Origin of the sequence: Porphyromonas sp. KLE 1280 (assembly GCF_000700805.1) — a bacterium.
Lineage (GTDB): Bacteria > Bacteroidota > Bacteroidia > Bacteroidales > Porphyromonadaceae > Porphyromonas > Porphyromonas pasteri.
This window is the reverse complement of record NZ_KL362963.1, coordinates 57,372-115,042: the sequence shown is the minus strand read 5'-3', so window position 1 is coordinate 115,042 and position 57,671 is coordinate 57,372. Positions and strand designations below refer to the sequence as shown.

39 protein-coding genes, 7 tRNA genes and 1 pseudogene (2 of these 47 cut by a window edge) are annotated in these 57,671 nt (G+C 58.1%); 25 read left to right on the top strand and 22 right to left on the bottom strand.

The window, feature by feature from the left end; translation table 11 throughout:
• From HMPREF1121_RS04120 to HMPREF1121_RS04085, 8 genes are all read right to left on the bottom strand, one after another.
• On the bottom strand, positions 1-459 hold the 5' portion of the coding sequence (locus tag HMPREF1121_RS04120) for an ABC transporter ATP-binding protein (protein WP_198019158.1). Its footprint begins 243 nt before the window's first position; only the first 459 of its 702 coding nucleotides appear in the window; the start codon lies at positions 457-459; its stop codon lies beyond the left edge, outside the window.
• Positions 456-1,226, bottom strand: a complete 771-nt coding sequence (locus HMPREF1121_RS04115; protein ID WP_044114878.1) for a tRNA threonylcarbamoyladenosine dehydratase — start codon at positions 1,224-1,226, stop codon at positions 456-458. Before HMPREF1121_RS04115 ends, HMPREF1121_RS04120 begins: the two co-directional genes overlap by 4 nt.
• On the bottom strand, positions 1,223-2,329 hold the full coding sequence (gene mltG / locus HMPREF1121_RS04110; RefSeq protein WP_044114877.1) for an endolytic transglycosylase MltG: 1,107 nt from the start codon (positions 2,327-2,329) through the stop codon (positions 1,223-1,225). The genes HMPREF1121_RS04115 and mltG overlap by 4 nt, the downstream gene beginning before the upstream one ends.
• Before the next feature lie 18 nt (positions 2,330-2,347).
• A complete protein-coding gene (locus HMPREF1121_RS04105; protein WP_044114876.1) occupies positions 2,348-3,496 on the bottom strand; it encodes a DUF4369 domain-containing protein in 1,149 nt (382 codons plus the stop codon).
• A gap of 35 nt (positions 3,497-3,531) precedes the next feature.
• On the bottom strand, positions 3,532-4,545 hold the full coding sequence (gene dusB / locus HMPREF1121_RS04100; protein WP_044114875.1) for a tRNA dihydrouridine synthase DusB: 1,014 nt from the start codon (positions 4,543-4,545) through the stop codon (positions 3,532-3,534).
• Positions 4,542-6,236, bottom strand: coding sequence for a SulP family inorganic anion transporter (locus HMPREF1121_RS04095; protein ID WP_044114874.1), 1,695 nt, complete (start codon positions 6,234-6,236; stop codon positions 4,542-4,544). Before HMPREF1121_RS04095 ends, dusB begins: the two co-directional genes overlap by 4 nt.
• 266 nt (positions 6,237-6,502) lie before the next feature.
• On the bottom strand, positions 6,503-8,626 hold the full coding sequence (locus HMPREF1121_RS04090) for a tetratricopeptide repeat protein (RefSeq protein ID WP_198019157.1): 2,124 nt from the start codon (positions 8,624-8,626) through the stop codon (positions 6,503-6,505).
• A gap of 474 nt (positions 8,627-9,100) precedes the next feature.
• Positions 9,101-10,003: a helix-turn-helix domain-containing protein gene (locus tag HMPREF1121_RS04085; protein WP_044114873.1), complete on the bottom strand. Its 903-nt coding sequence runs from the start codon at positions 10,001-10,003 to the stop codon at positions 9,101-9,103.
• A 324-nt stretch (positions 10,004-10,327) separates the two neighbouring features.
• Between HMPREF1121_RS04085 and murD the strand changes: the two genes are divergently transcribed.
• From murD to murG, 3 genes are read left to right on the top strand one after another with little or no spacing between them, the layout of a single operon-like run.
• Entirely contained in the window at positions 10,328-11,707 is a 1,380-nt protein-coding gene (gene murD / locus HMPREF1121_RS04080) for a UDP-N-acetylmuramoyl-L-alanine--D-glutamate ligase (RefSeq protein WP_044114872.1), read from the top strand.
• On the top strand, positions 11,700-12,980 hold the full coding sequence (locus HMPREF1121_RS04075; RefSeq protein ID WP_009432844.1) for an FtsW/RodA/SpoVE family cell cycle protein: 1,281 nt from the start codon (positions 11,700-11,702) through the stop codon (positions 12,978-12,980). Before murD ends, HMPREF1121_RS04075 begins: the two co-directional genes overlap by 8 nt.
• A 4-nt stretch (positions 12,981-12,984) precedes the next feature.
• Positions 12,985-14,100, top strand: coding sequence for an undecaprenyldiphospho-muramoylpentapeptide beta-N-acetylglucosaminyltransferase (gene murG, locus HMPREF1121_RS04070; RefSeq protein ID WP_009432851.1), 1,116 nt, complete (start codon positions 12,985-12,987; stop codon positions 14,098-14,100).
• Between the two features lie 99 nt (positions 14,101-14,199).
• Here the strand turns inward: murG and HMPREF1121_RS04065 are convergent, their stop codons facing one another.
• Positions 14,200-14,736, bottom strand: coding sequence for a hypothetical protein (locus HMPREF1121_RS04065; RefSeq protein ID WP_044114869.1), 537 nt, complete (start codon positions 14,734-14,736; stop codon positions 14,200-14,202).
• 151 nt (positions 14,737-14,887) lie between these two features.
• Positions 14,888-16,234: a Na+/H+ antiporter NhaA gene (gene nhaA / locus HMPREF1121_RS04060; RefSeq protein ID WP_044114868.1), complete on the bottom strand. Its 1,347-nt coding sequence runs from the start codon at positions 16,232-16,234 to the stop codon at positions 14,888-14,890.
• 1,220 nt (positions 16,235-17,454) lie between these two features.
• On the opposite strand from nhaA, the gene HMPREF1121_RS04055 reads away from it, so the two are divergent.
• The 11 genes from HMPREF1121_RS04055 to HMPREF1121_RS04005 all read left to right on the top strand — a co-directional run bounded on the left by HMPREF1121_RS04055 (position 17,455) and on the right by HMPREF1121_RS04005 (position 35,171).
• The gene (locus tag HMPREF1121_RS04055; protein WP_044114866.1) at positions 17,455-20,508 is read left to right on the top strand and encodes a SusC/RagA family TonB-linked outer membrane protein; all 3,054 of its coding nucleotides are present in this window, start codon (positions 17,455-17,457) and stop codon (positions 20,506-20,508) included.
• A gap of 21 nt (positions 20,509-20,529) precedes the next feature.
• Positions 20,530-21,978, top strand: coding sequence for a RagB/SusD family nutrient uptake outer membrane protein (locus tag HMPREF1121_RS04050; RefSeq protein WP_044114865.1), 1,449 nt, complete (start codon positions 20,530-20,532; stop codon positions 21,976-21,978).
• A gap of 12 nt (positions 21,979-21,990) precedes the next feature.
• Positions 21,991-22,833 (top strand): DUF4843 domain-containing protein, encoded by an 843-nt coding sequence (locus HMPREF1121_RS04045; protein WP_044114864.1) that lies wholly within the window; start codon positions 21,991-21,993, stop codon positions 22,831-22,833.
• A 21-nt stretch (positions 22,834-22,854) separates the two neighbouring features.
• Complete coding sequence (locus HMPREF1121_RS04040) at positions 22,855-24,348, top strand: hypothetical protein (protein WP_156946046.1); 1,494 nt, start codon at positions 22,855-22,857, stop codon at positions 24,346-24,348.
• Between the two features lie 202 nt (positions 24,349-24,550).
• Positions 24,551-27,154 (top strand): zinc-dependent metalloprotease, encoded by a 2,604-nt coding sequence (locus tag HMPREF1121_RS04035; RefSeq protein WP_044114862.1) that lies wholly within the window; start codon positions 24,551-24,553, stop codon positions 27,152-27,154.
• 11 nt (positions 27,155-27,165) lie between these two features.
• Entirely contained in the window at positions 27,166-29,856 is a 2,691-nt protein-coding gene (locus HMPREF1121_RS04030; RefSeq protein ID WP_052353591.1) for a zinc-dependent metalloprotease, read from the top strand.
• A 95-nt stretch (positions 29,857-29,951) separates the two neighbouring features.
• A complete protein-coding gene (locus HMPREF1121_RS04025; protein WP_009432215.1) occupies positions 29,952-30,635 on the top strand; it encodes a lipoprotein in 684 nt (227 codons plus the stop codon).
• A 960-nt stretch (positions 30,636-31,595) separates the two neighbouring features.
• Positions 31,596-33,650 carry an HD family phosphohydrolase gene (locus tag HMPREF1121_RS04020; RefSeq protein WP_044114861.1) on the top strand — a complete coding sequence of 685 codons (2,055 nt, stop codon included), beginning with the start codon at positions 31,596-31,598 and terminating at the stop codon, positions 33,648-33,650.
• A gap of 1 nt (position 33,651) precedes the next feature.
• Positions 33,652-34,182, top strand: coding sequence for a shikimate kinase (locus HMPREF1121_RS04015; RefSeq protein WP_044114860.1), 531 nt, complete (start codon positions 33,652-33,654; stop codon positions 34,180-34,182).
• Positions 34,183-34,982: 800 nt separating this feature from the next.
• A tRNA-Arg gene (locus HMPREF1121_RS04010) sits at positions 34,983-35,059 on the top strand.
• Between the two features lie 35 nt (positions 35,060-35,094).
• Positions 35,095-35,171, top strand: a tRNA-Arg gene (locus HMPREF1121_RS04005).
• Positions 35,172-35,234: 63 nt separating this feature from the next.
• On the opposite strand, the gene HMPREF1121_RS04000 is transcribed toward HMPREF1121_RS04005, so the two are convergent.
• The 5 genes from HMPREF1121_RS04000 to HMPREF1121_RS03980 all read right to left on the bottom strand — a co-directional run bounded on the left by HMPREF1121_RS04000 (position 35,235) and on the right by HMPREF1121_RS03980 (position 41,162).
• Positions 35,235-35,735 (bottom strand): low molecular weight protein-tyrosine-phosphatase, encoded by a 501-nt coding sequence (locus tag HMPREF1121_RS04000; protein ID WP_044114859.1) that lies wholly within the window; start codon positions 35,733-35,735, stop codon positions 35,235-35,237.
• Between the two features lies 1 nt (position 35,736).
• Positions 35,737-37,809, bottom strand: a complete 2,073-nt coding sequence (locus HMPREF1121_RS03995) for an alpha-L-fucosidase (protein WP_052353590.1) — start codon at positions 37,807-37,809, stop codon at positions 35,737-35,739.
• 18 nt (positions 37,810-37,827) lie between these two features.
• Positions 37,828-38,988, bottom strand: a complete 1,161-nt coding sequence (locus HMPREF1121_RS03990) for a ferrochelatase (protein ID WP_052353589.1) — start codon at positions 38,986-38,988, stop codon at positions 37,828-37,830.
• A complete protein-coding gene (gene hflX, locus HMPREF1121_RS03985) occupies positions 38,978-40,210 on the bottom strand; it encodes a GTPase HflX (protein ID WP_044114857.1) in 1,233 nt (410 codons plus the stop codon). Before hflX ends, HMPREF1121_RS03990 begins: the two co-directional genes overlap by 11 nt.
• A 463-nt stretch (positions 40,211-40,673) precedes the next feature.
• Positions 40,674-41,162 carry a hypothetical protein gene (locus HMPREF1121_RS03980; RefSeq protein WP_044114855.1) on the bottom strand — a complete coding sequence of 163 codons (489 nt, stop codon included), beginning with the start codon at positions 41,160-41,162 and terminating at the stop codon, positions 40,674-40,676.
• Between the two features lie 232 nt (positions 41,163-41,394).
• On the opposite strand from HMPREF1121_RS03980, the gene HMPREF1121_RS03975 reads away from it, so the two are divergent.
• From HMPREF1121_RS03975 to HMPREF1121_RS03930, 10 genes are all read left to right on the top strand, one after another.
• Positions 41,395-42,528, top strand: a complete 1,134-nt coding sequence (locus HMPREF1121_RS03975) for an OmpA family protein (RefSeq protein ID WP_044114854.1) — start codon at positions 41,395-41,397, stop codon at positions 42,526-42,528.
• A gap of 28 nt (positions 42,529-42,556) precedes the next feature.
• Positions 42,557-43,723, top strand: a complete 1,167-nt coding sequence (locus tag HMPREF1121_RS03970) for an OmpA family protein (RefSeq protein ID WP_044114853.1) — start codon at positions 42,557-42,559, stop codon at positions 43,721-43,723.
• A gap of 233 nt (positions 43,724-43,956) precedes the next feature.
• Positions 43,957-44,027 (top strand) — tRNA-Gln (locus HMPREF1121_RS03965).
• A 67-nt stretch (positions 44,028-44,094) separates the two neighbouring features.
• Positions 44,095-44,171 (top strand) — tRNA-Asp (locus tag HMPREF1121_RS03960).
• 66 nt (positions 44,172-44,237) lie between these two features.
• Positions 44,238-44,312, top strand: a tRNA-Pro gene (locus HMPREF1121_RS03955).
• A 140-nt stretch (positions 44,313-44,452) separates the two neighbouring features.
• Positions 44,453-46,060 (top strand): THUMP domain-containing class I SAM-dependent RNA methyltransferase, encoded by a 1,608-nt coding sequence (locus HMPREF1121_RS03950; protein WP_044114852.1) that lies wholly within the window; start codon positions 44,453-44,455, stop codon positions 46,058-46,060.
• Between the two features lie 88 nt (positions 46,061-46,148).
• Positions 46,149-46,231: transfer RNA gene (locus HMPREF1121_RS03945), tRNA-Leu, on the top strand.
• Between the two features lie 41 nt (positions 46,232-46,272).
• Positions 46,273-46,356 (top strand) — tRNA-Leu (locus HMPREF1121_RS03940).
• A gap of 63 nt (positions 46,357-46,419) precedes the next feature.
• Positions 46,420-47,256: a 4-(cytidine 5'-diphospho)-2-C-methyl-D-erythritol kinase gene (ispE, locus tag HMPREF1121_RS03935; protein WP_232223731.1), complete on the top strand. Its 837-nt coding sequence runs from the start codon at positions 46,420-46,422 to the stop codon at positions 47,254-47,256.
• Positions 47,257-47,280: 24 nt separating this feature from the next.
• Positions 47,281-48,594 carry a cobyrinate a,c-diamide synthase gene (locus HMPREF1121_RS03930; protein ID WP_044114851.1) on the top strand — a complete coding sequence of 438 codons (1,314 nt, stop codon included), beginning with the start codon at positions 47,281-47,283 and terminating at the stop codon, positions 48,592-48,594.
• 19 nt (positions 48,595-48,613) lie between these two features.
• Here the strand turns inward: HMPREF1121_RS03930 and HMPREF1121_RS08935 are convergent.
• Positions 48,614-49,687, bottom strand: a pseudogene (locus HMPREF1121_RS08935) (acyltransferase family protein).
• A 442-nt stretch (positions 49,688-50,129) separates the two neighbouring features.
• Between HMPREF1121_RS08935 and HMPREF1121_RS03915 the strand changes: the two are divergent.
• Positions 50,130-52,133 (top strand): DUF4954 family protein, encoded by a 2,004-nt coding sequence (locus tag HMPREF1121_RS03915; RefSeq protein WP_044114848.1) that lies wholly within the window; start codon positions 50,130-50,132, stop codon positions 52,131-52,133.
• 111 nt (positions 52,134-52,244) lie between these two features.
• Here HMPREF1121_RS03915 and HMPREF1121_RS03910 read toward each other — a convergent pair whose 3' ends face one another.
• The 6 genes in view from HMPREF1121_RS03910 to HMPREF1121_RS03885 are tightly spaced (at most 28 nt apart) and all read right to left on the bottom strand, a layout consistent with a single transcriptional unit that may run on beyond the window.
• On the bottom strand, positions 52,245-53,555 hold the full coding sequence (locus tag HMPREF1121_RS03910) for a replication-associated recombination protein A (protein ID WP_044114847.1): 1,311 nt from the start codon (positions 53,553-53,555) through the stop codon (positions 52,245-52,247).
• A gap of 28 nt (positions 53,556-53,583) precedes the next feature.
• Positions 53,584-54,621, bottom strand: a complete 1,038-nt coding sequence (locus HMPREF1121_RS03905; protein WP_044114846.1) for a glycosyltransferase family 2 protein — start codon at positions 54,619-54,621, stop codon at positions 53,584-53,586.
• A gap of 16 nt (positions 54,622-54,637) precedes the next feature.
• A complete protein-coding gene (locus HMPREF1121_RS03900; RefSeq protein ID WP_044114845.1) occupies positions 54,638-55,597 on the bottom strand; it encodes a lysophospholipid acyltransferase family protein in 960 nt (319 codons plus the stop codon).
• 13 nt (positions 55,598-55,610) lie between these two features.
• Positions 55,611-56,921 (bottom strand): tRNA (N(6)-L-threonylcarbamoyladenosine(37)-C(2))-methylthiotransferase MtaB, encoded by a 1,311-nt coding sequence (gene mtaB, locus HMPREF1121_RS03895; protein WP_044114844.1) that lies wholly within the window; start codon positions 56,919-56,921, stop codon positions 55,611-55,613.
• Positions 56,918-57,325, bottom strand: coding sequence for a hypothetical protein (locus tag HMPREF1121_RS03890; RefSeq protein WP_044114843.1), 408 nt, complete (start codon positions 57,323-57,325; stop codon positions 56,918-56,920). Before HMPREF1121_RS03890 ends, mtaB begins: the two co-directional genes overlap by 4 nt.
• A gap of 28 nt (positions 57,326-57,353) precedes the next feature.
• Positions 57,354-57,671: the 3' portion of a DUF3276 family protein gene (locus tag HMPREF1121_RS03885; protein WP_232223730.1), read on the bottom strand. Its footprint extends 60 nt past the window's final position; 318 of the gene's 378 nt are visible here — the last part of the coding sequence; its start codon lies beyond the right edge, outside the window; its stop codon occupies positions 57,354-57,356.

Here is a 57,671-nt window from a genome sequence, read left to right as displayed (position 1 = left end):
GGCGCGGGCTACGGCGACACGCTGGCTCTCACCACCCGATAGCTCGGCAGGCTTGTGCGAGGCACGCTCCGCAAGGCCGAGACGCTCGAGGAGGCCGAGGGCACGCTCACGTACCTTCGAGCGGGACTCTCCTGCGATGAGGGCAGGGAGCATAACGTTCTCTAGTGCGGTGAACTCCGGCAGGAGCTGGTGCGCCTGGAAGATGAAGCCTATCTGGCGGTTGCGGAGCTCGGCTTGACGGCGGGCGCTGAGGCGGGTGACTTCCTCCCCGCAGATCTTCAGCGAAGCACCTTCGGCAGGGGCTTCGAGTGTGCCGAGGATCTGGAGTAGGGTCGTCTTCCCTGCACCGCTGGCTCCGACGATGGAGATGATCTCTCGGGGCGCAACGGTGAGGTCGATACCCTTGAGGACCTCGAGAGAGCCGAAGCTCTTATGGATATGGGTAGCCTCGATGATCATAGGCTGGTAGGCTCAGTGGTGGGGTGATGCTGGATATGCTGGATGACGTAGGCCGCCAGATGACAGCCGAAGAGCGCGGGCATATAGGAGACGGTGCCAGCGGTAGAGCGCTTACACTGCTCGCCCTCGATCTCCTTGACGGCATCGGAGTTCGGTAGCTCCGTGGAGAAGACCACGGGTAGTCCCTTGCGGATGCCGAACTTACGCAGGCGCTTGCGCAGGGCACGTGCCAGCGTACAGTTGTAGCTCTTATTCAGGTCGGCCTGGTGGATCTGCGTCGGGTCGCTCTTGGCACCTGCACCCATGGAGCTGATGATCGGCAGGCCGCGCTCTATGGACTTGGCGATGAGGTGCACCTTCGGGCTCAGCGAGTCGATGGCGTCGATGACGTAGTCGTAGCGGTGACGGTCGAGGAGCTCGATCATATTCTCATCCTTGAGGAAGGCCTCGATGACCTCGAGCTGGATGCGGGGATTAATGGCGCGAAGGCGTGCGGCGAGGACGCTGGCTTTCGCCTCGCCGATGGTCTCGGTGGTGGCTACGAGCTGGCGGTTGATGTTCGAGGGCTGCACGATGTCGGCGTCGACGATAGTCATACGGCCGATACCTGCACGGGCGATAAGTTCGGCTGCGAAGCCACCGACACCGCCGAGACCGACGATGAGGACGTGACACTGGGCGAGCTCGCTCACGCGATCGTCACCGAAGAGGAGGCGGGTACGCTCGGTCCACGCCTCGGGAGAAGTCTGTTGCTGGGGCTGGTTCATTGGATGCCTCGGTCGTTGAGGGCTTGCTGGTAGCGCTTAGCATTCAGCATGTGTACGGCGAAGGAGGAGGCGAAGTTGTGGTAGCCTGAGAAGTCCTCCTTAGCACACATATAGAGGTAGTCGTGGCTCTCGGCAGCGAGGACGCTGTCGATGGTGCTCGTGCGGGGCTGGATGATAGGCGTCGGGGGCAGGCCCGTGACCTTGTAGGTATTGTAGGGGGAGTTCACCATGAGGTGCTCGCCACGGATGCGCTTGAGGTCGAAGTTGCCGAGGGCATACTTGACCGTGGGATCAGACTGTAGGCGCATCTCCTTGCGCAGACGGTTGAGATAGAGCCCAGCGATACGGCGGTACTCATCGCGCTTGCCTGATTCGCTCTCGACGATAGAGGCGAGTGTCGTCACCTCAAGGGGATTGAGCCCGAGGCGCTCAGCCTCTTCGGTGCGCTTACCCTTCCAGAAGAGCTGGTAGTGGGCTTGGAGGCTGTCGAGGACTTCGCGCCCTGAGGCAGCCCAGCGCAGGGTGTGGGGCTCACGGATGACCTCGGAGTAGAAGGCACCTGGCTTCGTGCCATACTGCGCCATGAGGGCGGAGTCAGCGAGGAGCGTGCGGAGCGTGTCGGCCTTCACCCAGAGGTGCTGGGCGAGGAAGTCCACGAGCTCAGAGTCCTTGCGTACGGAGGGAGGCGTGAGCTTCAGCGGGCTGTCCTTCCCCTCCTTGAGGAGGGTGATGAGCTCCTGCATCGTCGTGGAGCGGAGGACGGCATAGCGACCTGGGCGCAGCGCGTCGCCCGTCTCGCTAAGCCCCTGCACTGCCGCAAGGCGATCAAAGACACGGGGGAAGCGCAGCCAGAGCTTCTTCTGCATCTGCTCACGTAGCTCGGCATAGTTGCTCCCTGGGGCTACGAGGAGGTAGGTCGTGTCGGTGACGGGGCGACCTGCAGGTGTGGTATAGAGATAGCCACCAGCGAGGGCTGCTGCGCCTACGATGATGAGGATCAGGATGACGAAGATGCGCGTACCTCGGCCACGACTGCGGTGGGGCGAGGAGAAGGAGCGTCGGCCATTGAGCCGCTGGTAATGGGCTACTGAATGCTTACTCATACGGAGTGGGATGTCGGATTAGCGGAAGATATCGGCGGGCTCAGCGAGGCGCTTCAGCTCGGTACCGCGGATAGCATAGAAGGAAGGGAGGCTCTGGGCATTGTAGTCCTGAGCTGCGGTATGGTTGAGGTCTTGGACGCAGATCCAGGGCAGAGCGCGTGAAGCATTCTTCCACAGATAGGCGTCTTGGTCTTCGGAGACTTCGAAGATGATGAGGTCAGGGTGGGCGGACAGCAGGGCGCGCAGCTCGGCGACGAGGGCGGGCGACCAGTCGCCAGCGTAGGCGGTGAAGCAGACGAGGACGGGGTGACCCTTAGCGACCTCAGCAGTGAGGGAGCGCATCTGCCCCTTCTGGTCGCGCAGGTGGATCTCGGGGAAGGCGACGACCTCCACGGGGGCTGCCGTCATCGTCGTGTCGGGATGGGCCTCACGCTGACGAGCACGTGCCATAGCGATGGAGCGCAGAGCTGCCTGCTTCAGGAGCGGCGTGTAGGGGGCATTGGGGTGGAAGGCATCGTAGGCCGTGGCGACAGCGGCGAAGGCACGGTCATCGCCAGGATGGTCGATGGAGAAGTACGTCCCACCGAGGTAGCTCTGGAAGAGGGCGTAGTAGGCGGCAGCGCCCTTGGGGTCGCTGAAGATGTACTTGCTCGTGAGGGTGTTCTTCAGCTGCGTGGAGAGCGAGTCGATACGTGCCAGAGCTACGCCACGCTCGAGGGTGCCATTATTGAGCTGTGTGAGGATCGCCTCGATAGCCTTGTCGGTGGCAGTGCGTAGCTGACCGATCTCACGGATCTGCTTATTGGCCTCGTCGCCCGACTCGATCTTGTAGGTCGAGAAGAGATCCTTGCCCGAAGCCGAGAGGGTGAGGTGCGTGACGGAGTCGGCTGCGAAGGGGATGAAGCTCTCCCCGAGACGCAGGCGGTAGAAGGCGGGATAGCTATGTGCCTCGCGACGGAAGCGGAAGCGACCCTTCTCGTCGAGGGTCACGGAGTCGATAAGCTGAGGTTCGTCGGTGTCGGTCGTCTCGAGGTAGAGCGTCTTGCCTGCGGCATCGGTGATGGTGCCTTCGGCGGTGAACTCATTGCCTCCGCTCTTGGAGCAGGAGCCGAGAGCGAGGGAGCCGAGGAGGAGAAGGAGGGAGAGGCGGAGCTTCGTCTTATTCATTGTCTGCCGTGTGAGGTATGTGATAGATGGGGCTATTAGGGTGCGGGGGCGTCCCAGTGCTCGCCGGTGGCGAGGAGCATCTCCTCAGCGCGGGCGACCTCGGCGAAGAGCTCTTCGCGTGTGGCAGCCTTGAGCATAGCGATGCGTACGGGGCGGAAGTTATCGATACCCTTGAAGATCGGGCTGGCGGCTATATGGCGGCGGCTGTGGAGGATGCCACGGCGCTCGTCGAGCTTGCGGATGTTGTTGTCGACGAGCTGACGGAGTACGTCGACGTAGAAGGCCTTCGGGTGGCAGGGAGCAGGCTTGCCCGTCTTGAGGTAGTGCTTCATCTCCTCGAAGATCCAGGGCTGGCCGATGGTGGCACGTCCGACCATCACGGCATCGACGCCGTAGGTGTCGAAGGCACGCTTTGCCTCTTCGCCCGTGGTGATGTCACCATTGCCGATGATAGGGATGTGCATACGGGGATTCTCCTTCACCTTGCCGATGAGCGTCCAGTCGGCAGAGCCGGTGTACATCTGGGCGCGGGTACGGCCGTGGATGGTGAGGGCTTGGATGCCCACGTCCTGGAGGGCTTCGGCGAGCTCGACGATGATCTTACTATCGTTGTCCCAGCCGAGGCGGGTCTTTACGGTGACGGGGATCTTCACGGCCTTGACGATCTCGCTGACGATGCGGAGCATGACGTCGGGGCAGCGAAGCATACCGCTACCTGCGCCCTTGCCAGCGACACGCTTGACGGGGCAGCCGAAGTTCAGGTCCAGCACCTCGGGGCCGGCGGCCTCGGCGATGCGGGCGGCCTCGACCATAGGCTCGACCTCGCGGCCGTAGATCTGGATGGCTACGGGGCGCTCTTCGGCGCTGATCTCGAGCTTGCGCGTCGTGCCAGCGACCTGACGGATGAGGGCGTCAGCACTGAGGAACTCGGTGTAGACCATGTCTGCACCGAAGCGGCGACAGAGGAGACGGAAGGCGGCATCCGTCACATCCTCCATGGGGGCCAGTAGTAGGGGGCGCTCCCCGAGATCAACCGTACCTATTTTCATTCGCTTATGTGGGCTATGTATTGGGAGGCCGTCGTGAGGGCCTCGTGGATATTAGGGCAGATGTAGGTGTCGCCGATGAGGTCGGCGATGCCTGTGGCACGCAGGGTCTCATGGACGCTGGGGCGCACGCCCGAGAGGACAAGCTGGATGCCCTCAGCCTGCGAGGTCTCGATGAGAATGCGGAGGTTGCGCACGGCCGTAGAGTCCATGAAGGGCACCTGACGCATACGCAGGATGCGCACCTTCGGGCGCGCTTTGGTGGCGAGGACGATCTCCTCGAAGCGGTTGGCGATACCGAAGAAGAAGGGGCCTTCGATCTCGTAGACCTCGACACCCTTCGGCAGGTCAAGGGCTTCCTCACGACCTGCGAGCTGGCCGTCATCCTCGGAGCTGTGCACGTGGAGCTTGTCGCGGGAGACGACGATGCGCGTGGACTCGATGATACGGCGCATAAAGAGGAGCATGGAGAGTAGGAGACCCAGCTCAATAGCTATGGTGAGGTCGAAGAGTACCGTGAGGAAGAAGGTGACGGCGAGCACCGCGATATCGCTCTTCGGGCCACGCAGCGAAGCGCGTACCGAGCGCCATCCGCTCATATTGTATGAGATGACGACGAGCACCCCCGAGAGGCAGGCCATAGGGATGTAGGCCATCAGGGGCATGAGGAAGAGGAAGATCAGGAGGAGGACCAGAGCGTGGGTGATGCCTGCGATGGGCGTGCGGGCGCCGTTGTTGATGTTGGTCATCGTGCGGGCGATAGCTCCCGTGACGGGGATCCCACCGAAGAAGGGCACGATGATGTTCGCTACACCCTGCGCCATTAGCTCGGTATTCGAGCGGTGGCGCTCACCGATGACCCCGTCAGCGACGCTGGCTGAGAGGAGGGACTCGATAGCGCCAAGGAGGGCGATGGTGAAGGCGGGGCCGATGAGGTGCTGCATCGTCGCCCAGCTCAGCTCGGGCACGACGAGGTCGGGGATCCTCGAGGAGATCGTGTAGCGGTCGCCGATGGTGTCGAGGCCCGTGACGCCAGCATACTCCTTCAGGAGGTAGCAGACGATGGTCATCACGATGATGGCGACGAGGGAGCCAGGGACGACCTTCGTCAGCCGTGGGGTGAGCTGGATGAGGAGGATGCTCCCCAGACCGATGGCGAGCGTAGGTAGGTGGACGGAGCCGAGTGAGGAGAGGAGGACGCCCCACTTCGGTACAAACTCCTTCGGTAGACCCGTCAGCCCGAGACCGAGGAGGTCATTGACCTGCGTGGTGAAGATGGTCACAGCGATACCCGCCGTGAAGCCTAAGATAATCGGATAGGGGATGAACTTGATGAGCGATCCGAGCTTCAGCGCGCCCATCAGCAGGAGGAGGATACCCGCCATCAGCGTGGCGATGAGTAGCCCGCCCTGACCGTACTCGCCGATGATGCCGAGGACGATGATGATGAAGGCGCCCGTAGGCCCCCCGATCTGTACGGAGCTGCCCCCGAGAGCCGAGACGATGAGCCCCCCGAGGACGGCGGTGACGAGCCCCACTTCGGGCGATACCCCGCTGGCGATAGCGAAGGCGATGGCCATAGGTAGGGCGACGATCCCCACGATGAGCCCCGCTAAAAGGTCACGCGTGAGGCCCTGCCGCGTGTAGCCCTTGAGGCTATCGATGAGCATGGGGCGGAAGTTCAAGCGCTGCATGTCGAGTAAAAAGTAGGTTTTCTTCCTATACGATTAAATAGCTGTTAGATTACAAAGATAAGGAAAAGCCCCCGTGCCTCTGGGGGCGCTGACCTTGTCGCACGTAGGCTCTGAGGGCAGAGCCTATGCACAATACCGCCAAGGTCGCATAGCTCTACCCTCAGATATACTACGAAATAAACCACGCTATTCACCCCAATGGAGGGGAGCTAAAGGCACGGGCTAGGTGTTGTACATCCTTGAGGTGTGAAAACTAAAATCGCGTGTTATCGTACCCTCTTGGAGTGTTCTTCTATGGAACTTAATAGTCCTTGTGCCTCGGGATGCTCAGGGTATTTGCTTAGGATTTCCTTTGCTTCTTTAAGATTCTCCAATGGCCTACCCAGCATGATACCCCCTGTTACAAGCGTTTTTGCGTAGTTGATTTCGTCGGCTTTGGAATGGAGATTAGCTAGTTCTTGATAGATGGTGTACGCCTCTTGATAAGCCCACTCTGCTTCCTCTTTCTTCCCCAGTTGTAGATAAAGGATGGTGATGTTATTTAGGGTCATAGCTAGATCGGGCTTGTATGCCTCAGGATTGAGCTCCGCCAACTCTCGACGTATTTGCAGTGCTTCTTCGTAGTAAGATTGAGCTTGCTCCAGCACGTTGGTGGCACGGAGTAAATTACCTAAGTTGTTTAGGGTACCAGCTAGACTAGACTTGTATGCCTCAGGATAGAGTTTCGCCAACTCTCGACGTATTTGCAGTGCTTCTTCGTAGTAAGATTGAGCTTGCTCCAGCACGTTGGTGGCACGGAGTAAATTACCTAAGTTGTTTAGGGTTCTAGCCAGATCGGGCTTGTATGCCTCAGGATTGAGTTTCGCCAACTCTCGATATATCAGCAGTGCCTCTTTGTAGTAAGATTGAGCTTGCTCCACCTCGTTAGTGGCATAGAGTAAGTTTCCCAAGTTGTTTAGGGTGCCTGCTAGATCAGGCTTGTATGTCTCAGGATTGAGCTCAGCCAACTCTCGATGTATTTGCAGTGCTTCTTCGTAGTAAGATTGAGCTTGCTCCAGCACGTTGGTATGGGCTAGTAGATTACCCAAGTTGTTTAGGATGCTAGCTAGATCAGGTTTGTATACCTCAGGATTGAACTCAGTCAGCTCTCGACGTATCCTTAGTGCCTCTTCGTAGTAAGATTGAGCTTCCTTCAGCTCTTTAGTGGCACAGAGTAAGTTTCCCAAGTTGTTTAGGGTGCCAGCTAGATCGGGCTTGTATGCCTCAGGATTGAGTTTCGCCAACTCTCGATGTATCAGCAGTGCCTCTTCATAGTAAGATTGAGCTTGCCTCAGCTCGTTGGTGGTACGGAGTAAATTACCTAAGTTGTTTAGGGTACCAGCTAGACTAGACTTGTATGCCTCAGGATTGAGCTCTGCAAACTCTCGACGTATCTTTAGTGCCTCTTCGTAGTAAGATTGAGCTTGCTCCAGCTCGTTGGTGGCATGGAGTAAGTTCCCCAAATTGTTTAGGGTGTCAGCTAGATTGGGCTTGTATGCCTCAGGATTTTTCTTTGATAGCACTCGGAGTTCCTGTAGTGTTTTATCATATTGACTTCTAGCTCTATCAAAGTCATTGAGACTTTGGAGTAGGTACGCATAGTTAAAGTGATGCTCAACAGTTGGGGCTAGCTTGATCAGCTTCTCGTAGAATGTGCGAGCCTCTCCAAAAGAGAACTGAATTTGAGCTGCCTCAATCAGCTCTTCGAGGGCTTTGACCTCGTTCTGTCGCTCTTGCTCCTTGAGCTTCTCGTAGATAGCGGTGAGGCTCTGCTCGCTCTCCCCCGTTAGTACCTTCTTGATCTCCTCCAGGGTTTCGGCAAGGTAACTGTCTCCCGCCTTCCTTAGTCGCTTTGCTTCTTCGGTAATCTTGCCGGTGCGCTCAAAGAGGAATCGCACGAACTCAGCGATCAAGCATTTCGCTCCTTCAGAGTGTATGCGTCCATTGGTAAGCATCTCCTCGAGCGTCGACTCTGTATGCTCTAGCCCCTGCTCTAGCGGAAGTTCTTTGAGGAGTGCTCGGACGTATTGTGGAGCCATATTGAGCTCCTCCATTCGACCCTTGAGGTCCAGAATAGACTTTTGAGTCTTGCGGTGTTCTTGCAGATTCAGCTCCTCGCTTTTTGCTTGCTCGTCTGCTCTGAGTGTCATCAGGTAGTTGTGTGCTGCAGGCTGCCCGCTCAGTCTTTTCTTAAAGCAGTCAATGAACTTTTGGGTACCCGTATCAAGCGCTTCGTAGCTATTTGGATTTCGGATATATTCCTTTGCAACCTTCCACAAATGAAGGAGCTCCGTGTAGGTGGGGTCATGCTCAGACCAATCGCTAAGTGCCAAATTAAAGGCTTCATCCATGTCTCTATTGACGGCCGGGATGTAAAGCTTGATGAAGTAGAGCCAAGCACTCTTAACGACTTTGGTAGCACATCTTATTATTAGAGTAAAGACATCCATAGAGTAATTAGTTTTAGAAGGATTAGATGACTCAAAGGTAATAAGTTTTCCCTTGGATTTTAGGGGAGAAAAGGGCGCGACGAGTAGCTGGATAATTTCATCCGAGTGCGGGGAAGAGTCGCGGACGAGTAGTGGAAAAGCTTTGTCCACGTGCGTGGCTCTAAAATCTACGTACGTGGGTCATAGAGATTACGTGCCGAGTCCTTAGGACTACGTACGTGGACAGAGAAAATGGCGTAGAGGAAGGGGCTTTCTTTTCGTGGAGGAGGACGCTTTTCCTCCCGCTGGATGAGAAAAATCCCCGCGATAGACGAGGGGCTCGGACTATGGCGGGGAAGAGCGATGCTGCGCTGGGGCGGGCAGGTGTGTCGTGGCTTAGCTCGGTGTCGCGCCTTCGCCTGCCTGGAGCTTCTTGCGGTACTCGGTGGGCGTGAGGCCCGTCTGCTGCTTGACGAACTTGCCGAAGCAGGCGAGGCTCGAGAAGCCCTGCTGGAAGGCGATCTCCTTGGCGGTCTTCGTCGAGTAGCGTAGCTCCTGCGTGATGGCGCGCATCATGTACTGATGGATGAAGTGGATGGGCGTCTCTCCCGTCTGCTCCTTGATGATGCGTGAGAGGTGCTTCGGCGTGAGGTTCATCAGAGTAGCGACCTCCGAGACGGAGCGTATGCGCCCGCGTCGCATGGCCAGCAGGTCGAAGAAGAGACGTGCCTGCTGGCTGGCACGGGTCAGGTCTTGCGGGGTGGCTTGGCGGATCTCTTCGCTGACCTCACGGATGAAGGAGTAGAGGAGCGCCTGGATATGGATGTGTAGGAGTTCGTCACGGAAGAGGGGATTGGGCGAGTGACAGAGCTTGTAGATCTGCTGGTGATAGATCTTGGTTAGGCTCAGCGCTTCCTCGCTGAGGGTGTAGATGGGCGACCTGCGCACATAGTCCGCGATGCTCCATACCACGGTATTCAGCGCTTCGGTCGCCTCGATGAGCTCCCATGAGAGTCCCATGAGGACCAGATCGGCATCGCTCGAGGCGAGGCATTCCTCGATGAGAGAGCCCTCTTGGTAGCTAAGCCTCTGCCCCTGCTCCAGGCGATACTGCAGGCCGTCGACCGTGATCAGTGCTGTCCCTTGGCGGCAGTAGATCGCCATGCCGAAGCGCATGCGTGCGCCTATCATACGCTCGGGGAGCGTGTGCAGGCTATTGGCAAAGAGGAGCTTGTCATGGCAGTAGTCTATGCCAGGATCTCCCTTGAAGTCATTGGTCGTCCACTCGTGCGGCTGCATCTTGTCTCGGTAAAGTGTCGGGGCTGTATTTGTGGGTGTAAAGGTAGGGGATATATGTGATACCTCACCGTTGTCTAAATGTCGCATGGGGCGGGTAAAGCTCATCCTTTCTTCGCATCGAGGGGAAGGGTGGGGGAGAAAAAGCAACTATTTGCCCCTCCGTGCAAAGGTGTAGCGCTCCTTCCCCGCGCGAGTGCGCACGCATACAGCTTGCATATATGGGCGAAAATGACGAAAATTGTAGTCTAAAAGCAGGCTATGCGAGGTAGGGTGAAGAGGTCCTTTGCCCTACCTCCCATTGCACCCCATAGCAAGACAAATAAGATGATAGAAGAGAAGTTCCAGGCCGTCGTCCTGGGCGCTGGCGAAAGTGGTGTCGGCGCAGCCCTATTATACCAGAGTCGTGGTATATCCGTCATGGTCTCGGACTACGGGCATATTGCCCCGAAGTACAAGCAGGAGCTCGAAGCCAATGGCATCCCTTACGAAGAGGGTAGCCACACCACCGAGCTCATCCTGCGTGCCGAGGAGATCGTCAAGAGCCCTGGTATCCCCGAGAAGGCACCTATCATGGTGGCTATCCGTGAGCGTGGCATCCCCGTCATCTCCGAGATCGAGCTGGCAGGTCGCTACCTCAAGGGTAAGGTCATCGGTATCACGGGGAGCAATGGGAAGACCACGACGACGATGTGGCTGCACCACATCCTCACCGAGGCGGGTATGAAGCCCGCACTGGCTGGGAACGTCGGCTTCAGCCTCGCCCGTCAGGTGATCCCCGACGAGCAGCCCGACTACTTCGTCGTCGAGCTGAGTAGCTTCCAGCTGGATGATATGTACAAGTTCCGCGTGCATATCGCCCTCCTGATGAACATCACACCCGACCACCTCGACCGCTATCACTACAACTTCGAGGAGTATGCTATGGCGAAGATGCGCATCCTGCAGAACCAGACCGCAGAGGATGCCTTCATCTATTGGGGTGAAGATGAGTTCGTCTCTCGCTATGTCATGAGCCACCAGCCCATGCCGATGCAGACGCTCTCCTTCCTGACCTATCCGCAGGTAGGCTCCGCCGCCGACAAGTCGGACGACAATATGATGCGCCTGCACTTCGACGGGAAGAGCTTTGAGTTCCCCATCGATCAGCTCGCACTCCAGGGGCCGCACAACCTGCAGAATGCTATGGCCGCCTCGATCGCAGCCCTGCGTCTCGGCGTCTCGCATGACGTCCTGAGACGTGCGCTCAGCGACTTCGTGAACGTCCCCCACCGCCTCGAGAAGGTCGGGGTACTCGATGGCGTGCGCTATATCAACGACTCCAAGGCCACCAACGTCAGCTCCACCTACTACGCACTCCGCACGATGACCACGCCCTACGTGCTCATCCTCGGCGGCGAAGACAAGGGGAATGACTACATGGATATCACCGAGCTCATCACCTCTGGGGCGCGTGGGCTCGTCTTCCTCACGACCGACGTGCTGAAGCTCTACAAGAGCTTCCACGGCAAGGTGCCTCAGATCGCCTCAGCACTCTCCATGGAGGAGGCTATCGCCCACGCTCGTGAGATGGCTCAGCCAGGCGACACCGTCCTACTCTCTCCTGCCTGTGCGAGCTTCGACCTCTTCACCAGCTACATCCATCGAGGTGACCGCTTCCGCGAAGTGGTACAGGGCCTGATCCAAGCTGAGGAGAAGCATGCCTAACGATCAGACGACCTCCCTCCAGCCGAAGGACTCGTGGCTGCGCCGCATCTTCGCGGGCAACGGCCTCATGTGGGCACTCTACTTCGTGCTCGTCTTGGTCTCGCTCTACACCGTATCGAGCGCGCTGAGCTCGGAGATCTATAAGAGCCTCTCCGTCGGGCGACTGAATCCCATCCTCAAGCATGCGCTCATGCTCGCTATCGGTATCTGCTCGGCTATCTTGCTGAGCCGATGCTCAGGGCGCTTCTATCGCTATACCCTGCCACCGCTCTCGGCGCTCCTCATGGTGGGGCTCTTCTTCGCGCAGCTCCTCTTAGGGCAGAGCACCAATGGGGCAGAGCGCTGGATCGACTTGGGCTTCATCACCATCCAGCCCGCCGAATTCCTGCGTGTCTATATCGTCATCTGGGGCGCGTATGTAGCGGGTAAGGATGTCGTGGAAGACCCAAGGAAGGAGCCTCGCTATTGGGCATACTGGGGATGGATCTTCATCCTCTCGATCATGGTGCTCTTGAGCAACCTGTCGACCTTCCTCATCATCTTCTCGTTCCTCTACCTCTACTCGTGGGTGCTCAAGGCGCCTAAGCGCTTCATGTACCGCATCACGGCTATCGGTGCCATAGCGGTGGTCTTGGGTGGCGCCTACCTCTACTTGGCGCCCGAGAGCATGCTGCCTGGTCGTGCCGTCACGTGGCACAACCGTCTGCATGGCGCCGTCAAGGAGCGCGAAGACCGCTTCGCTATCACCGACGAGAACCGTCAGGAGCAGATGGGCCGCATGGCTATCGCCAACTCCAAGCTCGTCGGTCGTGGCCCTGGGAATAGCAAGCTGCGTGACTCCCTCTCGCAGGCCTACTCCGACTACCTCTACGCCATCATCATCGAGGAGTACGGCATCCTCGGTCTGCTCTTCATCCCATCGCTCTATCTGGTGTGGATGCTCATCGGCTATCGTGAGGCACGCAAGCAAACGAACGTCTTCCGTAGCAACCTCATCAAGGGCTTTGGCATCCTATATCCGCTGCAGGCGCTGGTGAATATGATCGTCGCCTCGGGGATCATCACCACAGGGCAGACGCTCCCGCTCATCAGCTACGGGGGGTCGTCGATCCTGGCGACAAGCATGGCCTTCGGCATTATGATCGGCGCCTCACGTGTCGATAAGCCCAAGCGTGAGCCCCACACGGAGGAGGCAGAGTTCACTGAGGTCACCGCGACCGAGGAGGTCGTGGAAGAGCCTCTTCTCGATACCGACACACAAGACTACGTATAGAAATATGATCCAGCGAGCTATCATCAGCGGCGGTGGCACAGGGGGGCATATCTTCCCTGCCGTATCCATCGCCGAAGCCCTTCGCCGGCGCTACCCCGAGATCGATATCCTCTTCATCGGTGCCGAAGGGCGCATGGAGATGGAGCGTGTGCCCCAGGCGGGCTTCCCCATCCGCGGTCTGAAGATCCGCGGCCTTGACCGCAAGCGCCTCTGGCGCAATGTGGGAGTCGTGCGAGACTTCCTGCGTGCGCTCATCACGGCGCGCGATATCATCCGTGACTTCCGCCCCGAGATCGTCATCGGCGTCGGGGGCTATGCCAGCGCACCTACGCTGAAGGCTGCACAGAGCCTCGGCATCCCCACGCTCATCCAGGAGCAGAACTCTTATGCTGGCGTGACGAATAAGTTCCTCGCTCGTCGTGCCGACCGCATCTGCGTAGCGTACCCCGAGATGGAGCGCTTCTTCCCGAAGGAGAAGATCGTGCTGACGGGCAATCCCCTGCGTCCTGCTATCGAGTATATGCAGGACGGGCTACGCGAAGAAGCGCTGCGTCACTTCGGCTTGCCTGCTGATACGAAGCGCGTCGTCGTCGTCATCGGCGGGAGTCTCGGCGCTCTGAGTATCAACGAGAGTATCGGTTCGCGCCTCGCTGAGTGGGCTCAGTCGGGTGTCGCCCTCATCTGGCAGACGGGTAAGGGCTTCGAAGCCAAGGCGCAGGAGCTGCTCAAGGCGTATGACTTCCCCGTCTACTCGTCGGCCTTCATCCAGCGTATGGATCTGGCTTATGCTGTGGCAGACGTCGTGGTATCGCGTGCTGGTGCCAGCTCGATCTCCGAGCTGTGCTTCCTCGGCAAGCCTACCATCCTCGTCCCTTCGCCCAACGTCGCCGAAGACCACCAGACGAAGAACGCGCTGGCGCTCTCGACACGCTCGGCAGCGCTCCTCATCCCCGACGACAAGGCACGCGAAGAGCTGACGCCTCGTGCCATCGCCCTCGTGCAGGACGCTGCGCAGTGCGCTTCGCTCTCCGAAGAGATCCGCAAGCTCGCCCTCACGGAGGCTGCTGACCGCATCGTCGACGAGGCCGAGCGCCTCGTGGCCTTCGCCCCCAAGCGATAGACCTCGTACTATAATAACATATAAAAGAGCAGCGGCTGCGACCTCTGAGAGGTCGCAGCCGCTGCTGTATTTGTGAGCCTTATAGCTCGGGGACTTCAATTAGAGCTTGAAGGTAACACCGAGGTTCAGGTTGTAGAAGCCGTAGCCGAGTTCAGCGAAGGCACCGATCTTCTCCGTGAAGAAGTAGCGAGCACCGAGGAAGAGGCTCCAGTCAATGTGGCTGCTCTTGATGTAGTTTGAGAAGGCATCGTAGCTTGAAGAAACGATGTCATAGGAGAGCATCAGACCTGCATAGGTGTCGAGCTTGGGAGCGAACTGATAGTGGAAAGCACCACGAGCACCGAGGGCAGCGTAAGAAACGGTGACCTTGTCAGCCGTCCAGCCACTGAAGCTACTTGCAGCATAACCTACGAAGCCCCCGACAGAGATCGAACCGTTGTTGCCGTTGATGAGGTTGTCAGCGACACCGTAGTCAAGGCTAACTGAGAGGGGAGGGATAGAGAGGCTTGAGTAGTAAGAGCCGAGGCCGATACCAGCGTTGATAGCCGTGGTACCCTTGTGGAATACTTCCTGAGCGTTAGCGATGCTGATGCTACCTACGATAGCGAGGACAGCAAGAAATACTTTCTTGAACATTAGTTTATAGGGATAAATGATTTGTGAAATCGCGAGAGGAACTCTGGTGAATCCAAAGGCTCTGCGACGCAAAGATAGTAGTAAACCTTTAGAGAGCCAACTACACTCGATTAGGATTGAGTGCGTTGCGCGTCTCTAAAGGTTGGGGCGGTTACTTCGCTTCGCTCTTGGGGAGGAAGCGACTGAGGAGTATGTAGCCCACGACACCAGAGATGATCGTGCCGGCGAAGATACCGAGCTTAGCTTCGTTGAGGAGCTGTGCCATCTCGGGGCCGTCGTAGGCGAGGTTCGCGATGAAGAGCGATACCGTGAAGCCAATACCTCCGAGGACGGCGAGGCTGATGAGGCGGGGGAGGTTCATGCCTTCGGGCCAAGCACAGAGCTTCACACGGATAGCCACGTAGGTGAAGAGGCTGATGCCGACGGTCTTCCCGAGGAAGAGGCCGAGGAAGATAGCCAGAGGCAGGCCTAAGAGCATATCGGCGGAGACGTCCCCAAAGGAGACTCCGGCATTGACGAAGGCGAAGAGGGGGAGGATGAAGTAGTCCACCAGAGGCTTGAGTGCGTGCTCGAGGGTCTGGACAGGGCTGATAGCCTGCCCTGCGGTGCTCTTGATCTCGGCGATGCGCTCGAGCTGGTCGTGCGAGAGGATGACTACACGCTCAGCCTCACGGGCTTCGGTAGAGAGGTCGCTGGTCTGCTCGTAGAGCTTGCGTGAGAGCTCGCGGATGTGGACCTTCGAGCCTGCGGGGATGCAGAGGGCTACGAGTACGCCAGCGATCGTGGGATGGATACCCGACTGCAGGAAGAGTGCCCAGACGGCGATACCTGCGATGATATAGGGCTCAAGAGCGGTGACGCGCAGGCGGCCGAGGAGGAGGAGAAGGGCGACGAGCGCGAGACCAATACCGAGTGGTAGGAGCGATACGCCCTTGCTATAGAAGAGGGCGATGACGATGATCCCGCCGATGTCGTCTGCTACGGCCAGCGTGGCGAGGAAGACGTACAGGCTCTTCGGTACACGGCCGCCGAGGGAGCCGAGGACGGCCAGAGCGAAGGCGATATCCGTCGCCATGGGGATAGCGGCACCGAGGCTCTCAGGGTGATTGGGGGTCACACCGAGGAAGAAGAGGACGGGGAAGAGCATACCCCCGAGGGCAGCGATGACGGGGAGGATGGCTTTCTTGGGCGAAGAGAGTTCGCCGACGAGGAGCTCTTGCTTGATCTCCAGCCCGACGAGGAAGAAGAAGATCGCCATCAGGGCATCGTTGACGACCTGACTGATGGTCATCGTGTGGCCCATGTGGCGGAAGAGCTCAATGCCGCCGATGATGACCTGGACGGGGTAGTGGAGGAAGCGCTCGTAGCTGGCGCTCCAGGGGGAGTTCGCGATGGCTACGGCGATGATGGTCGCCAGGAAGAGCAACATCGAGGGGTTGGGGCGCAAGGCCGAGAGACGCTGTCGTAGAGAGGGCCTTTGAGCGGGAGTCGTACTCATCTTTGTTTTAGAGGTTTGTAATGAAGGTATTGCATCGTGCGTACGTCCGTGTTTGAGGACGATTCAATGCGAGGAAGAGCATGGCGAGGGGTGTGCCTGCTATGTCCCTGACCTATATCGCAAAGTTAGCGCATTTACAGTAAACAGCCGTGATAAGACGCGGAAAGATGGTGCTTCGTCTCTCATGGAAAAGCCCGCGAAGCGAGCGTAGAGTGTGAGCACCTATAGGATAACGTGAGAGGGGCACGGGTTGTTTTACCACTATGAATAGCATGCGCGCGCATCGTACGCACGCGAGGGAAATACTCCCTCTGTAAGTGCTCGCAGTATAGGACTGTGCAGAGGGCTAATGCCGACCAGTACTGGTTGCTTTTCCCCCTTCGCAAAGGTTGTTGCTCCGCATAGGGATAAAAGTTGCGGACGAGTGGCAGATAAGTTTGGACTACGTACGTGGCTCTAATATCTACGTACGTGGATCTTTGGGTTTGCGTGCCTGGTCTTTAAGACTACGTGCGTAGATAGAAGAAAACCACTACGTGAAAGTGCTTTTTCCTTCACGAGAAGGACTCTTTTTCCTCCGCTGGATAAGAGGAATACTCGCGATAAGGCGAAGGGCTTGCCTGATCACTTCGGAGAGGCATATCGGGGAGCTGGGCGTGCGATGCCTTAGTGCGCTAAATAGAGGATGGGACTCGCGGCAACAGACGCTTGTAGAGGCTCCGCGGGAGCGTGTGTGCTGCTATTGTGGTGAGGGATATGGGAAGGGATTCGCCGTAGGTGGGAGTGTGGGGTTTAGGAAGGGGAGGTATGCACACCTCTATAATTGTGTGGTCGGGGCGATTTCGAGGGTTGATTTTTAGGAATATGGGAGATGGGGAGTTTCGTGAATCTGTGTTTTAAGATTCGCTCTTTACTGAAAAGTGTGTCAAGTTGCCTGTGGAATACTAAAAGTTTTAGTCAAACGTCCATATGTTTGACTGATTTTTGCATATTTAATGATAATGTATTACTTTTATAGTTGCTTCGGAGCGTATCCATTTCCCTATACTAATGCTAATTCACATATACAGAGGTCCCCCTTAGGGATCCCCGTATCGTGTATTATCATGGCGGATACCCCGAACCCACCCGTGCTCAGGCAGAGCGCCAGCGTGGTGGGTATGAGCGAAAGACAACGAGTAGAATAACAATACGATCGAGGTCGCATGAGATTAGTTACAATGTTACTTGCGGGAGGGTGGTTCCTAAGCTCCATCGTCACCGCCCAGGCCGCTTCTCCCAGCCTGGCCACATCATCGGGAGGCTATGCTACACAGCAGAACCCAACATCTTCGCTGAACGTCTTCAGCGGTACCGTATATGATGAGAATGGCGACCCTATGCCACTCGTCACCGTCCAGATCTTGGGTCAGACTGGTGGCTTCATCACGGATAGCAAGGGGCACTTCGAGTTCAAGACGAAGAATGCCACCGAGCGTGTCCGCGTCACCTTCATGGGCTACAAGGCTAAGGCCGTCACCCTGCGTGGTGGTACGCCTCTGCGTATCGACCTCGAGCCAGACAACCAGACGATCGAATCGGTAGTCGTCACGGGCTTCACAAAGAAGGATAAGAAGAGCTACACGGGGGCGCAGACGACTATCAAGTCAGAGCAGCTCCTCTCGGTGGGTACGAAGAACCTCCTGCAGGGCCTTGAGGCTTTCGTCCCTGGTCTGCAGGTCGTCCAGCAGAATAACCTCGGATCGGACCCCAACGCACGCCCTGAGCTGAACCTTCGTGGTCGTGCTACCTTCTCAGGTGCAGCTAACCTCCCGCTCTTCGTCGTCGACGGGGCGATCGTGGATGTCGAGTACATCTATGATATGGATATGAACACCATCGAGAGCGTCACCGTCCTCAAGGATGCGTCGGCCTCAGCGCTCTATGGTGCTAAGGCTGCTGCTGGGGTCATCGTCATCACGACGAAGCCTATCAGCGAGGGAGCTATCCGTGTGAACTATAGCGGTACGCTGCGTCTCTCGATGCCTGACCTCAGCGACTACCACCTCCTCACGCCCCAGCAGAAGCTCCAGTATGAGGACTTGGCAGGGCTCTATAAGGCTGGTGGTGCGGCGATGGCGACCTCCTTTGACACCCAGAACTCCTTAGATTTGATCCGTGACCGCGTCGTGCGTATGATCCAGAGTGGTACGAATACCGACTGGCTCGCTAAGCCCCTGCGCACCGGTGTCTCACACTCCCACACGGTCAGTGCCGACGGGGGGGACAAGTACGTGCGCTACGGCCTCTCGCTCCGCTATGGCAATGAGACGGGGGTCATGATGCAGTCCGCGCGTGAGCGTCTCTCGGGGACCTTCAAGCTCTCCTACAACCGACAGGGTAAGTTCTTTGCCTCAAATACGCTGACGGTGAACCGCTCTACGTCACAGGATCCCAGCTACGGCTCCTTCTCGAACTTCTCGAAGCAGAATCCCTATCAGTCGCCCTATGATGCGAATGGTGAGCTGCTCGCAAAGCTCGAGCATAATCTGGATAATCCGCTTTACGAAGCCTCTCTCGGTAGCTTCAACCGCGCTGGGAGCATGGACTTCCTGAATACGACGACGGCGCAGTACTGGATCGATCGCAACCTCCGTATCGATGGGGACTTCTCCTTCACCACGCGCAATAACTACTCGCGTAGCTTCAAGTCGCCCCTCTCCTATACGTTCCGTAATGAGAGCGACCTGACGAAGAAGGGCTCGATGACCGAGAACCTCGGTCGTGGTCTGAGCTTCCTCGGTAAGCTGATGGTGTCCTACAACCGTACCTTCTTCGAGAAGCTCTACGTCACGTCGATGGCGGGCTCGAGCCTCGAGTCTACGACGGCGGACAACAGTAGCTATACCAGCCTCGGCTTCTACTCTGACGTCCTTGGGCACCCCAACTTCGCCCTCGGCTATGGGGGTAGCGCCCGTCCCTCGGGTAGTGAGTCGCTGGCTACGGCTGCCGGCTTCTTCTTCAACGGGAACGCCATCTACGACAACCGCTATTCGGTGGACGTCGTCTACCGCTACGAAGGCTCCTCGAAGTTCGGTAAGAACCAGCGCTTCGCTCCCTTCTGGTCACTCGGTACGGCTTGGAATATCCACAACGAGAAGTTCTTCGAGGGCAATAAGAATATCCAGCTGCTCAAGCTCCGTGCGAGTATCGGGTATCTGGGGAATATCTCCTTCGACCCCTATCAGGCCCTCACGACCTATACCTATAATAATCGTATCAACTATATCGTAGGTGCTGGCTCTGTGCCCCTGGCTATCGGGAACCCCGAGCTGAAGTGGGAGCGTACGCTCAGCAAGAACGTCGGTCTTGACCTGACGCTCTTCAAGAATCGCTGGGACCTCACCTTCGATGCCTACCAGAAGACGACGGACAACCTCCTGCTCGACGTCTCTCTCGCTCCCTCGATCGGTGCTGTCACCGCTCGTCAGAATGTAGGGGAGGTCGAGAACAATGGTATCGAGTTCCAGACGCGTGTCGTCCCCATCCAGACGAAGGACCTACAGTGGTCGCTCTCGCTGAACTACTCCTACAACCGAAATAAGGTCAAGAAGGTGAGTGATGCTCTCAAGGCGCTCAACCAGAAGAACCTCGGTGTCGACTCCCTCAACCGCGGTACGACGCCCCTGCCTCTCTACGAGGAAGGTGAGTCCCTCACGGCTCTCAAGGTCGTCCCCTCGGCTGGTATCGACCCCGCTACAGGTAAGGAGATCTTCATCAAGCGTGATGGTAGCTACACCTTCACCTATGACCCCAATGACCGTCGCGTCTTCGGCGATACGTCACCTTGGGCCTATGGCTCGCTCACCTCGTACCTGATGTACAAGGGCTTCTCGCTGAATGCGAACTTCGGCTACTCGCTCGGCGCTACCGTCTACAACGCTACGCTGGCCTCTCGTGTAGAGGGTACGACGCCCAAGCAGAATGCTGACCGTCGCGTCCTCGAGAGCCGCTGGAAGCAGGCTGGTGACGTCACCCGCTATCGTGACATTGCCTCTACGGAGAGCCCCTATCAGACGAGCCGCTTCATCCAGAAGGAATACTACTTCACGCTGCGTAGTCTCTCTCTGGCCTATGAGACCGAGGCTACTTGGGTCAAGAAGCTCCACATGCGCCGTGCACGCGTTGAGCTCCTCGCCAACGACCTCTTCTACCTCTCCACGGTCAAGCGCGAGCGTGGTCTGGACTATCCCTTTGCTCGCAGCGTAGAGATGTCTCTGCGTCTCTCCTTCTAACCCTAAATGAGAAGTGTGTTTATGAAGAAGACAGCTTTATATATAGCCTTCGGAGCGCTGAGCCTTGCGGCTCTGCCTTCGTGCAATAAGTTCCTCGATGTCCAGCCTAAGGGTACCCTCCTGCAGGAAGTCCAGTTCTCTTCGCTCCAGGGGTACTACGATGCCTTCTATGGTGTCTACGGGACGATGGCTAAGTCGGACCTCTACGGACAGCGCATGACGAACGGCTTCGTCGACGAGCTCGCTCAGATGTTTGGCTCTACGGGTGCGACCTCGACCTCAGTGAAGACCCGCGCTTACAACTACACGGACGTGTCCGTACAGGCCGAGATCTACAGCCTGTGGCTCGGGCAGTACCAGGTCATCTCCTACGTCAATAATATCCTGGCGAACCTCCAGTCGCCCTCCTTCAGCAGTAGCCACCTCTCCCAGCTCAAGGGCGAGGCCCTCGGTCTGCGTGCCTTCCTGCACTTCGACCTCGTGCGTCTCTTCGCCGAGGACTACCAGAGAGGCAAGGACTCGCGCGGTATCCCTTACTCGTATGACTTCAACCTCAAGAACCGTACGGTCTACACCGTCGCAGGGACCTATGAGAATATCCTCAAGGACCTCGACGAAGCTGAGCGCCTCCTCTCCGATATCGATGAGACGGTGAGCCTCGATGGTACGCAGTCTACGGACTTCTGGTCACGCCGTGCCATCCACTTTAATAAGTATGCGGTCTACGCTACCAAGGCGCGTGTCTATCAGGCGATGGGGAACTCGGCAAAGGCTGCTGAGTACGCTAAGAAGGTCACCGATCATACGGCGAGCTTTAAGCTTGCAGGTCGTAACTCCTTCGAGTCTGTACGTCGCTTCCCTGCCACGGGCGAGCTGATCTTCGGGCTCTATGCGAATAGCTTCCTCGATGACTTCGCTACTCGCTTCCTGAAGAATGTCGCTGGTACCGACGAAGGTGTCCAGGCACACAGCAGAAGCGTCCTCGATCAGCTCTATGCTGTCACGGGGGCGGCCGCGGGTGCTATCGACAATCGTCAGGCAGCCTTCTACCGCAATGTAGATACCTACCAGCAGTTCATCCGCTTTGCGTCCAGCTCGGAGGAAGCCACAGCTGCAACCACTGCGCAGCGTGGGCTGACCCTGATCCGTCTGCCAGAGATGTACTACATCCAGGCAGAAGCCCTCTACTCCTCCGATCCTACCGCAGCGCTTGCCGCTCTGAACAAGGTGCGCGAGAGCCGTGGTCTGAACGCCCTCACCTCGAGCGACCTGCCTACGCAGGTGGACTTCAAGGCAGAGCTTGTCAAGGAGTATATGCGTGAGATGCCAGGTGAAGGCCAGATCTTCCCTGCGCTGAAGCACTTCAACTCCTCCTTCCTTGATCTCCTCGGGAGCAGTACGATCCAGCCGAGCTCCAGCATCTTTGTCCTGCCCTGGCCTCAGGATGAGCTCACTTACGGTAACAAGTAAAAGCCCACGACAATGAACAGAAGATATTCACTGGCCTCGCTTGCCCTGGCCGCTCTCGGTCTCCTCAGCGCTTGCTCCAAGTCGGACATCTACGACGGAGAGTACAGCAAGGATGGCTACTACAATGAGTCACGTGTGATCTACTTCCCTAACTCGGGGGCAGATACCATCGTCGTACAGAACCTCGCCCTCCTCGAGGACAACAATGGGAAGATCCCCTTGACCTTCGATGTGAACCTCCTCGGTAAGCTCTCCTCGTCGCCTCTGAGCTATAAGGTGGAGCTTGATAAGTCTCGCTCTACCGCTACGTCGGGCGAGCAGTTTGATGCGCTCCAGGATACCTATACGATCCCCGCAGACTCCATCAAGGGCTCCTTCACCCTGCAGCTCAATCGCTCGAAGATCTCGACCGTGCAGCAGGAGAACGGGAAGTACATCGTCACCCGTGACGGTGTCCGCACCCTCCTTGATGCCCTCTCGGATATGGAGCCTGGTGACGTCCCCCTCCTAAAGTACGACACGATCACGCTGCATCTGTCTCCTACGGCAGACCTGCGTACAGCGGTCAATAAACGCAATACAGTCGTCCTCTGTGTGACGAACCAGCTCGAGATCCCCTTCTGGTGGGCCTTCCTCCAGGATGTCTATCTCGGGAAGTATAGTGAGGGGAAGTACCGTATGCTCATCAATGCCTACGGCCTCCCCAAGAATGGGGAAGACCCCGTGCAGCAGGCGCTATACAAGACTGATGCTAATGTCCAATATCCCCTCCTGCTCCGCCTCGAGAAGTATATGGATGAGCATGGTGAAGAGAAGCCAGCAATTCTGGTGCGTCTCTTAGCTCAGTATCGCTAACCTCACAGAGTACGAATGAAGATGAATAAGATCTATAAGTCACTGGGCCTTCTCCTGGCTCTCTCACTCTTCTCCTCCTGCTACAAGGACCACTCGGTCAATGGCGATCACCCTCTGGCTGTCGTCAAGGTAACAGAGCCCATCGCCTCGGTGCAGACGGCTACCTTCGGTGAGGTCACCGTGATCAAGTCGCCTGCATATACCATCACGACGGGCGCATCCGTGACGCCCTCCTACGAGTGGATCGTCGATGGTGTGGTCGTCTCCACAGAGAAGGACCTCTCCTATAGCCCTACGAGCTATGGTAAGCATGATGCTCGTCTGCGTATGTACACGCCTGACGGCTCCTACTTCTACCGCTTCACTATCGACGTGCCCTACCGCTATGTCGACGGGCTGTACATCCTGGCGAGCAACGAAGGGAAGACCATCCTCTCCTACCTGCCTGGCGGGGAGAAGACGGATGCCTTTGACCTCGACGCCTTTGGGCGAAGCAATCCCACCATCGATATGACGGGGGATCCCCAGTCGATGGTCTTCTACCGCTATGTGCCAGGTGCAGGTGCATCTCGTAGCTATCTCGGTATCGCCCTCGGTCTCCCCACACGCTACTATCGTGTGTCGGCTGACTCGCTGAAGGTCCTCACACCTCGTATCTCCTTCACGAACCCCGTAGATTTCAGCCACGCCAGTGGCAATCAGGCTACGGTCAGGGAGTACTTCATCTCGGGAGCTAACGTCTGGGAGATGGAGAAGTCGGCTACTTTCCCAGCTAAGAAGCACGATCGTTACCTCTCGCGTGTCGCCTCGGGCTACTCGCTCGCCTCGGCTATCGTGAATTGGCGTGCCTTGACGGGTACACGTATCAGTGAGGGCATGGCCTTCTTCGACAATGCGGGAAGCAACCTGCTGTATATGACCCTTGGCTCAAGCGTCTCAGTGAAGAAGGTGCGTACCTTTACGGCGAGTGCCTTCCCTGGTGGGGCTCCTGAGGAGACGAACCCCTTCGAGGGCATGACGCTCATCGATATGAAGAGCGCTGGTGAAGGGAACTATACTTATAACTACACCCTGCTGCTGCTCAAGCGCAACTCGGATAGCAAGTACTTCGTCGCTCGCCTCACGGCTGGGGACTTCACTCAGTCGCAGAATGTCGATGGTGCTACGGTCTCCATTGTCGAGTTCACCGAAGGCACGCCTACGCACCTGATGCCTAACCTCGGTGGTACGGCTGCGCTCGTAGCGACTGCGGACAAGGTGTACTTCTACAATATGGCGAACACTACGGCGACGACCCACCCAGCTTGGATCTCGCTCCCCGCAGGGCAGACGATTGCTTCGATGGCTCTGACGTCGGACAACCGCCTCTTCATCGGGGCTAACGGTACAGGCACAGGCTTGGTTGGCTCGATCTACAGCTACAATGTAGCGGGCATTACCCCCGTCCTCCTCAAGTCTGAGGAAGGTATCACGGGTAAGATCAAGCAGATCGTCTACCGTCAGTTCAACAACTAACATCATGCCTCCTCCCCGCACCATACCCCGCGGAGAGGAGGCTCGCTCCTCCGTCGCCCCAGTAGCCTCTTCCTCCACGGATAAGGCTGCGGGGCTTCGGTCGTCCTTTGCGGCTTAGCCGAGAGAAGGACGCACCGCAGGAGCAGGAGGCCCTTCAGCCTCACCCACCACTGAATCAAGTATCACACTATAATCCCCATCCATGCACAAGAGTTGTATCCGATGCCTGCTCGTGGCTACTGCCATCTCTGCGGGCTCACTGAGCCTCGCTGCGGCTCCCTCAGCTCTCTCTTCTCGCGCCTTCGGTGACGACACCAAGAAGGAGAAGAAAGAAGAAGACAAGTACACGAAGTTCTTCAAGGACAAGAAGGTCGAGACCGCCCGCGGGAAGTTCGTTACCCTCCACAAGATCGATGGTAATGTCTACCTCGAGCTCCCCACGAAGTACCTCGGCAAGGAGCTGATGATGGGTGCCAAGGTCACCTCGACCACCGACCCCGATTATCTGGCTGTCGGCTCGATGAACTCCGCTCCTATCGTCTTCCGCTTCGAGAAGCAGGACAGCGTCATCGTCATGAAGGCACCCAACTCCATCGTCTATCGCCGTGACGCTTCGCCCGAGCTGCAGAAGGCCCTCGAGCTGAACTACCGTGACCAGTCGGTCGAGTCCTTCACCCCCGAGGTATACAAGGCTGATAGCTCCGCTGTCGTCCTGAAGATCAATTCGCTCGTCACGGAGTCCAGCCCCTTCTTCGAGATCGTCCCCTCGCAGCAGGGTCCCTTCAAGATCACCTCTTCGCGCAATAGCAACCTGACCTTCGTCAGGGGGCTGAAGTCCTTTGACTCCAACGCCAGCGTCCGTGTCGAGATGAACTTCTCTGTGAACGCTTCTCTCATGGGTGTGCTCACCGTCGCTAAGGACATGCCTCTGACGGCTGAGGTGACCTATACGATCCTCCCTGTAGAAGCCTCCAACGCCATCCCCCGCTTCGCTGATGCCCGCGTAGGCTATCAGACGACGCGCAAGGTCTCCTTCCCCGACTACCTTGACCAGAGTGAGCCCGTCTATCTGGCACACCGCTGGCAGCTCGTCCCCAAGGATAAGAAGGCCTACGCTAAGGGTCAGCTCACTGAGCCCGAGAAGAAGATTGTCTTCTATCTGGATAGCGCCTTCCCCGCCAGCTGGCAGCGCCCCATCCGTGAGGGGGTCCTTCGCTGGAATAAGGCCTTCGAAGCCGCTGGCTTCCGCAACGCTATCGAGGTACGTGACTTCCCCAAGAACGATAAGCAGTTCGACCCCGACAACCTCGAGTACTCTTGCATCCGCTACATCCCCAATAGCCAGGAGACGATAGCTGCCTCCAACTGGACGGATCCCCGCACGGGTGAGATCTTCAGCGGGAACCTCACGATCTATAATAATGTAGAGGCACTCATGCACAAGCAGCGCTTCATCGGTACGGCTGCTGTCGACCCACAGGTGCGCTCGTCTCGTCTGCCACAGGCTCTCTTCGAAGAGTCACTCTCGCAGCTCGTCACGCAGGAGATGGGGAGCGTCCTCGGCCTGCTGCGTAACTATGCTGCTTCGGCATCCTATACCACGGACCAGCTCCGCTCAGCTAAGTTCACGAAGGAGTCGGGGCTCACACCCTCTATCCTCGACGGTGTGACCTACAACTACCTCGCTCAGCCCTCTGACAAGGGGGTACGCCTCATCAACGACCAGCTCGGTATCTACGACCTCTTCGCTATCGACTGGGGCTACCGCTACTTCGACCTCAAGGGTGATCCCGCTGCTGAGGCTAAGGAACTGCTGAGCCGCGTCGACAAGCGTGCTCGCGAGCCTTACCTCCGCTATGCTCCTGAGCAGCGCTACGCTGTCGACCCCACCGTCCGCACCGAAGACCTCGGCAACGATCCTATCAAGACGGCCGAACTCACGATGAAGAACCTTGCCTTCATCCAGTCGAACCTCTCTAAGTGGATCACCAACGACCCCGATAGCCGCAAGAAGAAGAGCCTCTATCTGGCTATCGTACAGGGCTACTACCTCCAGCTCAAGAATGCTATGAGCCTCGTCGGTGGTGTCGTCTGTCAGGAGAGCCGCCTCTCGACGAGCCTGCCCCGCTATCAGGTCGTGCCTAAGGCTAAGCAGCGCGAAGCCTTCCAGTGGCTCCTCCGTCAGGCTAAGGACTTCCAGAGCAAGGCTGACCGCAACTTCGAGCGTAAGGGCTTCATAGACGTGAGCTACTACGATCAGCTCCTCGAGTTCCTCGTCAAGGATATCTATGACCTGCGCTCACGTATCATCATCGCTTCGCAGGTAGACTCGAAGACGTACAGCCTCGGCGAATACTTCGACGACCTCTATCAGGCTACCTTCGCCTCGACGATCGCTGGTAAGAGCCCCAACCACATGGAGCGTCTGATGCAGATCGCCTTCATCGACAAGTCTGTCGCTGGTACGGTCAATCCCCGCAACGCTACGCCTGGTATGCCTTACAGCTTCGCCGGTGCACCCGCCTCTGTCGGTGGCAAGCTCATCAGCCTCACCTCTACGACGGACTACAGCGATGCTCTCAAGTCTGGCCGCGTCAACTATGGTGGTGGCGACCCCTCGGCAAGCATCTATCCTATGGCCAACGTCCCTGCCCTTGATACGTCAGAGCAGTACATGTACGCTGCCCTGTTGAAGGTACGCCCCCTACTCGAGCAGCGCGCTGCCTCCACGACGGACCGCACGCTCAAGGCCCACTACCAGACCTTGGCCTTCAAGGTCGCGAAGCTCCTCGATGCTAAGAAATAGACTACCCGAAGATGATCAATAGAAAGATAGCACTCCTCCTGGCTGCAGTGACCCTCACGCTGGCTCCTGCTACGGCCCATGCGGGGATCTTCGACTTCCTCAAGCGGAAGAAGAAGCCCAAGACGGAGAAGGCACCCGAGAAGAGTGCCTACGAGAAGATCCTCACTGATAAGCCCATCGTCTCGGCTAAGGGCGACTTCCTCACCCTGCACAAGACGGACAATAAGCTCTACGTCGAGCTCCCTGTCAAGACCATCGGCAAGGAAATCCTCGTCGCCGTCACCCTCTCCTCCATCTCCAATCCTCAGCTCGGGATGGTCGGCTTCAAGAACTCTAACCCCGTGCACATGCGCTTCGCTCAGCGTGACAGCGCTATCGTGCTCGAGGCGGTGAACTCCGACCCCTACCTCACCGGGCAGCTGGAGAAGGAGCTTCGTCCGACCTTCGCTCCCAGCTACACGGACCTCGCCCTCTATAAGTTCCCCATCAAGGCGTGGAACAAGGATAAGTCCGCCGTCGTCTTCGACATCACCTCGCTCGTCACGAAGGATCAGAAGTACTTCCCGCTGATCGGGAAGAGCCTCGGCTCCTATCAGGTGCAGTCAAGCCTACAGAGTGATCTCGGCTACATCCGCGAGATCAAGGCCTTCGAGGACAATGTCTCCATCAAGATCGACCGTAGCTACCGCATCACTCTCAATTCCTCGCGTGGGGGCAAGAGCCCGCTGAAGGACTACCCCGTGACTCTCGGGGCGACCTTCACCATCCTCCGCCTGCCCGAGGAGCCGATGACGCCCCGTCTGGCTGATACGCGTATCGGTGTCTTCCACATCTCGAAGAATGCTTACGACCCCGAGTCCAAGCAGATCGAGGCCGTGCGCTTCGCTAAGCGCTGGCGCCTCGAGCCCTCGGATGTCGCTGCCTACAAGGCTGGTCAGCTCGTTCGCCCCAAGAAGCCCATCGTCTTCTACGTCGAGAATACCTTCCCCGCAGTGTGGAAGGCTGCGATGAAGGAAGGTACGCTGCGCTGGAACAAGGCTTTCGAGGCTATCGGCTTCAAGGACGCTATCGAGGTGCGTGACTTCCCCACGGATGACCCCAACTTCGACCCCGACAACCTCAAGTACAACTGTATCCGCTACGTACCCATCGCTACCGAGAACGCTATGGGTCCCAGCTGGGCTGACCCCCGCACGGGTGAGATCATCAATGCCTCGGTACTTGTCTGGAGTGATGTCTCGAAGCTGAACAACAACTGGCGCTTCGTCCAAACGGCTCAGGTCGACCCCCTCGTCCGCGCGATGAAGCTCCCCGATACGCTGATGTCCAAGTCGCTCAAGTACGTCATCGCACACGAGATCGGCCACACCCTCGGCTTCATGCACAACATGGCTGCATCGGCTGCATACTCTATCGACTCGCTCCGCTCGCCCTCCTTCACGGCCGTGCACGGTACGACGCCCTCGATCATGGACTATGCGCGCTTCAACTATGTTGCCCAGCCCGAAGACCGTGCTGTGAGCCTCGACCCTCCCACCGTCGGTACGTACGATAAGTATGCCGTCGACTGGACCTACCGCTACTTCCCCGACAGCAAGGGCAATCCCATCGAGGAAGCTCGCTATCTCAATGAGCTCATCGAGAAGCATGCTGCTGATCCCGAGTACCGCTATGGCGTGCAGCAGGTCGGCGACTACCGCTACGACCCCTCTTCTATCGAGGAAGACCTGTCGAATGACCCCATAGCTGCCAGCACCCTCGGGCTGAAGAACCTCAAGTACATCATCGCTCATCTGGGCGAGTGGTTCCCACGCGACGAGGAGGCTCAGCATCGTGCTACGCTCTACGAAGGTATCTCCGATCAGGCCCTGCGCTACGTGTCGAATGTCTTCATCAATGTCCCTGGTATCTACCTCTATCAGACGAGCGAAGCCTCTGGCCTCCCTCGCTACAAGGTCGTGCCTAAGGCTCAGCAGAAGGCTTCGGCTATGTGGCTCCTCGACCAGGCGCTCTCTATCGATAGCCTGCGCAATGATGCGCTCGAGGCTACGATGGGTGATCTGGGAGGCTCTTCGCCCTACGTCGTCGTCGGTGCTATGACGCGTGCTATGGCGATCCGCAATATCAATAACCTCTGCATGAGCTACTACCTCGACTCGACGTCTTACTCTCCTATGGAGTATGCCGATGATGTCTATGCCCGTGTCTTTGCGAAGACCGAGGCGGGCCGTGAGGATCTCACTGCCGCAGAGAAGCATCTGCAGGAGCTCTACGTCCGCTACATCACCTCTTATACGGAGGATCTTGTAGCGAAGACCACGGGTCGCTCTGCTCTGACGATCGCTGAGCTTACGGGCTTTGCCAAGGCTGGTGAGCCTGTCCGTACCGAGGGTATGAGCGATGAGGAGTTCATCGCCCTCTTGCCTAAGCTCCGCGGCTCGCACTTCTGCTCACTGGATCACGACCATTCGGATGATCCGCTCACGAAGCTCGATGCTGTCGGTTACCTCAACTTCGGGAATAGCTACGGTGAGCCTGCTGACCTCTTCACCTCTGCGATCAACATGACGGGCGACCTCTACCTGCCCCTGCAGTATCGCGCTGAAGAGCTGCTGAAGAAGGCCCTGGCCTCTACGAAGAGCGAAAGCCTACGCATGCACTACCAGACGCTCCTGCGCAAGCTCGAGAAGATCACGAAGTAGGCATCTCGCCTGCTCCTTTACCTAAAGTCCTCCCCTCATCTCTCTTGAAGAGTGAGGGGAGGACTTGTTTTGTCGACTCTGCTAACTTTGTATCCATGAAACGTCTCTTCCTCTCCCTCTTGGCGTGCCTTATGTTTGCCTGTCTGGCCGAGGCGCAGCGCACGCACGACACCATTTACCTCAAGAATGGCTCGATCCTTTATGGTCAGATCATCGAGGAGCTCCCCGATACGCAGGTGAAGATTCGCCTCCGTGATGGCTCCCTCCTCATCTGTCCCTATTCCGACTTAGAGCGCATCGAGTACTCCACGGGGCGAGCTTCCTTCTATGAAGAGCCTCGTACGCCTTATCTCAACTGGCATTTTGATGCGGGTTACCTTTTCGGGCCTTCTGAGCGCCAGCATGCAGGGCTGTTCGCCAGCTACGGAGCGCGCTTCAATCGAAGCCTCTTCCTCGGCATCGGTTCTGGCTTCATCTATGCTATGACCGAGACGGTAGATATGGTGATCCCCGTCTATGGGCATCTCCGTGCTTATCTACCCGTCCGTGGTCCGATTAAGCCCTTTGTGGATCTGCGTCCTGGCTATGGCTTTGCTCCGATGCATGGAGTCTTTGGCTTCTACGGCTCGGCTGTGGTAGGGCTTGATCTCTGGCGCTTCACTTGTGGCGTCGGGGTCAGCACGGTGCGCAATTCCTCCGGCGGCGATCCTCTGCTTGACCGAGAGCCTATTCCTTACAGAGCGACGGGCTTCATCCTGCGTATCGGGATGACCTTGTAGCGGGGAGGCGGACGAAGCCCCCCTTCTCCCCCGAGCCTACTTCCCCCTATACAGCCTCCCGCCCTGATGAGCCTCAGCTCGTCAGGGTGGGGCTTTTTGTGTCCTCACTGCTCAGCAGCGGGGACGCTACTTTATAGGGTGATGCACCATCCACTACTTATAACAGGTGTGGAGGAGTAGGCGAAGTCGTGCTTAGCTCACGGGTATTTATTGCCCTCCTGTAGAGGTAAAGTTAGATCCACGTGTGTAGTCCTTAGATCTACGTACGTAGTCTTTAGGATTTACGTGCGGGGATATAAGGACTTGGTACGTGGATAGGGAAGTTGGCGCAGGGGGACGGAGGTTTTTCGGTGGGTGCTTGCACTTTCTCTGGTGCTTGATGATGTGACTTTATTTGGTACCTTTGCTTGTGGAGTGCAACGGATACTCTTTGCCTCTTCGTATGATTGAGAAGGGCTTGGAGTGATGTGCCTCCTACGGGCTACCCAATTTGGAGGGTAGGCTGCTACGTGTTCATTGTTGTTTCATCCATTTGTAGTGCTTATGATTAGATCGCTTACATCTTCACATGCACGCTATGAGACACCACGCTGCCGCCACCATCGCCTTCATTATTAAGTGTCCTCCCAGCGGGAAGCGACTGCGGTCGTAACTGTGTTGGCGAGGACTAAGCAGAGGGGCACCCTGTCGTAGAGCCCCCGTTGGTCAGCAGAATAGTATCAAAATAGAGTGTGTGGCTCGCCCTCATGGGCGAGTGTCTTGTGCTTCGTGCCCCTGTGAAGGTCCACGGAGTTATCCTAAGGAGTTGCCCTTGAGGTGCCGTATGGTACCTTGGGGGTAATCCGTTTTTATGACCCTTAGCCAGCTCTCGGTAGGGTGCAGGAGGATGGGCGGCGGGCTGTCGCTTAGTGCTCTCGGGTGCTTTTCGTTATCTTTGTTTGAAGCAACCCTTTAGCAGATATGTTCTCATTCTCCATTAAAAAGATCGTCCAAGGGCAGGCGTTCCGTGTGCTCTTGGCCTTCGCTCTTCTGGCCTTCGTCATCATGCTCCTGGCGCCCCGTAATAGGAGCTTCCAGTATGCCTTCAGCGAAGGTAAGCCTTGGTCGTACGACCTCATCACGGCGCCGTACGACTTCCCCATCTACAAGTCCGCCGAGCAGATGCGTATGGAGCAGGACAGCATCCGTCAGGAGACGCTGCCCGTGTACACGTACAATGCGGAGCTCCTGCCTCGCAAGCTCAACCAGCTGCACGACGACTACGAGCGGAGCTTCAGCAAGACGCTGCCACGTGAGTACTACAACTTCCTCAAGGAAGAGCTGCGTCAGTACTACACCCGAGGCATGATGCAGGCTACGGCACTCTCTTCGCTCAAGGACGAGGGGCATCTGGAGATCAACCTGCTCGGGGCGGACAATGTGCTCACGCGTACGCCTATCACGACCTTCTATAGTCTGAAGGAAGTGTATGATATGATCTTTGCTCATGCGGAGAAGGCGGGGCTGCAGCGCTCGGAGCTACAGAAGCTCAGCGTCGCCTCTTACCTCGAGGACAACGTGCGCTACGACAAGGAGTACACGGCGAAGGTGCTGGATGATGCCTTGTCCAGCCTCTCGGCCTCTACGGGCATGGTGCAGCAGGGCGAGCGTATCATCGACCGTGGGGAGATCGTCACCCCCCATATCTATAATATCCTGCGCTCGTACAACATCGAGCAGGTCAATCGCCTCGGCGGAGATACCGCCTCGATCATCAACGTCGGGCTCTTCCTCTATCTGCTCCTGCTCTTCTCGATCCTCGGCGTCTATATCCTCCTCTTCTGCCAGCCCTTCCTCCAGCAGCCGCGCAATTTCGTGCTGCTCCTCACGCTGCTCTTTGCCTTCGTCGCGCTGACGGAGCTGCAGGCTCGCACGGAGTTCTTCCCCATTCAGGTGATCCCGTACGTGATGCTTCTCATCCTGCTGCGTGCGTTCTTCGGGAGCCATCTGGCGCTGAATACCTATCTCTTCACGATCCTTGCCTCAGCGTACTTCGTGCCTTCGGAGCCGCTGGCCTTCATCTTCATCCAGCTCTCGGCGGGCTTCACGGCGCTCTTCTCACTGCAGAGCTTGACGTCGCGCGGGCAGATCATACGTGCCGCCTTCCTCGTCTTCCTCGTCTATATCGGCGCCTCGATGATCGTCGAGTGGGGGCACGAAGGAGCTATCTCACGCGGCTACTGGATCCAGCTCTTCCTCTACGGGGTGAACCTGATCTTCCTGATGTTCTCCTATATCTTCGCCTTCATCGTCGAGCGTATCTTCGGCTATGTGTCGAGCGTGCGTCTGGTCGAGCTGAGTGATACGAATATGCCGCTGCTGCAGGAGCTGTCGGAGATCGCACCAGGGACCTTCCAGCACTCGTACCAAGTCTCTATCCTCGCTACGGCTGCCGCTACGAAGATCGGTGCAGATGCCCAGCTCATCCGTACAGGGGCGCTCTACCACGATATCGGGAAGATGCTTCACCCTGAGTTCTTCACGGAGAATTCGGCTGCGAACAACCCCCACAAGTACCTCACTTACCACGAGAGTGCTCGCGCCATCATCCGCCACGTCCTCGATGGGATCACGCTGGCGCAGAAGCACAGTCTGCCCGACCCCGTCATTGAGTTCATCCGCACGCACCACGGGCGCAGCACCACGCGCTACTTCTACAATTCATATTCGAACGAGCATCCCGACGAGGTCGTCGACCCTGAGCCCTTCACCTATCCAGGGCCTAACCCCTATACGAAGGAGCAGGGGATTCTTATGCTCGCCGATAGCGTAGAGGCAGCCAGCCGTAGTCTCGGTGAGTACACTGAGGAGGGCATCCGCAGTCTCATCGCGAAGATCGTCGATGGTATCGTCTCCGAAGGGCTGCTGAACGACACGCCGCTCACCTTCCACGATATACAGGAGATCAAGGAAGTCTTCTACCTCAAGCTCAAGACGATGTACCACGCGCGCATCGCTTACCCCGATAAGAAGTAGCATGCACGACCCCATCTTCCTCGTCGGCTTCATGGGCTCGGGCAAGAGTACCATCGGGCGCCATCTGGCCGAAGCCCTCGGGTGGCGCTTCATCGATACGGATGTCTTCGTCGAGACGCGCTTCCGCCAGCGCATCACGGATATGTTCGCCGAGCACGGCGAAGCGGTCTTCCGTCGCCGTGAGCGTATGGCTATCGAGGAGCTGATGAGTATGCCCGATACCGTCTTCGCTACGGGAGGCGGGCTGCCCTGCTATACCGACACGATGGATCACCTGCTGCAGGCGGGGCACGTCATCTACCTGCGCTGCTCTACGCCCATCCTCGCTGCGCGCCTCGAGCTGTGCAAGCGCACGCGCCCGACGATACGTGACAAGAGTGGGGAAGAGCTCTTCGCCTTCGTGCAAGACACCCTCGCGGTGCGCGAGCCTATCTATAGCCGTGCCCACCGCATCTGCGAGATCGACCACGTGGACACGCCGCAGAAGGAGCAGCTCTTTGCCCTCGAGCTGGCGAAGGAACTCGCACGCTAAGCCCACATAAGCATACAGCTACGCCCCGCCGACAGCACTTGTCTGTCGGTGGGGCGTGCTTATTTGTCGGCTCGCTTCTGTGCTTCGCTCTGGTAGCGAGTCGTAGGGTAGTTGGGTAGAAGCAATAGTTGTTTGCGGGCAAAGCGCTATCGGAGACTGTTGCCCCGAGTCCTGTCCTCTATTTAGAGAGCTAAGGCATCGCATACCCAGCCCCACGATATGCCTCCCCGAAGTGACACGCAAGCCCTTCGCTTTTTCGCAAGTATCCCTCTTATCCAGCGGAGGAAAAAGTGCTGTTCTTGTGGAGAAAAAAGCGCCTTCCCTTAGTGCTTTTTCTCTGTCTACGCACGTAGTCTTAACGGCCAGGCACGTCAATCCAAAGATCCACGTACGTAGATATTAGGACCACGTACGTAGTCCAAACTTATCTGCCGCTCGTCCGCAACTTTTTCTCCCTATGCGAAGCAACAACCCTATATAGGTCATCGGGGCGATTCGTATTGGTCGACGCGCAAACCACTATAGGTTCGGAGTATCTCCCTATAGTACTTCATCTGCGAGGCGCTATAAATACCCGCCTTGTCTATCGCCGTGAGTGCATTGAGCGTGAGAACAAAGGTGCTCCCCAGAGCGGGGCGTCTTGCCGAGGAAATCGATGACGGCTGGTAGGCACTTCCTCGATCTGCCCTCGGCTTCTGAGGTGGTTGTCTTGCTGTTTTCTGCGGATTCGTTTGGTGGAAACGGAAATTAGGTGTATCTTTGCAAGCGAAATCTTTAGAGAGTCCTCTCAAGAAGTGAATGGCTCCGTAGCTCAACTGAATAGAGCATCTGACTACGGATCAGAAGGTTACAGGTTTGAATCCTGTCGGAGTCACCACGGAGAGATGAGACGATACTACTAAAGGACGGAATGGCTCCGTAGCTCAACTGAATAGAGCATCTGACTACGGATCAGAAGGTTACAGGTTTGAATCCTGTCGGGGTCACCACAAGGAGAAGCGCCGTACTACCACGAGGTAGTACGGCGCTTTCGCTTTGTAGGCCCGCTCCACCTATGCGGTGGGGCGGGTCTTTTCGTATAGGTCGGGCAGGCAGATCTCCAGTAGGTCGAGGACGTGCTCGAAGCCTTCCGCCCCACCGTAGTAGGGGTCGGGGACGTGGTCGCGTGGGCTGCGCTCGCTCCACTCGGGGAGGAGGCTGACCTTGCGTGCCAGCTCTTCGGTGGGTGCCAGCTCCAGTAGGCGCTCCCGATTCGCTTCGTCCATACCGATGATATAGTCGAAGTGGAAGAAGTCCTCGTAGGTGATGGGGCGGGAGCGACTCTCGAGGGAGTAGCCCCGACGGGCGGCGTGGGCACGCATACGCCCGTCGGGGAGCTCGCCTTCGTGGTGAGCGATGAGGCCCGCGGAGTCGATCTCGTAGTCGCCTTCGGCGCCCTGACTCGCTACGTAGTGGCGGAAGAGCCCTTCGGCTGATGGGCTGCGGCAGATGTTGCCGAGGCAGACGAAGAGGATGCGTACAGGGCGGGAGGGCTGTGGACTCACGTGGGGCATACTACTCGATGCTTAGGTCGCCGAGGGTGACACGCCCCCCCTGACCGACGATCGCCTCAGCGACGAAGCGGATGCGTGAGCCCGAGATGCCTGCGGGGAGCAGGACTTCCTGGGGGATGGGGTTATTCTGGATGTTGTCGAAGTTGCCCGAAGCGACCTTCTGCCCATCGACGTAGATGCTGTAGGAGCGGACGTGACCCGAGGCATCGCGCTGCTGCGAAGGCGTGTAGATGAGCTTCTGGATGGGGCGTGCGTCCTCGAAGAGCAGCTCGAGTGAAGTCTGCCCAGCTTCGAGCGTGACCGTCGTGTAGCCGTTGCCGTCGAGCAGGGCCTTGCGGTCATCGGCACCCAGCGAAGGCGTCTGGATCTGTGAGGCTGCGAAGCCGAGGCGCTTGGTCGTCTCAGGGCGGTCCTTATTGGTCGAGGTGGAGACGCGGGCGCGGATCGTAGCGTGGTCATCGCTGAGGGTGAAGGGACCCTTATAGCGCTGCCAGCCCTTGGGGTGCTTGGTCTTGGCATCCTCGATAGCGTACTCGATGAGGACGTCGGGGGTGACGGAGGTGATGTGCACCTGGTCGCTCTCGTCACGACGGATCGTGGGAGCCTCGAGCACCTCGGGGGTGAGGTAAGCTGCGATCTCGGCGATACAGACGGGGCCACGTGCTTCCTCGAAGGTGACGCGCAGGCTCTTCGTCTCTACGGGGGCGAAGCGGATGATACGCTTGTAGCCGATGGTCGTCAGACTATCGGAGGTAGCGACGGGCTCGAAGACACCGGGGCTCGTCTCCGTCTCGATGCGGAAGCGCTTGACACGCTGCCCGAGGGCGATGTACTCCTGCAGGACGAGGGTATTGAGGCGTGTGGGGCGAGAGAAGCGGTAGAAGAGGTAGCCGCTCGTCACGCCGTCAGCCATAGCCCAGTAGGTCTTCGTCTTGCCGTCGTTGGAGAGGTTGGGGGCGAACTTCTTATCACCGCTACGGAGGTTCGATGCGGTGACAGCGACGCCACGGAGCTTATTGTCACGGAAGGCCTCCTTCAGATGGTCGTGCCAAGCGATGAGGCGCGTAGAGTCCTCTGCAGGGATGCGGCCGTGTAGGTCGATAGGGCAGTTTAGGAGGAGGTTGGCATTGCGACCGACGCTCTGGTAGTAGAGGCGGACGAGGTTAGCCACGGAGCGGACCTGATGGTCTTCGCGGGGGTGGTAGAACCATCCTGGGCGGATGCTCACGTCGACTTCGCCAGGGAGCCACTGCTTAGCGTCCTCCATACCCCACTGAGCTTCGGAGTAGTGCTTAGCCTTGTCCTCGTCGTACATAGCCCAGTTGGTCTGGCCAGCCCAGCCCTGCTCGTTGCCTATCCAGCGGATCGTGGGCACGGTACCGCCGAAGATCATGATATCCTTATTGTTCTTGCGGAGCATCTTCGAGGCGGCCTCATAGCGGTAGTAGCTCTTGGGGTCGATCTGACGCGTGGAGTCTGCACCGCCGTACCAGCCGTTACCGCCGTTGGCGCCGTCGAACCAGTATTCGAAGAGCTTGCCATACTGTGTCGTGAGCTCCTTGATCTGCTCGTGGAAGATCTTCTGATACTCGGGCTGACCGTAGTACTGGCTATTGCGGTCCCATGGGGAGAGGTAGAGGCCGAAGAGCAGGCCGTGCTTGCGACACGACTCGCTGAGCTCGCGGACGAGGTCGCCCTGCCCATCCTTCCAAGGGCTGTTCTTCACCGAGTACTCGGTGGTCTTCGTGGGCCAGAGGCAGAAGCCGTCGTGGTGCTTGGCGGTGAGGATGACGCCCTTCATGCCGGCACGCTTGAGCGTGCGCACCCACTGCTCGGTGTCGAGGCGCTCGGGGGCGAAGGTCTTAGCGGGGGTGTTGCCATAGCCCCACTCGAGGTCGTTGAAGGTGTTGAGGCCAAAGTGCACGAAGGCGTAAGTCTCCAGCTCCTGCCACTCGATCTGGGCGCGTGTAGGGACGGGGTGGACTGGGGCGGGTGCTTTGCTCTGTGCCGTGCCCCCAATGGGGAGGCTGAGGGCGAGGAGTAGCGATGCGATCCCAGCGGTTAGCTTCTTCATAAAGGGTAGGATGGGTGATTAGTATTTGTATTTGCGCTGATTCTCTGCGCTGAGGAGTGCCGAGGGCTCAGCGATCGTTTTGTCAAGTAGGGTGCTGAGGGCAGTGACGAAGGCCGTACTGCTATTGAGGCAGGGGATGTAGGTGAAGCTCTTGCCTCCTGCCTCGAGGAAGTCCGCACGGCCCTCGTCATTGATCTCCTGGATCGTCTCCAGGCAGTCGCAGACGAAGCCGGGGCAGACGACGGCGATGCGCTCGGCACCTTCGCGGGCGAACTCCTTCACACGGCGTGCCATATATGGCTGGAGCCAGTCGTGGAAGCCCAAGCGGGACTGATAGACCAGCTCGACGCGCTCTGGCTCGAGGCCGAGGTCTTGGATGAGGTAGCGTCTTGTCTCCTCGCACTGCAGGCGGTAGCAGTCCTCCTCACCGTGGCGCTCATGCCAAGTGCGGCGGTCGGCGCAGTGGGCGGAGTGGCCGTTGTGCTCACGGCACGCCTTCGGGATGTGAGAGAGCGGTACGCCGTGCATCGAGATGATGAGGCGGTCGAAGGGCTCCGTGAGATACTCGCGGACGCTATCGGCTAAGGCCGTACGGTAGGCCGTCTCCCCGTAGAAGGGCGCTTGCAGACGCAGGCGCATAGGGCGTAGACCCAGGCGACGGATCTCCTCAAGAGCGAAGGCCACGGCGGTCTCATAGCTGCTGCGTGCATAGTGGGGATAGAGAGGGACGATGACGACCTCCTCGATGTCGGGGAGGGCGGCCAAGGCCTCTAAGGCTTCGCCCGTACCTGGATGGCCATAGCGCATCCCTACCGCTACGGGCTCACGGCGTAGCTCGGCGAGCTGCTGGGCTATCGAGGCGGAGTGGGAGATGAGTGGGAAGTTCTGCGCATCGGCATCCCATATCGTGCGGTAGTTCGCAGCGGACTTCGGCGCACGACGGGGTACGATGAGGTGATGGACGAGGAAGTAGCGCAGCGGGTAGCTGATCCCGATGATGCGGCGGTCCATGAGGAAGGTGCGCAGGTAGTCGCGCACGTCAGGGACGGACGGGGAGTCGGGGGAGCCTAAGTTCAGGAGGAGCGTGGCGCGCCCAGCGGGGAACTCTGCCCCGAAGAGGCATGGGCGTGTCGTCCTCATCTCTTGGGGGGCTGAGGGGATAGACGTACTATGCTTCATCACCTTCGGCCAGAGTGTAATCCTGGAAGAGGAAGTCATTGTAGGGGAAGCGCTGCACGTGGATCTCACGGGCGCGGTCGTAGAGGAGCTGCTTCAGCTCTTCAATCCCCTCGCCTGTGCGGGCGGAGATGAAGCAGCAGCCCTGCTCACCGAGCTTTGCCATCCACGTCTGCTGTAGCTCTTCGCGGCTGATATTGCGACGGGTGCGCTCGCCGAGGTCGTCGGCATCACGCTCCTCGAAGGTGAAGGCGTCGATCTTATTGAAGACGAGGATCGTCGGCTGATCGTTGCCAGCGTTGATCTCACGCAGCGTCGAGGAGACGACCTCGATATGCTCCTCGAAGTTCGGGTGAGCGATGTCCACCACGTGTAGGAGGAGGTCCGCCTCACGCACCTCGTCGAGCGTGCTCTTGAAGGACTCGATGAGCTCCGTGGGGAGCTTGCGGATGAAGCCCACGGTGTCGGAGAGGAGGAAGGGGAGGTTGTGGACGATGACCTTGCGGACGGTCGTGTCGAGCGTAGCGAAGAGCTTGTTCTCAGCGAAGACCTCGCTCTTCGACAGCACGTTCATCAGCGTGGACTTCCCTACGTTGGTATAGCCGACGAGGGCGACACGGACGAGCTTACCACGGTTCTTGCGCTGCATCGACATCTGGCGGTCGATGACCTTCAGCTCGGCCTTGAGGTGGGCGATACGGTCCTGGATGATACGGCGGTCGGTCTCGAGCTGCGTCTCCCCAGGGCCACGCATCCCCACACCCCCACGCTGGCGCTCGAGGTGCGTCCACAGGCGGGTCAGTCGGGGGAGCATATAGCGATACTGAGCCAGCTCGACCTGCGTCTTAGCGTAGGCCGTGGTAGCTCGGGAGGCGAAGATATCGAGGATGAGGCTCGTACGGTCAAGGATCTTGACCTTCAGAGCCTGCTCAATGTTACGAAGCTGCTTGGGACTGAGCTCGTCGTCGAAGATCACGATACCGATCTCATTCTCCTCGACGAAGAGGCGGATTTCCTCCAGCTTACCCTTACCGACGAAGGTGACGGAGTGGGGTTGATCGAGGCGTTGGGTGAAGCGACGTACGGCTCGCACACCAGCTGTGGAGGAGAGGAAGTCCAGCTCGTCGAGATATTCGCGGGCCTGCTCCTCGTTTTGGTTCTTTGTGATGAGCCCGACGAGGACCGCTTCCTCGCTCTTGGCTTCAGTGATGATAAACTCTCTCATAATCTGGACAAAAATACGATAATATATAAGGAGTCCGCCCAGCGCACTGTCGCCGTGCCCGAAAGCTCGGTGCTGGGCGCTCTACGACCACTCGCTCTTCACTCCCGCCCTTATGCGGGTGACACCTCGCGAAGCGTGTGCACTTCCCTCCAAGAGAAAGATCCTTCTCCAGCGCAAGAAAAGGGTTGTCTGAGCCGAGAAAAACGTGTCAAATCATTGGAAATACTTTGATCCACGTACCTGGTCTTATCATCTACGTACGTAGTCCATAGGATCATCGTGCGTAGACCTTAGATCCACGTACGTAGACAAATTAATAGCTCGCTTGTTTCGGAGGAATAGCGCTATAGCTCGGGAGCTTTTGCACCGGCTCTTCGAGCGAATGCTTGTAGTGAAACGGACAGCGCCCGCACCGAGTCGATGGCTCGGTGCGGGCGCTGTGATAGGGTAGAGTGGGAGATGCTTACTTCTTCGACTTGAGGTGAGCGGTGAAGCGCTTAGCGTTGTCCGTGGGGTTAAAGGTCATCGTGCCAGCCTGGATATCGACGGCAGCGTCGGCCTCGAGGCGGTTGATGATGGTCTCAACCTCGGTGCCCTTGATGCTCTGCCCTACGTGAGAGGAGTAGGTAGGGCGGTTGAGGTGGACGACGCCATTGCGGTAGACGTAGCTGGTAGACATCGTAGCCGAGAGCTCACGCTTCTTGGTCTGAGAGCCCCCATCCTGGATGTTCTGGGTGAACTCACCATAGCCGACCTCGATGGAGGCTTGACCCTTGCGGATGAAGGAGATGGTGACGTCGATCGTCGTCGTGGTGCCACCCGAGGTGGTCGTGAGGTTCTTGGTGCTCCACACCGTGCCGGTGAGTGCGTCTGATTCGGGCTCTGAGGAGCAGGCCGTGAGGCCGAGAATCGCCCCGAAGGCGAGGAGTAGAAGAGTGGTGAATCGCTTCATCTGTGGTTTACTATTATATATTGTCTGTGATCACAAAGATAGGGCGCTGCAAGCGAACGCCCGATGGACTACTCTTCTAACGCTTGATTATAAGGTGATTGCATATAGTGGGCGATAGTGTGAATTGTAAAAAAGAAGAGCGCGTGATCAGCACGAGTACCACGATAGAGAAAATCGGTTAACTTTGTATCGTCCCTATATATGCTAACTCGCTTAATAGTATAGTTAAATTATGAATCTCAAGTACTCGCTGCTGGTCTTAGCAGGGATCTCTTCCCTGGCCGCACAGGCTCAGACCTCGCAGCCCACAACGATCGAAGCTCCCGCTCACCGTGTAGCTTTCGCTCACGAGCCCGGAGCTAACTACTTCATCTCGCTCGCCGGTGGTGTAGGCGCCATGTTCCTCGAAGGAAACAACACGCCCAAGTTCACCGATCGTCTCTCTTGGACGGCAGCCCTCTCTCTCGGTAAGTGGCACAACCCTTACTATGCTACCCGTCTGAAGGTCGTCGGTGGTGAATCTTACACCTACAGCAAGCTCAACTCTGCGCTTCGCAACGACAACTACTTCGTCGGTGGTCACTACGATTTCATGTTCGATGTCGTGAACTTCTTCTCTACCTACAACCCCAACCGCGTATTCCACATCATTCCTTACGTAGGGGTAGGCTATGAGTACAAGTTCAACCACACGGTAGCAGGTCTGCCCAACACGCACGCTGCTACGGCTAACGGTGGTCTCCAGCTGTCCTTCCACGTCGCTCCCCGCGTCAACATCTTTGTCGAGGGTGAAGCTACGTACAACGGCTTCCACATCCGTAAGTCTTACGCTCCTGACTTCTCCAACGCACTCCGTCTGTCTGCTGTCGCAGGTCTGACTTTCAACGTCGGTCGTCAGGGCTTCGCTCCTGTTGAGCCCCTCGATCAGGCTTACATCGATGGTCTGCAGTCTCAGATCAACGCCCTGCGTGCTGAGAACGCTGAGCTCGCTAAGCGCCCCGAGCACTGCCCCGATGTAGAGGCTGTAGCTCCCGCTGCTAATGATCGCTTCGTAGCTGATAAGTCTATCCTCTTCGCACAGGGTAAGTCTGCTGTCAGCAACGACCAGCTCATCACCGTCTTCGACGCTGCTGAATTCGTCAACAAGGGCGAAGGTGAACTCGTCGTCACGGGTTATGTAGCTAAGAACGAAAGCCGCTTCGCTGGCCTCGCCGAAAAGCGTGCTAAGGCTGTCGCTACCCTCCTGACGGAGAAGTATGGCGTATCAGCGGATAAGATCACCGTCGAATGGAAGGAAGCTGGTGAAGCTCCTTATAGCGCTGGCCAGCAGGGCTGGAACCGCGTTGTGATCATTCGCTCTAAGTAATCACCTCAAGTCAAGACATTCAATTCTAATGAAGACGAAAATAATGACGCTTGCACTCTGCGCTCTTGCAGCGACGAGTGCCCTGCAGGCCCAGGAGCCCGCTCAGCAGCCTTCGCACAAGACTGCCTTCGTCAAGGATGGTAAGGCACACTGGTTCCTCGAACTCGGGGACGCTGCTACCCTCAGCCTCGGCGGTTACAACTACGACGTCAAGTTCGGCGATCGCGTTAGCTTCATCAACCCTAACCTCGCTATCGGTCGCTGGGTAACTCCCGCCTTCGGGATGCGCCTCCAGCTCCAGGGTGGTAAGCTCTACGACTTCAAGTCGACTCCTGTCGCTGGTGCATACCTCCGCAACGACGTCATCTATGGCTCCGCTCAGTATGACTTCATGTTTGACGTCATCAATTACTTCGCTCCTTACAAGGAAGATCGCTTCTTCCACCTCATTCCCTTCGTAGGGGTTGGTGTGGGTTACAAGCATCAGACGGAAGTACTTGGTGTCAAGGATAACAGCCACCGCTTCGGTCCTCAGGCTGACGCTGGTCTTCAGCTGAAGTTCCGCCTGGCTCGCTTCGTAGACTTCAACCTCGAAGGTAAGGTCACGGCTACCGACCTGCGTCTCCCCTCCACGGGTGAAGCTCGTGTAGCTGGTACGGCAAGCGAAGGCTTCAGCAACGCCAGCTTCATCGCTCAGGCTGGTGCTTCGCTCACCTTCCACCTCGGTCGCAAGGAATTCGAAGCTATCACGCCTAACGATCCTGCGCTCATCGCTGACCTCAACGGCCAGATCAACGCCCTGCGTGCTGAGAACGCTGAGCTCGCTAAGCGCCCTGTCAACTGCCCTGACGTAGCTGTCCCCGTAGCTGACTCTAAGGTCATCGGTAACGTCATCTACTTCCGTATCAACAGCGCTGTCGTCGACAAGAACCAGATGGTCAATGTCTACAACATCGCCGAATACGCTAAGAGCAACACCGAGACGATCACGCTCGTTGGTTATGCTGACCGCCAGACTGGTAACCCTGCTTACAACCTCGCTCTCTCTAAGCGTCGTGCAGAAGCTGTCGCTGACATCCTCGTCAAGAAGTACGGCATCTCTCGCGATCGTCTGAAGATCGACTGGAAGGGTGACACGGTACAGCCTTACAGCGAAAACGTTTGGAACCGTATCGTCCTCATGAGCGCTGAGTAATCCTCGCTCATAGCTCCCTAAGGTGAGCCCTGTTGCTCACCACCCAACGCCCGCCCTCGGCTGACTACAGCGTCGCCGAGGGCGGGCTCTTTTATGTCGATCCGTGGGGGAGTGACCCTCTGGGGTGGGGGTGTCAGCAGTGTCTTCTTCGCTGCCTGCTTGCTTAGTTGGGGGCAATGTCTTATCTTTGCATCGCATTCTCCACCCCTGCTGGGGTGGGCGAGTGATTAGGCTGTCTCGTGGTGTAATGGTAGCACAACAGGTTTTGGTTCTGTTTGTCAAGGTTCGAATCCTTGCGAGACAACAAGCCTCTTGGTAGTGTGATGAGAAATATGTATCTTTGCACCATCAAAAGGCAAACGGCCAAGTACGGTGTGGTAGTTCAGCTGGTTAGAATACCTGCCTGTCACGCAGGGGGTCGCGGGTTCGAGTCCCGTCCATACCGCCAGAAGGAGCTGTGTCCCCTTCTCCACGAGGAGGAGTGAGCACAGCTTCTCTTCCGAAAAGCCAAGCTCGGGATGTAGCGCAGTCCGGTTAGCGCACCTGCTTTGGGAGCAGGGGGTCCCAGGTTCGAATCCTGGTATCCCGACACAAGTAAGGAGGTCTGATGTAGAGCACTACGTCAGACCTCCTTCGTTTATATCATCTCCAGAGGGGGTGGGCTTCAGCGCCGATGTCGTACCTTTACGCTGTGAGGCCGTCGCCTCCATCCCTCTCTCCAATAGACTAATGAAGCAAGAATCACGTATGATCGCCAAGACACTGCAGGCCCTGGAGCCCGTCTTGGCACAAGAACTCGAGGCCCTCGGGGCTACCGATATCGAGCAGGGGCGCCGTATGGTCTCCTTCACTGGGGACAAGAAGGTGCTCTACCGTGCGAACTATCGTCTGCGCACGGCCCTGCGTATCCTCCTGCCTATCGCCTCCTTCCGCGCCAATGACCCCGATGAGCTCTATCGTCAGCTCAAGCGTCTGGACTGGAGCGAGTGGATGCAGGCTGGCGACACCTTTGCCTTCGACACCGTCGTCTACTCAGAGACCTTCACTCACAGTAAGTATGTCGGCTACCGCGCTAAGGATGCCCTCGTCGACTTCTTCACTGAGCGTGGGGAGAAGCGCCCCATGGTGCGTCTGGACAATCCCGACCGCCTCTTCCATATCCATATCTCGCACGACGAGGTGACGCTGGCACTCGATAGCTCGGGTGAGAGCCTGCACAAGCGTGGCTGGAGAGCAGCGCAGACGGAGGCTCCGCTGAGCGAAGTCCTCGCCGCTGGTATCCTGCTGCTGGCTGGCTGGCAGGGTGAGACGGACTTCATCGATCCCATGTGTGGCTCGGGGACGCTCCTCATCGAGGCAGCCCTCATCGCCCGTGGTATCGCCCCAGGCTCCTTCCGTAAGAGCTTCGCCTTCCAGCGCTGGGCGGACTATGATCCCGCCCTCTTCGCTGATGTAGAGGCCGAGTGCCGTGAGCTGAAGCCCTTCGAGCACCATATCTATGGCTCGGATAGCTCCATCGAGGCGGTGAAGGTGGCACGTCACAACGTCCGCACGGCAGGCCTTGCCGACCTCATCACCGTCAGCCATCGTGCTATGCAGGATTGTCCTGCTCCCGAGGCTCCCGCCCTCATCGTCACGAACCCACCCTACGGCGAGCGTCTGCGTCTGCGCGATGGCGAGGAGCTCTACCGCATGATCGGCGAGCGCCTCAAGCACAACTATGCCGGCTCGACGGCTTGGATCTTGGCCTACAAGCTCGAGCACTTCGATAAGATCGGTCTGCGCCACAGCGACCGCATCAAGATGCTCAACGGCTCGCTGGAGTGTGAGCTGCGTGCCTACACCCTCTTTGCTGGCAAGCGTGAGGACTTCAAGCGTGCTGGTGGCGAAGGCGAAGAGGAGCGTGCTCCTCGTGCTCCACGTCCCGAGCGTGAGCGTGGCCCTCGCTCCGAGAAGCCCCATCGCTTCGACCGTCCCCGCCGTGAAGATCGCCGTGAAGGAGGCCGTCGTGATGGTGATCGTCCGAGCTTCTCAGACCGTCCCCGTCGCGAAGATCGCCGTGAAGGTGGTCGTCGTGATGGTGATCGCCCCAGCTTCTCAGACCGTCCGCGTCGTGAAGATCGCCGTGAAGGAGGCCGTCGTGATGGTGATCGTCCGAGCTTCTCAGACCGTCCACGTCGTGAAGATCGCCGTGAAGGAGGCCGTCCCGCGAAAAAAAATGAAGGGGGATTGTGGCCTAATGATCGCTTCCGCTACCGCGATGAAGAGGGACATGAACGTATTAGGAATAAGCGCTCTAAGCATATCCAGACCTTCTCTGGAGGTGGCGATGAGTAGCCCCTGATAGCGGAGTTTGCAGCCGCCACTTGGGCCTGGCATTTGGTAGTATCAAATTTTGTTGTACCTTTGCAGTGCAAACAGGTCAGCCCAGGTGGCGGAATTGGTAGACGCGCTCGTTTCAGGTGCGAGTGTTCAAAAGACGTGCAGGTTCGATTCCTGTCCTGGGCACAGCCTTGACGCACAGCGTCCTCAGTTTGCAAGCTTCAAATACGCGGGTGGTGAAATTGGTAGACACGCTACTTTGAGGGGGTAGTGCCGGTTACGGCGTGTGAGTTCAAATCTCATCCCGCGTACAAAGAAAGAGAGTGAGACTCCTCGAGAAGTAATTCTTGAGGAGTCTCTTCGTTTATGCATACATGTCGATACGTACTACGATGATCGTCTATCCTAATGCAAAGCTCAACCTTGGGCTCTTCGTCACGGGGCGTCGCTCCGATGGCTATCACCTACTGGAGACTGCCTTTCTCCCTATACCGCTATGCGACACGCTGGAGCTCGAGCTCACTGATGCCGCTGAAGACGAACTCATCGTCACGGGTGGGGTAGAGACAGGAGCCCTGCAGGACAACCTCGTCCTACGCGCCGTACGCGCCCTGCGTCAGCTGCGCTCCTTCCCCTCAGTACGCCTCCGCCTAACCAAGCAGATCCCCTCGGGAGCGGGCATGGGTGGCGGGTCAGCGGACGCTTCCTTTACCTTAACTGCTATCAATGAGCTGTGCTCGCTCGGCCTTTCTACCGAGGAGCTGGAGGCCATCGCCCTCACGCTCGGCGCCGACTGCCCCATCTTCGTGCGCAATCAGCCTGCCGTAGGGCGAGGCATCGGCGAAGTCCTTACTCCCCTTGCTCTCGATCTCAAGGGCTATCACCTCACCATCGTCAAGCCTCCCATCCATATCTCTACGGCAGAGGCCTTCCGTGGGCTTCTTCCGCTCAAGCCCGCAGAGACTCCCATTGAGGAGCTTGTGGCTCGCCCCGTAGCAGAGTGGCGCGACTGCCTCTTCAATGACTTCGAGCCAAGCCTCTTCCCTCATCATCCCGTCCTCTCGGAGATCAAGGATGAGCTCTATGCCTTGGGTGCCGACTTTGCCCTAATGACGGGCTCGGGCGCAGCGCTCTACGCCCTGTCACGTCAGCCCCTCCAGCTCGACTCCCTCCGCCGTGCGGACTACTTCCTCTACGAGGGGAAGCTTTAACGATCCTTCACCAAGACCTTCCTTATGACCTCTACATCCATTCCCCAGCTCCTCGTGGCAGCTGGCTCGTCGGGCAGTGGCAAGACGACCTTCACGCTCGGCCTACTGCGTGCACTCAAGCGTCGTGGCCTCGCCGTGCAGAGCTTCAAGTGCGGCCCCGACTACATCGACCCGAAGTTCCACCAACTCTCCAGCGGTCGCCCCTCTATCAATCTTGACCTTTTCATGATGAGCCCCGAGCATGTGCGCGCTGTCTATGCACGCCACACGCAGGAGGCTGATGCCGTCGTCCTCGAGGGGGTGATGGGGCTGTATGATGGCTATGTGCGTATGCATGGCTCGTCGGCTGAGGTCGCTAAGACCGTGGGTATCCCGACGGTGCTGCTCGTCGATGCACGCTCGTCCGCCTATTCCGTCGGGGCACTTCTCTACGGCTTCAAGCACTTCCGTCAGGATACGGAGGTCGTTGGGGTGGTCTTCAATCGCGTGGCCTCGGAGAATCACTACCGCTTCCTGCGTGAGGCTGCCGAAGACGCTGGGATCATTCCCCTCGGCTATATCCCGAAGACGAAGCTCCTCGAAGTGCCATCGCGCCACCTTGGGCTCTCACTCCGCGAGCTGCAGGAGCTGGATGCGCTCCCCGAAGATGTGGCTGCGCTCATCGAGAAGCACGTCGATGTGGATCGCCTGCTTGAGGCTTGTATGCGCCCTCGTCCCGCCCTCCCTGCGGAGGAAGCCGTGCCTACGTCCGCCCCTGGGCGTAAGATCGCCGTTGCCTGTGACGAAGCATTCAACTTCATCTACGAGGAGAATATCCGTGCACTCGCTGCACAGGGCGAAGTGTCCTTCTTCTCTCCGCTCAAGGATGAGCCACTTCCCGAGTGCGACCTCCTCTACCTGCCTGGTGGCTATCCGGAGTTCTACCTCAGCGAGCTGGCTGCTGCCGAGCGCTCACGTAGCTCTATCGCTGCCTATGCCGCTGCTGGCGGGCGTGTCTTAGCCGAATGTGGGGGGATGATGTACCTCTGTCGTACTATTCGTGATGAGGAGGGAAAGGCCTACCCGATGTGTGGTGTGCTGGATCAAGAGGCTACGATGGAGGGCATGCGTCTGCGCTTGGGCTACCGCAAGCTACGACTTGGGGGACGCGAATACCGCGGGCATGAGTTCCACTACTCGTCCATCGTACCTCAGGAGGTTGGCGAAGAGACGGTTGGCGAGCAGCTGACAGCGCGTGACGAAGTCGCACCGACGCTCCTCTATCGCCGTGGCAATGTGCTGGCGGGCTATACCCACCTCTATTTCGCTGAGCAAGATCCCTTCGCGCTCTTCTCCTAATGAGCTTCACCCTGCGACGCTATCGCCCTCCTGAGAGGATCGCGAGAGTGCGTGGGGCGATCTTCTTTATTATGGCATAGCTGGCGAAGCTGAATGCCAGAGTAAGTACTCCGATGAGGAGGTAGCCCAGGACTGCGCCAGAGCCATCTTCGCTGAGGAATGGTACGCGGAAGACGATACCACGAGCCCAGTTCACGAGGAGTACCGTGTGCACGGCGTAGATGAAGAAGACGTATTTATTAAGGTCGCTTAGGCGCTGGATTACTTCAGGACTTCTGCGCCCGATATACTGCATCACGAGGAGAGCTGATGCTGAGCCTGTGAGGATATAGATATTGTGTACGACGATGTAGCCTGCCCATCCACTGAGTAGAGGTAGGGCAAAGACCGTCCCGATAGCAATGACTCCTGCAAGATACTTGACCCGCTGGATGACCTCCAGTGGGTCAATTTGTTTTGTGCCGAGCTGCCCGCCGAGCATGAAGCAGAAGAATGAAACCGTACCGAAGCCCGCGACTCCGCACTCCCATCCTATGAGGAAGAGGACGAGTAGGGGAAGGAGGATATAGCCCCTGGTCCAAGAAAGAATCTGATAGAGGATCGGACCCAGAGCGCAGAGCACCATCAGATCACGGATATACTAGAGTGGGTAGACGATGACATCCCACCAGTAATAGCTGAGGAGCTGCGTGAAGCTGGTGATATAGAAGGGATCGCTGGCTCCGAAGCCCAATCGCAATCCCACTTGTGTCTTCGCAAGGAGTATGACGAGGTAGATACTATTCCACAATAGATAGGGTATGAGCAGAGTCTTCACACGCTTCTTCAGCTCTCCCGTCCAGATGGAGCGCTGACTCCAGTCCTTCTTATAGAAAGCATAATAGCCCGAGATGAAGAAGAACATCGGGACGGCTATGCGGGGCAGGCTATGCGATAGGAATTCGCTGACGTAGATATAGAGCCAGCTTGAGGTACCCCATTGAGGTAGTGTTAGCTTGTCTGAAATGAGGTGAATGGCTACGACCATGATGATCAGTGGGAAGCGTAGCGCTGTGATGACTGCAGAGAAGCTGGACGTAGAGGGCTTACTCATAGGGAGCTCTTATGTGGGATAAAGGGATTGTCTTGTGCGGCAAAAATAGCTATTTATCTCCTACTGCAGGGACTTATCTACATCTCTGCAAAGACAGTTGTCTCCCTAACGGCATTCGCTCTTTGGGGCGTTATCAAAGGGATTCAGGGTAGTCAGGCTTGATAGTACTATTGGTTTGTTTTCAAACCAATAGTTGTTCGGGGTGCGAACGAGTAGTGGTTCGCATAGGGAACGAATAGTCGATTGAAGACAAACCAATAGTCGTTCGTACCTGAAACCAGTAGTTGTTTGCGCATCCGACCTACCCAGCTTTGTCTACGAACCGCTACGGTACACCTGTAATATGCCTCGAGGATCATAATGCAGTATCTTGGGGTATGCTGGGGAGGCGCTTGTATGAAAGTCTGTACATTTGTGGTGTACTTTTATAAATATAAAGGCAATGAGCACCGCACTTCATAAAGAATACCGCCCGCTGACAGCTGAAGAGATCAGCGTCCTGCGCGAGCACGCCAATTCCGCCGACGACTGGAGTCAGGTCTGGGTCAAGGAAGGCTTCGTCCCCCGCTACATCCTCAACACGCACTTCTCGGGCTGGGTCCGCCTGGGGCTCTTTGAGAAGACCTTTGACCTACCTGGGGGTATCTCAAAGCACTCAGGGCTCTACTACACCTACCTGCACAATGTCGAGGTCGGCGACAACTGCTGCATCGAGCATGTCAATAACTATATCGCCAACTACACCATCGGCGAAGAGTCCTTCATCAGCAACGTTGATACCATCCTCGTCGATGGCGAGACGACCTTCGGCAATGGCGTTGAGGTCTCGGTCCTCAATGAGACGGGCGGGCGTGAGGTGCTGAGCTACGACCAGCTCTCAGCGCACGAAGCCTATTTCATGGCGATCTACCGCCACCGTCCTGCGCTCATCTCGGAGCTACGTCACCTCATCTGGGGCTATATCGATGGCTTGCGCTCCGCCCACGGCACGATCGGCGCCCACGCGCATATCACGGATGTGGGGAATATCACGAACGTGAAGATCGGCCCCTATGCCAGCATCGTCGGCACGCGCCGCCTCTACAACGGGAGTATCAATAGTGTGAAGGAAGCGCCCGTCAGCTTGGGCTACAGCGTCATCTGTACGGACTTCATCATCTCCTCGGGCTCAAGTGTGCAGAGTGGCACGGCGCTCTCCCGCTGCTTCATCGGGCAGGCGTGTACGCTCGCTCACGGCTATTCCGCCTCGGATTCGCTCTTCTTCAGCAACTGCCACGAGGAGAATGGCGAGGCCTGTGCGATCTTCGCTGGGCCCTTCACCGTGACGCACCACAAGTCCACGCTACTTATCGCCAGCCAGTTCTCCTTTATGAACGCTGGCTCGGGCTCGAATCAGAGCAACCACATGTACAAGCTCGGGCCCATCCATCAGGGCATCATGGAGCGCGGTGCGAAGACCTCGTCCGACTCCTACATCCTCTGGCCCGCACGTATCGGTGCCTTCTCGCTTGTCATGGGGCGTCACACCACGCACCCCGACCTGTCGAACCTCCCCTTCTCCTACCTCATCGAGTCATGTGATACGACCTTCCTCATCCCTGGGGTCAACCTCAAGAGCGTGGGGACGATCCGTGATGCGCAGAAGTGGCCCCGCCGTGATGCCCGCACCGACCCGCACCGCCTTGACCAGATCAACTACAATCTCCTGAGCCCCTATACCATCCAGAAAATGCTCAACGGGCGTACGATCCTCACCGAGCTAAGGCGTGTCGCTGGGGCGACCTCCGAGATCTACTCCTATCAGAGTGCGAAGATCAAGGCTTCTTCGCTTCGTAAGGGGATCCACTACTACGAGCTGGCGATCCATAAGTTCCTCGGCAACTCGCTCATCAAGCGTCTCGAGGGCATAGACTGCACCTCTATCGAAGTCGTGCGCCAAGCTCTACAGCCCCGCACATCCATCGGACACGGGGACTGGGTTGATCTCTCGGGCCTTATCGCACCGAAGGCCGAGATCCTTCGTATCATCGAGGACATCGAGATGCGCCGCATCGAGGCTATCAGCGAGCTACAGCAGCGCCTTGCCGACCTGCACCTCCACTACTACGAGTATGAATGGACGTGGGCGTATGACAAGATCCAGGAGTTCTATGGCATCGACCTTACGGAGGTGACGGCAGAGCAGATCGCCGAACTCGTTGAGCGCTGGCGTAGCTCGGTCGTCGAGCTGGACCGCGAGCTCTATGCCGACGCGAAGAAGGAATTCTCCCTCTCGGCGATGACGGGCTTCGGCGCTGACGGCGATGAGCGTGTACAGGCGCAGGACTTCGAGGAGGTCCGTGGCGACTTCGACAGCAATACCTATGTGAAGTCCATCCTCCAGCATATCGAGGAGAAGAGTGCCCTCGGCGAGGAGCTACTCGGTCGCCTCGCACCGCTGCGCTAAGGAGACGATACGACGACGCCCCGCAGAGCTTCGGCTACGGGGCGGGGAAAAGACACGGAGCGAATCATTGGGGGACAATGATTCGCTCCGTGTGCTTTTTGTAGTGGGTGCTTACTTCTCGGGCTCTGTCGGGGCGGTGAAGCGGCCTTGCCAGCGCGAGTGCTGACGCTCCATCATCTTCGCCTCGGCACCGTTGGACTCGTCCGACTGCCAGAAGCGCTCCCGCCCGATGCTCTCGGGGAGGTAGGCTTGCTGTATGAAGTGTCCTGGGTAGTCGTGCGAGTAGCGGTAGCCTTCGCCATAGCCCAGGTCCTTCATCAGCTCCGTGGGAGCATTGCGCAGGTGAAGCGGTACGGGGAGGTTGCCCGTCTGCTTGACGAAGGCGAGGGCACGGTTGATCGCCATATAGGCGCTATTGCTCTTCTCGCTACAAGCTAAGTAGATGACCGTCTCGGCCAAGGGGATGCGCCCCTCGGGCCAGCCGATGCGCTCGAGGGTCTCGGCGCAGGAGGTGGCGAGTAGGAGGGCATTGGGGTTAGCAAGGCCTATGTCTTCGGCGGCGGAGATCATCAGTCGGCGTGCGATGAAGGAGGGGTCTTCGCCCCCCTCGATGAGGCGTGCGAGCCAATAGATAGCGGCGTCGGGGTCACTTCCTCGGATGCTCTTGATGAGTGCCGAAGCGATGTCGTAGTGGAGTTCACCGCCCTTGTCGAAGGCTAAGGGATTCGTCTGCACACGCTGGCTGACCAGTTCGTCCGTGACCTGAAGCGGGTCGGAGGTCGTCGATAGGGCGACCAGCTCGAGGATATTCAGCGCACGGCGTGCGTCGCCACCAGCGTAGCGTAGGAGTGCGGCAGTCTCGGTGAGCTCGATGCGGCGCTGCGAGAGGAGTTCGTCGTTTGCGATGGCGTGCTGCAGGAGGCCGATGATCTCCTCGGTGGAAAGGGGATTAAGCGTATAGACCTGACAGCGGGAGAGGAGCGGACGGATGACCTCGAAGCTGGGGTTCTCCGTCGTGGCGCCGATGAGCGTGACGATACCTTGCTCCACGGCGGCCAGGAGGGAGTCCTGCTGGCTCTTGCTGAAGCGATGGATTTCGTCGATGAAGAGGATGGGGCGTACCGACGAGCCGAAGATCCCGCTCTGCTCACTCTGGATGCGCTCCAGCACCTCGCGCACATCCTTGACACCCGAGTGGACGGCACTCAGCGAGTAGAAGGCGGTATCGAGGCTGCGGGCGATGATCTCCGAGAGCGTCGTCTTTCCCACTCCTGGAGGGCCCCAGAAGATCAGCGACGGGAGGCGCTGCTGCTCGATCATAGGGCGCAAGATACCCTGCGGCCCGACGAGGTGAGACTGGCCGAAGTAGTGCTCGAGGCTCGTCGGGCGCATACGCTCGGCCAGCGGCTTGAGGGTGGTCATAGGCGGGAGTGGGGCGGTTAGGCGGGGGTTATTGAGGCAGATCGCTGTAGCGTCGGCGTCCGCGGAAGTAGTACTGCACCAGGAGGCTATAGGGCTTCATCAGACTCGTGGGGAGGGGACGGACGGTCTTAGCGATATTCTCCTTGCGCACCTCTTCGTAGCGCTGGCGCTTGATCATGAAGCAGCGCCAGCCCTCGAGGACGGCGTAGCAGTGGCGGGGCTTGAGCTGGAGGAGGTAGACGAAGGCCGCGAAGAAGTCGAGGAAGAAGCGGCAGAGCAGCACGCGGTGCAGGCGGGGTGCAGGGAGGTTCTTGTAGATCATCAGGAGGTTGTTCCTGAAGTTGAGGAAGACCTTCCTTGGGCTCTCTGCCGAGAGGCTGGCGCCACCGACATGGTAGACGACTGAGGTGGGAGCGAAAGCGATGCGATGCCCGCGGGCATTGAGTCGCCAGCACAGGTCGATCTCCTCCTGATGGGCGAAGAAGACCGTATCCAGCCCGCCGACCTCAAGATAGACGTCACGGCGGATGATGAGGCAGGCGCCCGATGCCCAGAAGAGATCTGTGGGGGTAGCGTACTGCCCGTGGTCCTCCTCGAGTGTGCCAAAGAGACGGCCACGGCAGAAGGGATAGCCCAGTGAGTCGATGAAGCCACCAGCAGCACCGGCGTACTCGAAGCTCTTCGGGTCGCGCTGTGCACGGATCGTAGGCTGGACGGCAGCGATCGTGGGGTCGGTGTCGAGGAGGCGGAGGGGCTCATCGAGCCAGCCTCGGCTGAGCTCGACGTCGCTATTGAGGAGGACGACCGTCTTGTAGTCCAGCTCGGCGATGGCCTTGTTGTAGCCCGCTGCGAAGCCATGGTTCTCGGTGAAGAGGTGGAGGCGCACCTCGGGATAGTGCTCGCGGACGAAGGCCACGGAGTCGTCCGTCGAGCCATTGTCTACGATGATGAGGTCTGCGCCTGCGGGGGTGTGTTGCACCCAAGAGGGGAGGAAAGTCTCCAGGAGGCTACGGCCATTCCAGTTGAGGACGAGGACGGCCACCTCGGCGTGTGTGGTAGGATGCATAGCGTGTGTAGTATAGTTAGTTGTCTTGCTCAGAGTCAAGGAGTGCTTGGAGTCGGGCACTGCGCACGGCCTCGGGGTAGTTCTCGAGGGGGCGCTTCCAGCGCTTATGCGACCAGAGCCAGGCTGCTGGGTCGCGCTGGATATTTGCCTCCAGCATACGGGCATAGCGCTCGGTGACGGTATAGACGGGCAGGTCGCCCTCTGCTGGGTCGTAGATAGGCACGTAGTGCCCTACGAACTGGATGGGGCTCCTTCGCTCAATGTCGAAGTAGAAGATAGGTAGGCGGTACTTCTTCCCGAGGCGCTCGATGCCGTCGAGGATCGCTGTCGGCTGGTGGAGGAAGTCGGTGAAGTAGGTGGCGTGACCGATGCCCGGGGCTTGGTCCGTGATCATCGCGACGAACCAGTGACGACCGTCCTTGGCACGCACATACTCTACGATGTGGCGTGCGATCTTGTCCTTGGCGACGAGGCGTGCGCCGAAGCGCTGGCGTTGCTCAGCGAAGAGGCGATCAAGAGCCTTGCTCTTCAGCGGGCGATAGACCTGATCCATACTGTAGCCGATGGTGGTGAGCTGGATCTGCCCCGTGGAGAAGAGCTCCCAGTTGCCGTAGTGCCCGAGGGCGACGAGCACGCAGTCGTACTGCTTCGCTGCCTCCACGAGGGGCGAGAGATCGGGCATGATGAAGTGCTCCTTGGTGAGGCGCTCGGGGCTCTGGTGCAGGAGCTTCGGCGTGGAGAGGAAGTTGTAGGCGAACTGCAGGTAGAAGTCTCGCTCGATCCGTCGCAGCTCCTCTGTTGTCTTCTCGGGGAAGCTACGGGAGAGGTTGTCTCGCACGACGGCACGGCGATAGCCCACGACCCGCCCGATGAGGAAGGCGGTCGCATGGCACAGCGCGTGGATGACCACCCACGGCAGGCGTGCCAAGAGGCCGAAGAGGCCGCGAAGGAGGTAGTAGGTCAGCTGCTCAGTCATCTCTCGTACGTGCTCAATAGACGAAGGTCCCCGACTCGTCGAGGTGCTGTGGGGTGATACGTGTCGTCGTGCCGATAGCCGCCTCGTCGTAGGGCTGTGCTACACGGATATAGTTCTCACTGTGGCCCATCATGCGGCCGTCATAATTGCCGTGCTCCCAGATCACCGTAAGCTCACGACCGAGGTTGGCGCGGTAGAAGTCCTGAAGACGCTCCTCAGAGAGGCGGGCCAGACGCTGGCTACGCTTGTGCTTGTCGCGGGGTGTGACGGCATGCTCGATGGAGAGGGCTGCCGTACCTTCGCGCTCCGAATAGCTGAAGACGTGGAGCTGGGAGAAGGGGAGACCCTCGAGGAACTGATAGCACTCCTCGAAGTAGCGCTCCTCTTCGCCACGTGTGCCGACGATGACGTCCACACCGATGAAGGCATGGGGCATGAGCTCACGGATCAGCTCCACACGGGAGCGGAAGAGCGCTGTGTCATAGCGGCGCTTCATCAGGCGGAGGACTTCGTCACTACCGCTCTGTAGGGGGATGTGGAAGTGGGGAGCGATACGCCGTGAGGTGGCCGAGTAGCGGATGATCTCTTCGCTGAGGAGGTTGGGCTCGATGGAGCCGATGCGGAAGCGCTCGATACCCTCGACCTTATCCAGTGCCTTGATGAGGGCGAAGAAGTCTTCACCTGGATGACCCTTGCCGAAGTCTCCGATATTGACGCCCGTCAGCACGATCTCGCGAGCACCTTCGCGGGCGATACGCTCGGCTTCGGCGACGATCTCGGCGATCGAGCCGCTACGGCTTCGCCCTCGGGCCTTGGGGATGGTGCAGTAGGTGCAGTGGTAGTCACAGCCGTCCTGTACCTTGAGGAAGTGGCGCGTGCGCTCGTCGGAGGATGAGCTGAGGCGGAAGGTACGTATATCCTTCGTGCGCCCTCTCACGATGCTGGCACCCGCATCACGGGGGCGCTCCAGATCGAGGTAGTCGGCGATGTCAAGCTTCTTCTCCGAGCCGATGACCAGATGGACGCCCTCGATGTCTGCGATCTCCTCGGGGCTGAGCTGGGCATAGCAGCCCGTCACGACGACGAAGGAGCCAGGATGCTCACGGGCCGCCTTACGGATCATCGTGCGGCACTTCTTGTCCGCCAGCTCCGTCACCGAGCAGGTGTTGATGACGCAGATGTCGGCTACTTCCCTCGGACGCACGCTCCGCACCCCTTGGGCAAGCAGCGAGCGCCCGATGGTCGACGTCTCAGCGAAGTTGAGCTTACAGCCGAGGGTGTAGTAGGCGGCTTTCTTGTCTTCGAAGACAGAGGTATCGGTCATCGCTTGGGTCGGAAGAGAAGGCGGAGATAAGGGTAAGTGGAGAGCATGAGCGAGAGACCCAGCCCCGTATAGAAGCCCGTGACGAAGGAGTGAGGCACGAGGTTAAGGGTGCGCAGGGTGATGCCGAGGGTGATCATGCCCGCCATGATGATCCACGAGGAGGGCGTGAAGCACTGATACCAGCGCAGGGTGCCTTCGGCTCGATCGGTAAGCCCGATGAGATTGCGCCGCACGACACGGGGGAAGATGAAGCCGGCGAAGAAAGCCAAGCTCCCGATGAGCCAGAGGATGCTCACGAGGATATTCGTCTCGCTGGGCCAGTTCACGAGGCCAATGCGCAGGACATTGACCCCAGCGATGAGCCAGAGGAGGGCAGCGAGCCCATAGAGCTGACGATGGGTCATCAGAGGTGGGTGACTGAAGGGTGTGGGGTTAAGCTTCGTCGGTCCACTCGATATCGAAGGACTGAAGCTGGAGGTCTTCGTCGTGAAGTGCCTCGGTCGTGGCCTCTGTGTGGTGAGCGTGCGTGGTGCCTGCCTCGGCGGCAGTGGGCTCATCGCCTGCGAGGACGGTGTCGGAGACCTCGAGGATGGTCTGGCGTAGGGCCTCTGAGACCTTCGCGAAGTCCTCTTCGTAGATGAAGATACGGTGACGCTCGAGCTTACCTTCGCTCTCCTTGAGCTTGGTCTCTGAGAGCACGATGTACTTATTGCCCTTGCTGTCGAGTTTGGCGTCTATGTAATAGTATCT

Excerpts from the sequence above, each read along its gene's own strand:
- HMPREF1121_RS04115 (WP_044114878.1), bottom strand. The coding sequence starts at position 1,226 with ATGAACCAGCCCCAGCAACAGACTTCTCCCGAGGCGTGGACCGAGCGT.
- mltG (WP_044114877.1), bottom strand. The coding sequence starts at position 2,329 with ATGAGTAAGCATTCAGTAGCCCATTACCAGCGGCTCAATGGCCGACGC.
- HMPREF1121_RS04105 (WP_044114876.1), bottom strand. The coding sequence starts at position 3,496 with ATGAATAAGACGAAGCTCCGCCTCTCCCTCCTTCTCCTCCTCGGCTCC.
- dusB (WP_044114875.1), bottom strand. The coding sequence starts at position 4,545 with ATGAAAATAGGTACGGTTGATCTCGGGGAGCGCCCCCTACTACTGGCC.
- HMPREF1121_RS04095 (WP_044114874.1), bottom strand. The coding sequence starts at position 6,236 with ATGCAGCGCTTGAACTTCCGCCCCATGCTCATCGATAGCCTCAAGGGC.
- HMPREF1121_RS04090 (WP_198019157.1), bottom strand. The coding sequence starts at position 8,626 with ATGGATGAAGCCTTTAATTTGGCACTTAGCGATTGGTCTGAGCATGAC.
- HMPREF1121_RS04085 (WP_044114873.1), bottom strand. The coding sequence starts at position 10,003 with ATGCAGCCGCACGAGTGGACGACCAATGACTTCAAGGGAGATCCTGGC.
- murD (WP_044114872.1), top strand. The coding sequence starts at position 10,328 with ATGATAGAAGAGAAGTTCCAGGCCGTCGTCCTGGGCGCTGGCGAAAGT.
- HMPREF1121_RS04075 (WP_009432844.1), top strand. The coding sequence starts at position 11,700 with ATGCCTAACGATCAGACGACCTCCCTCCAGCCGAAGGACTCGTGGCTG.
- murG (WP_009432851.1), top strand. The coding sequence starts at position 12,985 with ATGATCCAGCGAGCTATCATCAGCGGCGGTGGCACAGGGGGGCATATC.
- HMPREF1121_RS04065 (WP_044114869.1), bottom strand. The coding sequence starts at position 14,736 with ATGTTCAAGAAAGTATTTCTTGCTGTCCTCGCTATCGTAGGTAGCATC.
- nhaA (WP_044114868.1), bottom strand. The coding sequence starts at position 16,234 with ATGAGTACGACTCCCGCTCAAAGGCCCTCTCTACGACAGCGTCTCTCG.
- HMPREF1121_RS04055 (WP_044114866.1), top strand. The coding sequence starts at position 17,455 with ATGTTACTTGCGGGAGGGTGGTTCCTAAGCTCCATCGTCACCGCCCAG.
- HMPREF1121_RS04050 (WP_044114865.1), top strand. The coding sequence starts at position 20,530 with ATGAAGAAGACAGCTTTATATATAGCCTTCGGAGCGCTGAGCCTTGCG.
- HMPREF1121_RS04045 (WP_044114864.1), top strand. The coding sequence starts at position 21,991 with ATGAACAGAAGATATTCACTGGCCTCGCTTGCCCTGGCCGCTCTCGGT.
- HMPREF1121_RS04040 (WP_156946046.1), top strand. The coding sequence starts at position 22,855 with ATGAATAAGATCTATAAGTCACTGGGCCTTCTCCTGGCTCTCTCACTC.
- HMPREF1121_RS04035 (WP_044114862.1), top strand. The coding sequence starts at position 24,551 with ATGCACAAGAGTTGTATCCGATGCCTGCTCGTGGCTACTGCCATCTCT.
- HMPREF1121_RS04030 (WP_052353591.1), top strand. The coding sequence starts at position 27,166 with ATGATCAATAGAAAGATAGCACTCCTCCTGGCTGCAGTGACCCTCACG.
- HMPREF1121_RS04025 (WP_009432215.1), top strand. The coding sequence starts at position 29,952 with ATGAAACGTCTCTTCCTCTCCCTCTTGGCGTGCCTTATGTTTGCCTGT.
- HMPREF1121_RS04020 (WP_044114861.1), top strand. The coding sequence starts at position 31,596 with ATGTTCTCATTCTCCATTAAAAAGATCGTCCAAGGGCAGGCGTTCCGT.
- HMPREF1121_RS04015 (WP_044114860.1), top strand. The coding sequence starts at position 33,652 with ATGCACGACCCCATCTTCCTCGTCGGCTTCATGGGCTCGGGCAAGAGT.
- HMPREF1121_RS04000 (WP_044114859.1), bottom strand. The coding sequence starts at position 35,735 with ATGCCCCACGTGAGTCCACAGCCCTCCCGCCCTGTACGCATCCTCTTC.
- HMPREF1121_RS03995 (WP_052353590.1), bottom strand. The coding sequence starts at position 37,809 with ATGAAGAAGCTAACCGCTGGGATCGCATCGCTACTCCTCGCCCTCAGC.
- HMPREF1121_RS03990 (WP_052353589.1), bottom strand. The coding sequence starts at position 38,988 with ATGAAGCATAGTACGTCTATCCCCTCAGCCCCCCAAGAGATGAGGACG.
- hflX (WP_044114857.1), bottom strand. The coding sequence starts at position 40,210 with ATGAGAGAGTTTATCATCACTGAAGCCAAGAGCGAGGAAGCGGTCCTC.
- HMPREF1121_RS03980 (WP_044114855.1), bottom strand. The coding sequence starts at position 41,162 with ATGAAGCGATTCACCACTCTTCTACTCCTCGCCTTCGGGGCGATTCTC.
- HMPREF1121_RS03975 (WP_044114854.1), top strand. The coding sequence starts at position 41,395 with ATGAATCTCAAGTACTCGCTGCTGGTCTTAGCAGGGATCTCTTCCCTG.
- HMPREF1121_RS03970 (WP_044114853.1), top strand. The coding sequence starts at position 42,557 with ATGAAGACGAAAATAATGACGCTTGCACTCTGCGCTCTTGCAGCGACG.
- HMPREF1121_RS03950 (WP_044114852.1), top strand. The coding sequence starts at position 44,453 with ATGAAGCAAGAATCACGTATGATCGCCAAGACACTGCAGGCCCTGGAG.
- ispE (WP_232223731.1), top strand. The coding sequence starts at position 46,420 with ATGTCGATACGTACTACGATGATCGTCTATCCTAATGCAAAGCTCAAC.
- HMPREF1121_RS03930 (WP_044114851.1), top strand. The coding sequence starts at position 47,281 with ATGACCTCTACATCCATTCCCCAGCTCCTCGTGGCAGCTGGCTCGTCG.
- HMPREF1121_RS03915 (WP_044114848.1), top strand. The coding sequence starts at position 50,130 with ATGAGCACCGCACTTCATAAAGAATACCGCCCGCTGACAGCTGAAGAG.
- HMPREF1121_RS03910 (WP_044114847.1), bottom strand. The coding sequence starts at position 53,555 with ATGACCACCCTCAAGCCGCTGGCCGAGCGTATGCGCCCGACGAGCCTC.
- HMPREF1121_RS03905 (WP_044114846.1), bottom strand. The coding sequence starts at position 54,621 with ATGCATCCTACCACACACGCCGAGGTGGCCGTCCTCGTCCTCAACTGG.
- HMPREF1121_RS03900 (WP_044114845.1), bottom strand. The coding sequence starts at position 55,597 with ATGACTGAGCAGCTGACCTACTACCTCCTTCGCGGCCTCTTCGGCCTC.
- mtaB (WP_044114844.1), bottom strand. The coding sequence starts at position 56,921 with ATGACCGATACCTCTGTCTTCGAAGACAAGAAAGCCGCCTACTACACC.
- HMPREF1121_RS03890 (WP_044114843.1), bottom strand. The coding sequence starts at position 57,325 with ATGACCCATCGTCAGCTCTATGGGCTCGCTGCCCTCCTCTGGCTCATC.